We start from the raw sequence: 57,671 nt of genomic DNA on the forward strand, positions 1-57,671 counted from the left end.
ACCGAAATAATATCGCAAAACAGGTTTTAAAAATTCTCTGTTTTGTACAAAAATTAATTAGTTCCCCAAGGGGGTTCTGAACAGTTACAAAAAGTTATAAGTAAGTGAGTTTTGCAGGATTTATAAGAGAAACATTCTGTTCTGAAATATCTGTATCATTCGGTGGTCGATTCGACTAATTTACCCTATGAGTAAGCAGCCCTGCAACTGGAAGTAAATGAAATAGAAATGAGGAGGCCGTTGAAATAGCGTGCAAATACTGTGTTGAGCATGATGTGCTAAAGGAGTTCCTTTTGAAAAATTGGAATGAGGTGAGGATGTTGATTCTAACAGAATATGATGAAAAAAAACATATGGCGATGGAACGGCGTGATGGTGAGGCCAGAGGCAAAGCAAAAAAAGTAATTCAGTTAACAATTAAAAAAATGAAAAAAGGACAGGATAACAAAACCATTGCAGAAGCATTGGAAACGGATGAAGCGTATATCCGAAGTATTGTTGATATAATCGAAAAATATTCCCCCGATTATGATGAAGAGGCAATATACAAAGAGTATTTTCAAAAACACTAGGAGGAATATCGCCGATTCTCATGTCATGAAGCCAACTGTTGATGACATAATCACAAGCAATATTCCACAGATAGTGATTGCGTCCCTGACGTCTTTTGTGATGCATAAATCACTTTGTGTGACGTCAATTGGTAAATTCATATAATAGTCCTTTTCTGATACCGGTATTTGGTACCTGGAGTCTCACCAATAAATGGAAAAGACTATTATATTACGCAGAATAATTACTGCGTTGTTTTTCGTTGTATTGCTTTTTCTTATTAATGTGCCTTACTTTGGCACGGGGATAGTATTTGCTGCAATGCTGGCAGTATCCGGTATGGCATGCTTCTCTGCCTTTGCTGCATTCTCCAAATGCTATATAATATTTACATGGCGTTTCTTTTAAATGTGCCATCTTTTTACCTTCTTTCTCAAAAAATATAATTTTTACGCTGTATCTAATAAGTGTGTGTATTCAGACTCAAGGTGTTATGCATTACTTGATTTGAAATTGTAGAGTGGTTTAAGCACATTTGTAATGCTAACGGTGTCTTGAATTACATCTTGAATTTCATCAATACTTCTGTATGCAAATGGAGCTTCATCTAAAGTGCCTTGTCCTATGCAGGAAGAGTATATGCCCTTCATTTCTTTTTTGTAAGCAGATACTGTGTAATTAGCTTTTACATCTTCTCTTTTTAAAATACGGCCAGCACCATGAGGAGCTGATGCATTCCACTCGTCATTTCCAAGCCCTTTTCCAAGTAGAATACCATCACGCATATTGATTGGAATGATGACTCTTTCATCTTTTTTCGCGGAAATTGCTCCTTTACGTAAAATTGGAAGTCCATTGTAGGAAGTTGAAGATGATTCTACGTAGTTATGAATGCAGCTATAACTATCTAAAACTTTCCATTTCATTCCTTTACACAGTTCATCCAGAATGATTTCACGATTAAGCGTTGCAAAATTCTGAACAATCTCAAGGTCGTGTAGATATTGTTCCATAAGTGTTCCTTCCAGGTATGTCATCTCATATGGAATTTTAATACCGTGTTCTTTTAAGACTTGTTGTCCCATATCTAAATAGTATTCAGTCACTTCTTTGCCGAGGTGACGACTGCCAGAATGGATTACAATATAAGTATTTCCATCAGTGTCTTTGTCTACTTCGATAAAATGATTGCCAGATCCAAGCGTTCCGAGACTGTATAGTGCCTTGTCTTTACGGACACTTTTGAAACAATATAGCGAAGACAAGTCAAAGTTTTCTGCAAAACGATGTAGTTTTTTTCTTGCTGTAAATCCAGATGGAACACTTTCTCTAATAATTGAATCAAGTTTCTGAAATTCACATTTTTTCCCTTTGATTTGCGCTAATGTCATTCCGCATCCAATATCAATGCCTACTACATTTGGAAGTATTGCATTTCCTATGGTTTGTGTTAATCCGATTGTCCCAACTTTTCCAGGATGAACATCTGGCATAATACGGAATTTACATCCGTGATTCACTGGATTGTCGCACAGAGCCTGCAGTTGAGCGATGGCATACTGATCAATATTTGTATTTTCATTTTTGGTGGTAAATATAATAGCAGAGGTGTAGATTCCATTAATTGTTTTCATATCTATTCCTTTCTATGACGGTGCTATTGAATTTCTATTTTCCTTAAAAAAGAACATAAAAATAACACCTTAATCAGGTGCGGTTGTCATAATAGATTAGTATAGATATTCTTAAACAATTGTGGATTTTAGAATATTTAAACCCTGTCTATGTCCATTCGGACAACCAGACCTTCATGTTTAGTTGTGAAAATGTTGTTTTTTAAATATGTCATAATTGTCCTCCTTTCAAATCAGGTTGATAGTATCGATTGGGTTGTCAAGTTAAATACTTGATGAGACAAGTATAACACTTGATAGTGATGTTATCAATAGTGAAAATCGAGAAGCATCCCATGCATTAATTAATAGAAAATTCCATTTTTTCTATATGACATGGTTATTATACAAGATAAGAATGACAAATAATGTCATCGAGAATAAATCCCGAGAAAATTTATCCAATTGATGTTTAGTTACTTTCCACTCTATTTATGTCAGACATTCCTGCTCTTATTTGTTATATTAGATGAGTACTCAAAAAACGAAAGGAAAACTTCCGCATGAAAAATACACAAGACAGTAAGTCAAAAGAGTTTTTCATAGATCTATATGAGACATACGCAAAGCCAGTATACGCTATTGCGTATTCCATACTGAAGAACAAAGGGCAGGCAGAGGATGTCGTGCAGGATACATTTGTCAAGGTCATGCCGTATCTGGAACGATTACAGAATGCTTCGGAATGTCAGGTAAAAAGCTTTATCAGCATAACAAGCAGAAATGAAGCCATAAATAAGTATCGAAAGAATCAGCGGGAAAGCGGATTCTTTGCAAAAGGGGTGGATAGTGAAGTGAAAGCGGATAAAACGATTACATTTCCTGGCATACAGGGTGTAGAAGAACGAGAATTTCTCAAGCAGATCATGGAGCATCTGGATGTGAGCTCCAGAGAGATTGTTTTATATCGATGCTTTTATGAATTGAGTTATAGGGAAATTGCAGGTGTGCTTGAGATAACAGAGGCAGCTGCAATGAAACGGTTTGAACGGGCGAAACGGCAGATTCGGAATATGGAGGGAGCTGAATATTATGGATAAAGAGAATAAAACGGATAGGATCTTACGCGATTTGGGAGAAGAGATAGCAATCGGTCAATTAGAAGAAAATCAGGATGCTGAGTTTGAAGGCTTTCAGAAGATAGAAGAAAATCTGCTGTACATGCTGGAGCAGAAGCCAAAGCGAAAAATAAATAAAAAGAAAAGGGCTGCATTGATGATCATGATTGCAGCTGTGCTTGGAATTTCAGTGACTGCGTATGCGACGGTAAAACACTTTATTTTACATGAGGACCTTGTTGGAAATGGAGAATATAATCTGAATGTTTCTCAAGAAGAGGATGGCAATCAGGTGATGGAGAGACAGCCGGTACGCATCATTGCAAATTATATTCCAGCTGGGTTTATATCGAATAACGCAGACTATATGGAGAAATACAAAATCTATCCGGAAAATGGAGCAGAGTCTGCTGGTGGAATTACGATAGGGGCAGAACCAGCGACAGAAATGACAATTTCTATGGCAAATGTGACAAATTCAGAAGATACAATGATTGGAACGTATGAAGCTAAGATCCTCACCACATTTATGGAGGATGGGAGCACAGGATATAATATTGTACTGTTTGATCAGAAAGCCGGATATCTTTTTACCATATATGGCATGGACTCCGGATTATCACTGGATGAATTAAAGAAAATCGGCGAAAATCTTTCCTATGAGATCGTGGAAGATGCAGAACCAATTACGCTGAGTGAGGAAAAAGAGGGAGTGATGACAGAGGAACCAGCAGCCGTAATTACAGAGGATAATATCTTTGCAATTGGTGAGACAACGCAGGATGTTGTTGCGAAAGACCAGAATTGGATGGACATTTTAGCGGAGCAGGGTGAGAATCAGGCAGCCGCTGCACAGGTCACATACACGGTAGATTCCATTCAGGTGACAGACAATGCGCCGATTCTTGATCTGGAGAATGGAGTTGCCACGGATATGTATCAGGAGAATATTCAGGATGATGGAACCGTCATGATGAGAAAAGATACGACTGCACAATTGAACGAAGAGACTGGGAAAGTTGAAACCATAACAGAAGAGCATGCGAGAAAATTCGTGCTTGCAGCCGTAACACTTCACAATCCAACTGACACAAATATTGCAAATTACTTTTTCGCGCCATATGTTTATACGCTGACAAAGGAGCAAGATGGATATCAAAGACAAATGGGCGCATCCTTTAGCGAACCAGTGTATTTAGGCTTTACTGATTATAGTGGAAAAGCAGCATATCAATTGGATATAGCTGCTGGAGAGACAAGAACTGTTACTTTGGGATACGTGGTGGATGATTCAGAGGTCGAGAACGCTTACCTGATGTTCAACAGTTCCGGTATTTCAGATAACAGCGGAACCTGCTGGGACAATTATGTAAAAATAACAGAATAGGACCCCCCTCCCCATAACAGGAACGCCTCGCTGACCGCGGTATGACTCAGGATCATATCACGGTCAGCGAGGTGTTTTTTAGTATAGACTGCTTTATTGCCCGTAAGTATTTTTACTTAGAGCACGCAGGCTTCTGCACAAAAAAATTACATAGATTTTACGAAAACGTGTACTAAATTTTAAAAAAATAAAGTACAGTTGTTACTTTAGAAGAGATGTTTCAATTTAACATGCGGGAGGAACCAATATGCCATCTACATACGCCCATTACAGAATGGGGCAGGAAATCAGCCAAATGCTTACAGGAGATGAAAAAAGGATCGTCGAGAACTATCCAGATTTATTTAATATCGGTCTGCACGGACCGGACATTTTGTTTTATTATCAGCCATTAAAGAGCAACAAAATCAATCGCATCGGGTTTGGAATGCATGAACAGCCGGGATATCAGTTTTTCGAACATGCGGCGGATATCATCAGGAAGAAGGAGAGCAGTCCTGCGTATCAGGCATATGTGTATGGGTTTATCTGTCATTTCGCGCTGGATGTCACATGTCACGGTTACGTGGACGAGAAGATCAGACAGAGCGGCGTGTCCCATGGGGAAATCGAAGTGGAGTTTGATCGGGAGCTGATGGTGAGAGACGGGCTTGATCCGGTTCGGCACAGACTGACGGACCACATTGTGATCAACAGTGAAACTTCCGATGTGATCCAAGATTTTTATGAAGGAGTGACTGCGAAGGATGTGGGCAAAGCACTGCGGGGAATGATATCCAACAACAATCTGCTGCTGGCACCGTCGAAGCTGAAAAGAAAGCTGATCTACATGTTATTGAAGGTGAGCGGCAATTATGAAGAGATGCATGGCCTCATAGTCAATTATGAGAAGAACGAAAAATGCAGTGACAGCACACAGCGACTGCTGTTGCTGTATGATGGCGCAAAAAATCTGGCTGCCCGCCTGATCCGGGAATACCCAGAGTATCTTTTGGGGAAAATGGAGCTGGATCATGTGTATCAGTATACATTTGGAAGTAAATTAGTCAAAGAAAAAGGAAGAGAGGATTGCATTTATGAAGTTCAAACTGACAAGTCTTGAAAAAAGCTGGATTATGTATGATGTCGGAAATTCAGCTTTTATCCTACTGGTATCTACGATTATGCCGATATATTTTAACTATCTTGCGGAAAGTGCGGGGCTTTCATCTGTCGACTATCTGGCGTACTGGGGATATGCGGCCTCCATTGCAACCATTCTTGTAGCGGTGATCGGTCCGATTTTGGGTACACTTGCTGACACGAAAGGGTTTAAAAAACCAATCTTTACAGTGACCCTGTTTGTCGGTGCGGCGGGATGCATGGCGCTGGGGCTGGCAAAGCAGTGGCTTGTATTCCTTGTGATTTATATTATTGCAAAATGTGGATTTTCTTCCAGCCTTATTTTCTATGATTCCATGCTCGGTGATGTGACAAGCGAAGAGCGGCTGGACAATATTTCATCGCAGGGATTTGCGTGGGGATACATCGGGAGCTGTGTCCCGTTTATAGCCTGTCTCGGGCTCGTGCTTGGCTCCGGTAAGCTGGGAATTTCGATGGAAATGGCAATGGGAATCGCCTTTGCGATTGTCGCCGTGTGGTGGCTTGCCATGTCACTGCCGCTTCTGAAAAAATACAGGCAAAGATTTTATGTGGAGAAGAAACCACATGCAGTCAAGGAGAGTTTTCAGCGCTTGGGAAGATTGTTTTCGAATGTGCGGAAGGAAAAAAAGGTCTTTTTATTCTTACTTGCCTTTTTCTTTTATATAGATGGAGTATATACGATCATCGACATGGCAACGGCCTACGGAACCTCTCTTGGGCTGGACAGCAGCGGCCTTCTGCTGGCGCTTCTGGCAACCCAGATCGTGGCATTTCCGTTTGCAATCCTCTTCGGAAGATTGTCTGAGAAATTCGAGACAACGAAGCTGATTACGCTCTGTATTTTTGCGTATCTTGGAATTGCAGTCTTCGCGATTTTCCTCAGAACGCAATGGCAGTTCTGGGTGCTTGCCATTCTGGTCGGCATGTTTCAGGGCGGGATTCAGGCATTATCGAGATCCTACTTTACCAGAATTATACCGGCAGACCGCTCGGGCGAATACTTCGGTCTCCTTGACATTTGCGGAAAGGGGGCGTCCTTTGTAGGAACAACTGTCGTCAGCATTGTCTCACAGATTTCCGGTAGCGTGAACGTCGGTGTCGGAATGATCGGAGTACTATTTGTGGTTGGAATCCTGATTTTTCGGGCTGCGGCGGCACAGGAAGAAAATCCGGATGTGCCGGAGACTGTGCCGGAATCTTTTTAAACACATAAAGCGGACATTCGGAACCTGATGTGCGATCAGTCAGTAACCGCGGCACGCATCACAAAATCATGGGTGGTATGCGTGATCAGGGTATGCGTGAGCTTAGCCATATGCAGGGGGGACTCTTTGAGCGCACCGTTGAGCCAGGTCTTGATCAAGCCCACACATCCGCTGAGACAAAAGGCGGAGGCGTATGCGATGTCCAGTATGTTCTTGTCGGAGAGGGAGAGATCCCTCTCCATAAAATTTTCTGCGATAATCTTCTCGATGTTAGAAACAAATGTCATATCACCGTGGGGGCCGAGAAGCGCACAGCAGATGTCCTGATTTTCCTCAAGAATCATAAAAAACTGTTCCACAAAAGGAGGCGTTTCTTTCCCGAACGGCTTCAGCGGATTCGCCTGAATGGCCGCCATGATCTCGGCCTCCAGTTCCGCCTCGATGGAATCCAGCATCTGGTAGATATCGGAATAATGCAGATAAAATGTGGAGCGGTTGATATCCACCTCATCGACCAGCTCCTTTACCGTGATTTCGCGGACGCTCTTTTCCTGCATGAGCCGGGCAAGGCCGCTCCGCAGCTGCGCTCTTGTTTTTCGTACTCTTCGATCCATTGATTTCGCCATTTCAATCCCTCGTTTTCTGCTGCCTTGCAACCAGACAGCGTCCTTTTCTTGTATAATTGTTTAAAGATAATTTCTCTCATTTATGACTAATAATAGACATAAATAAAATGCGTGTTGTATATCAGACATAAGCACTATTATTAATGCTTGCAACCATTTTTTCTGTTTAGTATAATTCATTACATCAAGAAAATCAACATTATGTCTAGTAAAAGTGTTTTCTTGATAACTTTAGTACCTACAAAATACGACAAGGAAGTGACAGAATGTTAAAGGAAGAATGGAAGAGCTTATTTCACAATAAGATTCTGCTCTTGGTTGTCATTGTAATTGCAGCCATACCCGCAATTTATGCCGGACTGTTTCTGGCGTCTATGTGGGACCCGTATGGGAATGTGGACAATCTGCCGGTTGCAGTGGTCAACGAAGACAGGCATGTGAAGTACAATGACAGCACACTGCAGATAGGAGACGAGTTAATCGATAATCTCAAAGAGAATGATTCGCTTTCTTTCAACTTTGTAGATGCAGAGGCTGCTGCGCAGGGACTGAAAAACGGTACCTACTATATGGTCATTACAATTCCGGAGGATTTTTCAGCAGATGCAGCGACGCTGATGGATGAAAATCCGCAAAAAATGGAATTGGATTATGCAACAAATCCGGGGACAAATTACATCGCCTCGAAGCTGAGCGAGACGGCACTGTCAAAAATCAAATCAAGCATCACAGAGGAAGTTACAAGAACTTATACGCAGACCGTGTTTGATCAGATCGCAACAGTTGGTGATGGAATGCAGAAAGCGGCAGACGGCTCCGGTGAGATCAAGGATGGTTTGACGACCGCATCTGATGGAAACGCGACGATCTCTGTGAACCTGAAGAAACTGGCAGACAGCACACTGACGTTTAAGGATGGTGCGGATACGCTGACAACAGGTCTTGCAGACTACACAGATGGAGTAGCACAGGTAAATGATGGCGCAGGCCAGCTGGATGACGGCGTGTCGACGCTGACGTCCAAACTGCCGACACTGACCGGAGGAATCAATGACCTGAATACAGGCGTCAAGGATTATACGGATGGAGTTGCCGCATTAAAATCCAATTCAGCCGCATTGACCAATGGGAGCACGCAATTGGCGTCCGGTGCATCTGAACTGTCCAAAGGTGCAAAAGCGCTCCAGACAGGTGCAGATACTTATATTGCAGGCACAAATACACTGGCGGCCGGCGTAAACAAGTATGTAGCCGGAGCCGGACAACTCGCCGCCGGAGGAAAACAACTTGCCGGTCTGGAGAACCTGGGAACTGTTTACACAGGCATCAGCCAGTTAAAGACAGCCGTTGCGGACGGGGCACCGGCAACGGGCGGGAACCCGGCAGCGTTATCCCTTCAAAGCGGGGTAACCCAGTACGTAAGCGGGACGACTGCTCTGGCAAACGGAGTGACCGGCTATGTGGACGGTGTGAATCAGTTAGCCGCCGGAGGAAAACAACTCGCCGGTCTGGAGGGGCTTGGAACAGTTTCCGCGGGAATCAGCCAGTTAAAGACAGCCGTTGTAGACGGCACACCGGCCGCGGCCCCTTCCCTGAAGTCCGGAGCGGAGCAGCTTGAAGCCGGACTGAAAGGCCTGGATGAACAGGTTGGAAGTATGGCTTCGGATACAGACGCAGAAGGCAATCTGACGCTGACCGGAGGAATGAAAGCGGCAATTGGCGGGATGTCAGAAGCTGGCGGAAAAATGCAGGAAGCAGCGGACGGGATGAATGACGCCAGCGGCGTGATTGCCCAGGCCAGCGGCATCTGTACCACTGCGGCTGACACACTTAACAGTACAACTGCTTCTATTGGAGCGGTACCTGAAAATTACAGTGCACTTTTAGACGAGGTACTTGCGGACGGAGCCGAGAAAATTGACACAGCAAACGCACAGATTACAAATGGAAACCAGGGTGTACAGACTGCAATCGAACAGCTCCTGCAGATGCAGAGCGAGGGGACAGAAGTCAGTACCGCTGATCTGGATGCAGTGATCACGACATTAACTACGGCACAGACAGACCTCTCCGGTGTGGATGGCGTGGATGCGGATGCCTACAACAGTCGAAAACAGGAGATTGCAGATGATATGGCTGCCTCCATAGCAGGAAGTACGACTGCACTCGGGGGCACGGCAACAGGGCTGAATCAGATTGCTGCAGGGCTTACACAGGGAGCTGCAGATATGAGTCGGGGAGCTACGGCTATGGCAACAGGAGCACAGGAGATGCAGGGAGCAGCCGGCCAGCTGACAGCGGGAGTCGAAGTACTCAAGACCGGTGTGGATCAGCTATATGCGGGTGCACAGTCTGTGAATGGCGGGGTTGGCCAGGTTGCAGCAGGTCTAACAGCACTGCAGACCGGTACGGCATCCTTCCCGACAGCGGCAGCCGGAGTCAAATCACTCAATGATGGATTTGACGCGCTGACCGCAAACAATCAGCTGCTCACAGGTGGCGCATCCACTTTATTGAAGAGCGGTTCCACACTGAAATCAGGGACAGATCAGGTCGCAGCAGGCCTGACGACACTTCAGAACAGCACCTCGTCCTTCCCGGCTGCAGCCGCTGGAGTCAAAGCATTGAATGATGGATTTGACACTTTGACTGCAAACAACAAAGCACTTACAGACGGCACAAAGAGTCTTACCAATGCCGGTCCTGCGTTATCGGGCGGCATCCTTTCAGCCGTTGACGGTGCAAAAAAACTGGCGGATGGAGCAGGTACACTGGATAAAGGTGTGGGCGCTTATACCGCAGGGGTGTCAGAACTGGACAGCAACAGCAGCAAATTAAAGGATGGAACACAGCAACTGGCAGACGGGGCAGTTACCCTGGCAGACGGCGCAGCACAGTTAGGTGACGGAACAACGACGCTGTATGACGGAACAAAAAAACTGGTCGCAAACAATACGGCTTTGAACAGCGGCTCCTCCCAGCTGGCAGACGGGGCAGGTCAGATCCAGGACGGATCCTCACAGCTCTACAATGGCTCACTGGAGCTTGGCGGCGGCCTGAAAAAACTTTCCGCCGGTTCAGATACATTGACGGGCAGTCTGAAAGATGGCACAGAAGAGGTGAAAAACTCGAAGGCATCTGACAGTACCATTGATATGTTTGCGGCACCGGTAACGGATAAGGAGAGCAAAATAACTACTGTAGAAAATAACGGACACGCGATGGCACCATACATGATGTCAGTCGGACTCTGGGTTGGATGCCTTGCATTCTGTCTGATGTACCCTCTGACAAAATATCGTGGAAAATTAAAATCCGGATTATCATGGTGGGCAAGCAAAGCATCGATTCTTTACCCGCTGGCAATCCTGCAGGGAGTACTGCTGATCGTGCTGCTCCACATCTTCGACGGGTTTACGCCGGTGGAGATGGCGAAGACAATCGCATTTGCCAGCCTGGCATCCATGGCGTTCACCTCAGTGATGTACTTCTTTAACAGTTCGCTGGGAAAAGTCGGAAGCTTTTTGATGCTGGTATTTATGGTCGTTCAGCTTGCGGGCTCAGCCGGAACGTATCCGGTTCAGCTGTCACCTGCATTTGTATCTGCAATCCACAAGTGGGTTCCGTTTACCTACACGGTTGATGCGTTCAGAAGTACGATCTGCGGTGGTGAGAGTATTCTGACACCGGTCCTGGTCATGATCGGCATGATCGTTGTGTTTACAGGACTTACCATCTTGGAATTTGAATACAGAACAAAACGCATTCAGGAAGAAAAACCACTTCTGATGAACTTCCTGGAAGAAAAAGGGCTTGCATAGAACTCTGCAAAATACAAAATTGAATTGTGAAATTCAGGCAGTACCATCTTCGGCGCCACGCGCCGGGGGTGGTGTTTTTTTGCCCTGAAAAAATGGCACGATTGCAAAGTGCCAATTCTGTTTATCGATAAATTGTTTTTTTGTTTTTCATGCGATATCATAAATATATCAAAAGAAAGGAGGCTGTTATGAATTTTACACCAAGACAGGTACAGATTTTATTTCTGCTGATCAAAAGCTCCAGAACAATCTCAAAAGAAGAACTGTCAGAGAATCTCCAGATCAGCAAGCGGACCTTGTTCAGGGAATTAAAAGGGCTGGACAAAGAACTGGAAAAATACAGCCTGTATCTCGATACTCAATCAAAAAAAGGATTGATACTATCAGGCGAAAAAGAAAACAAAGAAGAATTTTTAAGCTGTCTTGAAAAACTGCAGTCTTTCGAACCACGGAACAGAAAAGAACGGCAGAAAAAGCTGCTGGGAATGCTGATACAGAATCAGGATGTACAGAAAACTTTTTATTATGCACAGCAGCTCGGGGTGAGCGAAGCCACAATCAATCACGATCTGGAAGATCTGCAGCCCTGGTTTGATAAGTCGGGAATCCACCTGGTAAAACGAACAGGGTACGGAGTTGCAATGGAGTATGAGGAGGCAGATTTTCGAAGGCTGATCATGACATATATCCAGGAATATCCGGAGGAGAAGATTCAGGATAGCACACTGGAGGAAACCCTGAAGGTCAGTCTGGCAGATCTATCCGAAAAATTGATGGAACAGTTCACGGTGGAATCGGTAAAAGGCCTGCTTGTTTTTCTGGAAATCGCAGTGGACAGAATAAAGAACGGGCACCATCTGAAGGAGTGCGCAGGAGGACAGTGTGAGGATGAGATTTTCCGGATTGCAGGGGAAATCGCAGAAAGACTGGAAACATCCTTTTCCATTACATGCTCACTGGCGGAAAGGCAGGCACTTCATATATTTCTGAAAAGTGCAAAAAGACAGCTAAGCAGCAGTGATGAGTATGTAGAAGTCAGGGGCGAAAACATTTCCCTGAGAGAAATCGTATATCATCTGACGGATGTTTTTGGGCCGGAATTAAGCTTTGAACTGAAGACAGATGAGGTTTTTATCGACGGACTAATGACGCACCTTCGTCCGGCAGTCACAAGAATGCTGCACGGGATACCTGTTCAGAATACACTGCTCAAAGAGGTACAGACCATTTATCCAGACGTCTATGAACGCTCCGGCGAGGCGGCAAAAATACTGGGTGAATGTCTGAACTGTGAAGTCTCGGAGGAGGAGACCGGATATCTGGCCATGCATTTTGGAGGCGCAATCGTTCGGCTGCGGGAGAAAAACAGAAAAAAGCGCCGGGTGGACATCGGTGTAATGTGCGCCAGCGGCATCGGGATATCCAACCTGATTGCATCCAGGCTGCTACAGTATTTTGGAAACCGGATTCACACGAAGATACTGACGATTCGGGAGCTGCCCAAGCTCAGCAAGAGGGAGATTGATTTCATAGTCAGCAGCTTTGATGTGAAATCAGATAAGGTTCCTGTCATACAGGTGGAACCGTTTATGAAAAAGCATGATTTTGAACTGATCGATCGTTATGTAGAGTCTCTGGCAGTGAGGGAAAAAGTAGCGGAATCGAAAGAAAGCCGAGGAACTGTGATTCATACCATATTACAGATTACAAAAGAAGTGGATTCCATTCTGGCAGATTTCAGGTTCTTCCGTGCAGATAAAGGGTGCTCCTTTGACGCGATTATCAGCCAGATAGGTGAAATCCTTGGAAGAACGGAAAGTGACCAGCTTGAGATTGCGAAGGATCTGCGGGAAAGAGAGGCCTTATCCACTCAGGTGATTCCGGAATACGAGATAGTATTTCTTCATTGTCGCACTGATGCGGTGGCTGACTCAAAAATGATCATTCTCCTACCGGAGGGCAACAGATTCGAAGATCCTTACTTTTTCGGGGCACAGGCCATGGTCGTCATGCTGATCAACAAGAAGGACGAGAGAGAAACACTGGCAATTTCTGCGATCAGCAATGCAGTGTTCAGCGAGGATGATTTTCTGGAGGATATAAAATCAGGAGAGGAAAAGCGGGTACAGCAGCAGATTGAAAAAGTGTTAGATAATTTTTTGCAGAAAAATGTAAATGAAATTTATGAGCAATAGGAGGAGAAGAGCATGAGCAATATATGTGGAATTAGTTTTAAAGATAGAATTTCAGATTGGAAAGAGGCAATCCGTGAGGTGGCACAGCCGTTGCTGGAAAAGGGCTGCATAGAAGAAAGCTATATCGATGCGATGATACAGAATGTGATAGACAATGGTACATACATCATTATTATGCCGGGATTTGCAATGCCTCATGCGCGGCCGGAATGCGGGGCACTGAAAAACGGAATGTCTGTACTGAAATTAAAAGAGCCGGTTTTGTTTCCGGGAGACGAGAGTGTACAGGTGATCATTTCCTTTGCAGGAGTCGATCCAGAGGAGCATCTGAATATGATTTCACGTTTGGCGGAGACCCTGATGGATGACGAGATGATAGAAAAATTATTTGCGGCAGAAACCGAGAGGGAGCTGTTGGAGGTAATTGAATGATGAAAAATAAGGGATGGCGAAAAGAGATTCTTACGGTAAACGGGTTTGAGGTTGCTGCGGAGTACAGAGAATCCACGACAGAAGAAATCTTTGTTCCGCTTTTGAGAAAAATAGATGGGATACAAAAAGCAAAAGGGAGAAGAATCCTTGTTTTTCTGGCAGCACCTCCGGCAGTAGGAAAATCCACCCTCGCAGAATATCTTCAGGTGCTCTCGAAGAGAAGAATGGACCTGCAGGAAGTTCAGGCATTAGGATTGGACGGATTTCATTATCACAGCGACTATATTGCAGCACACGAGGCAGTAGTCGACGGAGCGGTGGTGCCCATGAAGGCGGTAAAGGGATGTCCGGAGACATTTGATCTTGAAAAATTAAAAAAGAAACTGGACTGCATTTTCACCGAAAATATCCTGTGGCCGGTATACGATAGAAAGCTCCACGATGTGGTGGAGGATGTGGTGCGGGTAGAAAAAAATATCATTCTGCTGGAAGGAAACTGGCTTCTTCTTAAGGATGAAGGCTGGAGAGACCTGAAAGAGAAATGCGATTTCTCGATCATGATCACGGCTGGGGAGGAGCAGTTAAAGGAGCGTCTAATTCTGAGAAAGATGCGGGGCGGAGCCGGCAGAGAGGAGGCGGAGCAGTTCTACAAACAGAGTGACAGCAGGAACGTGACCCGTGTACTCCGCCATTCACAGAGCGCAGATTTTACAATTAAAATGAGAGAGGATAATGACTATGAAAAAGAAAATTAGAGCAAGCCTGCAAGCATTTGGCGGTTTTTTGACTGCCATGGTCATCCCAAATATGGGGGCATTCATCGCCTGGGGATTTATAACCGCCTTATTTATTGACACAGGCTGGATACCAAACAAAAACTTTGCGGAGCTGGTTGGACCAATCTCGAAATTCGTTCTGCCTTTGCTGCTTGGACACACCGGAGGCAAGCTGGTTCACGGCGACAGAGGCGGCGTGATCGGAGCACTTGCAACCGCCGGTATGATTGTGGGATCAGACATCCCCATGTTTCTGGGAGCTATGATCATGGGGCCGTTAAGCGCATGGATTCTCAAGAAATTCGACAAATTTATTGACGGGAAAATCCCTGCAGGATTCGAGATGGTGGTCAACAACTTTTCACTTGGTATTATCGGCTGTATTCTCACTTTGTTAAGTTATCAAATGGTCCGTCCAATTGTTGTGGGCGCGAATGATCTGATCTCTGCTGCGGTGCAGACGATTGTGAGAACCGGATACCTTCCGCTGCTTCCAATTCTGAACGAGCCGGCGAAGGTATTGTTCTTAAACAATGTCATTGACCAGGGAATCTATTATCCGCTGGGAATGCAGGAGGCACTGGAACACGGAAAATCCATGTTCTTCATGCTGGCATCAAATCCGGGACCGGGGCTCGGACTGCTTCTGGCATTCTCATTATTTGGCAGAAAAAGTGCAAAAGAGACGGCGCCCGGGGCGATTATCATCCACTTCCTCGGAGGAATACATGAAATCTATTTCCCATATGTACTGATGAAACCGATCACGATTCTGGGAATGATCGGAGGCGCAATGTCCGGGATCGTCACATTCCAGTTCTTCGATGCTGGTCTGGTGGCGGGACCGAGTCCGGGATCCATTTTTGCGTACCTGGCACTGACACCAAAAGGAAAGTTCCTGGGGGTGATTGCGGGCGTGGCAGTCGCTGCAATCGTGAGCTTTCTGATTAATTCTCTATTCCTGAAGATGGGGAAGGAAACAGAAGAAGAGGATGATGACTTCATGGAACAGCAGAAAGCATCCCAGGCAATGAAGCAGGAGGGAAAGGATCTTTTCAAAGCAGTTATGACAGACAAGACTGCCGGGGAGGGAACCGCAGGGAACGAGGAGCGCACACAGATTTCATTCATTGCTTTTGCATGTGATGCAGGTCTTGGCAGTAGTGCCATGGGAGCCAATGCGTTCCGTAAACGCCTGGAAAAAGAGGGGATTACAAAAGAAGTAAAGAATTTTGCTATCGAAAAAGTACCGCAGAATGCAGACATCATCGTAACTCATGAGAGCTTATTCGACCGCGCGGTGAAAGCAAATCCCGGAAAAAGAATCATTACGATCAAGAACTTTATGAGGGATTTTAATCTTGACATGTTACTGGATGAAATAAAAGCAATCGAAATAAAAGAGAAGTAAATCAGGGAGGAAAAAAATGAAGACAAGAGCAGCTGTATTAAAGGGAAAGAAAGATGTCGTTGTAAAGGAGTATGAATTGCCGGAAATTGGTGAGGAGGAACTTCTGGTAAAGGTAATCTCAAACAGTGTCTGCCTGTCGACCTACAAGGCGGCAATCCTGGGAGAGGACCACAAGCGTGTACCGGAAGATATCAAGGAGCACCCGGTAATCACGGGCCATGAGTTCGCCGGAATCATCGTGCAGGTGGGGGCGAAACTGAAGGAGCGGTTCCAGGAAGGCAATCAGTTTGTCCTCCAGCCGGCAATGAATCTGGATAACGGATATTCAGCGGGATACAGCTATGAATATTTCGGGGGAAATGCGACTTACTGCATCATTCCCAAAATTGCGATTGACAAAGGCTGTGTGCTGGATTATCACAGTGACTACTATGCCAATGCATCCCTTGCGGAACCGATGTCGTGCATCATCGGTGCGTTCCATGCGACATATCATACAGAAAACTTTATCTATGAGCATCAGATGGGATTAAAGGATGGCGGCAGTGTGGCACTTTTAGGATGTGCCGGACCAATGGGAATCGGAGCCATTGATTATGCGGTGAATGGACCATACAAATCAAAGAGAGTGGTTGTCGTGGATATTGACCAGGAGAGACTTGACCGTGCAGAGCTTCTGGTCACCCCGGAAAATGCAGCGAAAAAGGGGGTGGAGCTCTCCTATATTAACACCCGCGGCATGGAGAATGCAACAGAGACATTAAAGCAGATGAACGGTAATGAGGGATATGACGAAGTGTTTGTTTTTGCGGCAGTTCCGGCATTGATCGAGCAGGGAGGCGACCTTTTGGGAACAGACGGATGCCTGAACTTCTTCGCGGGACCTACCGATAAAAAATTGAAGGCTCCATTTAATTTTTACAATGTGCATTACGAGAGAACCCATATTGTCGGAACCTCCGGCGGCTCCACTGGTGATATGGAAGAATGCCTGAAGCTGTCTCAGGAGGGTTCCCTGAATCCATCCTATATGATCACGCATGTGGGTGGACTGAATGCAGCTCCGGAAACCATCGTAAATCAGCCGGATATTCCTGGGGGAAAGAAAATCATTTATCCGCATATCGATATGGAATTGACTGCCATAGAAGACTTTGGAAAACTTGGTGAGAACAACCCGCTGTTTAAGGGGCTGGCAGAGATCTGTGAGGCAAATCACAACATCTGGTGTGAGGAGGCCGAAAAATATCTTCTGGATTATTATGGCGCAAAGTAAAATCAAAAGAAAATAAAACGTCCGTTGGAAACTGCAGCATCCTCTGGTTTTATACGCATAAATCGCATAAAACCAGAGGATGCTGCATTGATTTTCCATCAAAAGTAAGTTATTATAAAGTGTATATAAGGAGGATTCGCGCGATGAATGAGATTATGATACAACTGGATAAGCTTGGCGCCGAGAGCGCGGATGCTCTGGCACGTTTTATGGATGACGAGGAGATGTATACGAAATATATCCGTGAATTTCCGGACGAGCCGACGATGACACGTCTGACAGCCGCGGTTGAAAATGCGGATTACGAAGAAGCGGAAAAAGCAGTACATGCCCTGAAGGGCATCGTGAACAATCTTGGGTTTCTTCCACTTGCGGATGCGGCAATCGATATGCTGGAGGAGCTGCGCGATGACAATATTGAGGATGCACTGGATGCCTATAAAGATGTAGTGGAAGAATACCAAAAATTTACAGACGTGATTCGAGAGTGGAGAAGTGCGTTGTAATCTGTAATATAGACTTTTCAGGCTGATTTTCCAATAAAAATCCCATATTATTATGATTTTTTTGATTCCATGTCATACATTTCCGGAAATGAATTGACAGAATAGATTTATCATACTAAACTAATTGTGTAGGAAATAATATCGCCCATATAATGAGATATAGCTTGGCAGAGAACGGGTACATTCTGCAGAAGGAAAAACTCCGTGGACGCAGGTTCAGGGAGCTTTTTATGTGAAAATATATGGAAGGTAAAGCAATACAGAAGATAAAGTGATACAAAAGATAAAGCAGGGGAAATGTTACTTATGAGGAACAGAAGAAAAACGGTTTTAAAAAGGCGGGCACTTGTCGCGCTTGGAATAGTCGCGTTATTGCTGATCATATGGATTGGTTATGGCCTGACACATAAGAAACCTGAAGTAAATACAGCGAAGGGCGTAAAGCAGTTGCAGGCGCTTGAAAAGCAGAAGGTCGCGGATGCACAGGATCGAATTGTGCAGGCACAGGGCCTGAATGAAGTCAGTGCGGCCGAACTGGAGGCGACAGACACCGATGAACTGAATGCACGGTACGAGAACACCATCGTGATGGGGGACTCCGTGGCAGAGGGACTGGAAGGCTATGGGGTTCTTGACGCATCCAGAGTGGTGGCTTCGCGTGGGAATAGCGTGGCAAATCTGGAAGAATACGAAGAAGCGGTCATTTCGCTTGCACCGGCCAATGTTGTGATGAGTTACGGCCTCAATGATCTTAAGAGTCTCAATGAAGGAGACGATTCCACCAGGTTCATCGAGGAGTACAGTGCGGGAATCGATCACCTCCAGGAACAACTGCGGGATGTAAAAATATTTATCTGTTCCATTACACCGGTCTCAGAAGCAGGAATCGCCGGGTGGGGCCCTTTCAGTAAAACGGGTGAGTTCAATGACGCGATCCAGCAGATGTGCAGGGAGAAGGAAGTGACTTATATTGACAATACTTCGCTGGTGAAAGACTATGCGGAGGATGGAATCCATCCGGGGCCATCGTTTTATGAACCATGGGCGGTGATGATTGCAGATCGGGCAGAACTATAGGATTTTTCCTATGGAGCGGAATCATAGAACCAGACGATAAAGGGGAACACAAAAAGATGAAATACGATAAAATAGCACTGGGCGTGAAGATCGCGATGGTGGTACTGCTGTTTGCATATATTTTTATGCTGACCAGTTCCAGTGCGGATAATAAGAAACCATTAGAGAAAGTGGCAGATCAGGTGATCTCCACAAAGATAAAAGAAGATACAGGCATCCGGGAAGAAGGGGCAAAGGAATTGAAACGCTACTACAGCCTGAATGCTGCGGATATCGACGGCTTTGTACTCTACGGTCCGGCGGGAACAATGGATGTCGGCGAAATTCTGATCATAAAAGCGAAAGATGAATCACAGATGGAGGATATCCGGACAAGTGTGCAGAACAGAATCGACGAGCAGTTGAAAAATTTCAACGGATACGGGACGAACCAGACAGAACTTCTGAATCATGCGGTCATCCGCACGAACGGAAGATTTCTGTTCTTTGCGGTGGGAGACCAGGCCGCATCGCTGGGACAGTCTTTTTCGAAAAGCGTGAGAAAGTGAGAGAGATAAATGGTATTTAGCAGTATTTTCTTTATATTTATGTTTTTGCCGGCGGCGCTGATCTGTTATTATCTGGTGCCTGCCAGGTTCATTGCAGTCAGGAATGTGGTCCTGCTGATTTTCAGCATCCTGTTCTATGCGTGGGGTGAGCCGGTCTATGTGATCTTGATGTTATTTTCTACGATGTGTAATTATTTTCTGGGATTGGATATTAATCACAACATCAAGGAGGACCGCAGGCGGGAAGCGGGAAGAACCCTGATATTTGCGATTGTCTTTAATTTGTTCATTCTCGGATATTTCAAGTACGCAGGGTTTCTGATATCTAATCTGAATGCCATTCTACCGGTTGACATTCCGTTTAAAGAACTGCCCCTGCCGATTGGAATCTCGTTTTATACATTTCAGACAATGTCTTATATCATCGATTTGTACCGCGGGAAGGTCGGCGTGCAGAAAAGCTATATGCGGTTTGCACTGTACGTGACCATGTTCCCACAGTTGATCGCAGGTCCGATTGTGCGCTATGACGACGTAGAAAAACAGCTGGCGGACAGGCAATATTCACTGACAAAGTTTGGAAACGGCGCGGCAAGGTTTATTGTGGGAATGGGAAAAAAAGTGTTTCTGGCCAACAATATCGGCGTTGTGTGGACCGATATTTCTGCCACGGCTCCGGAGCATCTGTCGGCGTTGGCTGCCTGGATTGGGATCATTGCCTATACATTTCAGATTTATTTTGATTTCAGCGGCTATTCCGACATGGCAATCGGTCTCGGGAAAATGTTTGGATTTGAGTTCCTCGAGAACTTCAACTATCCATATATCGCCAAAAGTATCACAGAATTTTGGAGGAGATGGCATATGTCTCTCAGCTCCTGGTTTAAAGAATATGTCTATATTCCGCTGGGAGGAAACCGTGAGGGAACCGCAAAGCAGATCCGGAATATTCTGGTAGTATGGCTTCTGACCGGTCTGTGGCACGGCGCGCAGTGGACGTTTATCGCATGGGGCGTTTATTACGGTCTGCTGCTGTTGCTTGAAAAATTTGTTCTGAGCCGCTGGCAGACGCGGTGGCCGGCATTTCTGCAGCACCTGTACTGCATGCTGTTTGTGTGTATCGGGTGGGTGTTTTTTGCCAGCAGTTCTATTGGCAATGCATTTGCATATCTCGGCGCCATGTTTGGTTTCGGCGGAGGGATTGCCGATGGCACGGCGGTCTATTATCTGACAACGAACTTTCTACTGTTTGTCATTTTGATCCTGGCAAGCCTTCCGATTGGCAGGAGGCTGAAACAGAAGTTTGTTGAGGTGAAGGGCAGGGTGGGTGTAACCCTGGCAATGGCTGGGTACGTGGTCATCCTTGTTCTGACGGTGGGGTACCTGGTGACCGAGTCATATAATCCGTTTTTATATTTTAGATTTTAGGGGAGACATCATGAGTGGAAGAAAACATCACAGGAAAATAAACGAAAAAAAATTGTATAGAGGGCTTGCGGTGACATTTCTGTGTCTTGTGTTTGCGGCCGCAATCCTGTGTGTTCTTGTGAAGGACCGCAAGTTCTCCGGGAAGGAGAACCGGAATCTGCAAATGATGCCGGCCATCACAAAGGACAGCATCTTGTCCGGAGACACCCAGAAGGATCTGGAAGCCTATGCCTCTGACCAGTTTCTGTTCAGGGACTGGTGGATCGGCTTTCAGTCCGGCGTACAGACGGTTCTGGGGCGCAACGAATCCCACGATGTTTTCCGTGGAAAGGGAGGCTATCTGATTCAGGCATTTGCGGATCCGGACGAGCAGCTGCTGACAGAGCAGACCGGTGCAATGAAGAATTTTGCAGCCGACCATCCGGACGTGAAAACTTACGCGATAATCGTCCCAACGGCGTCCTATACGCTGGCAGACCGACTTCCGGCCAATGCGCCTGCGGGAGATCAGAAATCCTATCTGGATGCGGTAGCGCAGAATCTGGAGGGGAGTGGGATTAACTTCATCGATGTCGCAGATGATCTGAGTGCACATAAAGACGAATATCTTTACTATAAGACGGATCATCATTGGACAAGTCTTGGTGCTTACTATGCGTATCAGGCAGCCATCGATGATATGGAACTTGGGGGCAGTCCGGAGGATTACAAGTCAACGCCCGTCTCCGTTAATTTTCAGGGAACACTGGTTCCGAGAAGCGGGTACGGCGGTCATACATACGATCAGATCAATGTCTATTTTAACGAAAAAATGGACGAGAATACGGTCGCTGAATATGTGGCAGAGCAGAAGAAGGTAGCTTCTCTCTACGACAGTGCTGCTCTGAAGACCCAAAACCAGTACGAAGTGTTCACCGGGGGAAACCATCCTCTGATCAAGGTGAATGCCGGTGTGGAGAGCGACCGGCGATTATTGATATTCAAGGACTCCTACGCGAACTGTTTCATTCCGTTTATGACGGAAACCTTTCGAAAGATCGTGGTAGTGGATCCGAGATATTATTATGAGGACATTGAAGAGCTTATGAAATCAGAAAAGATAACGGATGTGCTTTACCTGTATAATGCAGACACATTTTCAGCGGACACATCGCTGGTTCCGGTTTTGGAAAACCAGTAGGGGTTTCAGGGAGGTACTATGCGAATAATGAGTATATCTGCGCAAAAACCGAACAGCACGGGAAGCGGCGTCTATCTGACGGAACTGGTAAAGGGGTTTCACAAGCTTGGGATAGAACAGGCTGTTCTGGCCGGCGTCTATGCGTCTGACCATGTGATTCTCCCGGAGGGGATTTCCTTTTTTCCGGTCTTTTTTCAGACGGAGCAGCTGCCTTATCCGATTCCGGGAATGTCGGATGAGATGCCCTATCAGAGTACGGTCTACAGTCAGATGACGGATAACATGCTGGAACAGTACCGAAATGCTTTTACAAAAGATCTGAAGCGGGCAGTGGAAGAATTTCAGCCGGATGTCCTGCTGTGTCACCACTTATATTATCTCACAGCGCTGGTGCGGGAATTATTCCCGGACAGGCTGGTGTGGGGAATCTGCCACGGAACAGATCTGAGGCAGATGAAAAAACACGGGATGCGGGCAGAGATGATCCGGGAAAATATTCAGCTACTGGATCATATTTTTGTGCTTCACCAGACCCAGCAGCTGGAGGTGTCCGCAATCTACGGCGTGGAAGAATCACGCTGCACTGTGATCGGAAGCGGCTTTAATCAGGAGGTATTTCTGCCGTGCGAAAAGAGAGAGCCGCACGAGGATATCCGGCTGATCTTTGCAGGAAAAATTGCGGAAAAGAAGGGTGTCATGAGTCTGATCCGCGCACTCACTTATCTGGACGATCCGAAGGAGCGGGTAGTTCTGAATCTGGCAGGCGGTGCGGGAAACAAGGAAGAGTACGAAGAAATCCTTGCCCTGATAAAGGAATGCCCCTGCCGCGTGAATCTGCTTGGGAAGCTGTCTCAGGAGGAGCTGGCGGCGGAGTTACGAAAGAATGATATCTTTATTCTTCCGTCCTTTTATGAGGGGCTGCCTCTGGTGATCCTGGAATCCCTCGCCTGCGGACTGAAGGTGATCGCGACGAATCTTCCGGGGGTAAAGCCATGGCTGGATCTCAATGTGAAAGAGCATGGAATTATCTTTGTAGAGCCCCCGGCCATGAGAAATGCGGATGAGCCGGAGAAGGAGGATCTGCCCGGGTTTGAGCAGAGACTCGCCGGGGCGATTGCCTGTGCCGCAGATCAGAATGAACGGAAGGTGGACGTGTCGCACTTATCCTGGGATGGAATCTGCAGGAAAATCATCTCCGCAGTCTGATAAATTAACAAGAAAATACACCCCTGACATAATTTGCAGGTTATCGGCAGTCTCAGAACAAGTCATCTGATCTGCCGGATGTTGTACAAATTACGTCAAGGGTGTATTTTTTTGCGTTTTTATTCAGAGGAGTCGTTGAAAAATTCAGTCAGTTTATTCTTTTCGTCAAACAGACAGTTGTACTGGATGTTTTCGTAACTGCCAAGTACACTGGGCTTCGTCTCATCCCACTCATAGGTATTGCCGGCTGCATCCCAGTATTCTCTGGCGGTAACAACCGGGTAGGAATCTTTTAATTCCAACAGATATTCATCATAGGCAGTCAATGGAAGACCAGCATTTTTCAGAATATAGGATGACAGGTAGTTCGTGGAGATGTCGACATCCTGCTGTTTCTGACTGTCATAGTTCGTCCAGATGAAAAACGGAACCTGATAGCGTGACGCGACATCCGAGTAATAACTGCTGCCGTCGCCACTGTCCTCACTTCCGCCCTGGCTGCCCATCAGCGGCTTCAGTGCCTCGTCCGGCAGCTTTGGCTGGTGATCGCCGTAAAAGATGATCATCACAGGCTCCTTTTCTTTGGAAAAATAGGAGATGAGCTCACTGACAGCATTGTCTGTCTTTTTTACAAGTGTGAGGTAATTCTCCAGCTGAAAATCACCGTCAAAATTTGTTACCTCAACAGCATCTTCTCCTTTGTCAAAGCTGGTTGTATAACCGCCGTGATTCTGCATGGTGACATTGAACAGAAACAGTGGATTTCCGTCTTTCTTTTTCTCGAATATTTCCTCCAGATGTTTGAAATCCGAAGAGTCACTGACGTATTCACGGACCGTGTCATAGGATTCCATATCGTCCTCCTCCACAAATTCCGACTTGTCAAAGCCCAGATAATCGTAAGCGACAGGCCGGTTATATCCGGTTGCGGAATAGCTGTGGTAGGCATAGGTCTGGTACTGATATTCATTGTTCTTTAAGACCGAGGCCAGAGAGGGAACAGGACTGCTCACATACTGATTATAAGGAATACAGCCGGTAGGAAGGAAAGCCAGTGAGCTGCGGGTAAGTACTTCAAATTCTGTGTTTGCCGTGGGAGCACCACAGATGGAGAGATGCAGATATCCTTTGATGGTATTCTCACTCATGCTCCGGAAGAAGGGCATGTAATCCTGATTGGTCTGCAGGTCTCCGTTCACGCCGAGATCGGAGAAGGCCTCATCCATAATCATAATAATGTTAGGTGCCTTGCTGTCTGCAGCGGCATCAGAGTTCGCACTGTCTGTGGCGGAATCTGATGAGTCGGCAGTGTTGCTGTCCTCACCTTCCGTCTCCTCCTCAAGAAGAGCACTGCTGTTTTTCAAGATTTTTTCTGCGGCACTGGCGGAGTAATCCTCCAATGTCACCTTTCCAGAGTAATTGATGTTGCTGATCAGATAAGGAATATAGCCGGTTTTTGCCATCATGATCGTGTAATCCCAGAAGTTGCCCTGAATGTTTCCGTACAGGATTCCGGTCAAATTGGCAATGAACAGCAGCAGAATCACGGCACCCTCGGCCAGGAGGGTGCGGCAGACGCGCCGTTTGGTGACAGGCTGCTTTTTTTCGCGCAGTGGAAACAGGAGGACAGCGATAAAGGTCAGGAGAAACACCCCTGTGACAGAAAAAAAGTAGTGATCCGGTGCGAAAGTATAATTGTCGACCACCTTCATTGCTGTTCCCCATGCTGTGATATCACCCCATAGAATTTCTTTCCCGCGGAACATGACCACCACGTAATTGGCCACACCGACTATGTAAGAAAGGACCAGTGTAATCAGTGCACTGATCCGGACTCTTCTGAAAATCAAAAACAGAATCCCCAACAGAACCGTCCAGTAGAGCATATTTAAAAATCGCATATCCATGTAGGTAAGCATCTTGCTCTCACACAGTTCCTCCACATTATAAAAGCAGACAAAAGACACCAGCACGACAGTCAGAAGCTTAAGAAACCAGGGGTAAGTTTTGTTCCAGCTCAAAATTTCCGGAAACAGCCGCCTGAAATTCGTGGTAATGATGGTAAGAAAAAGAAGTGCGAGACAGAACTGAATAAACGCCCCTGCGCGATTCTGATAGATGGAGATGATCGCAAAGCGGAAACGATAATGACCGTGCATCAGGATTTCGTACGCGCCGAAGACCCCGATCGCAACTCTCAAAAGTGAGATGAAAACTCTCTTTTTCTGCCGGTATGTTTTCTCTTTGAAAAAGCCTGCGAAAACTCCGAACTGCCCCAGCCAGAGAAGAAGCGGATAGATGACGCAGAGCATATAAACACCGGTCCAGAATACGCAGATCAGAGAATAAGAAAAATAGGGCTGTCCGTAATCCATTTTACAGGACGCAATCAGCGTGGTGCACAGCAGTGCAGAAATCAGTGTCGAAATCAATAATACAAGGAGCAAATATGCCCAGTGCCTTTTTATAAATTGTCTGAATGAGACGGTTTGTTCTTCCATGATGTACCTCTTAATTATTTTTTAGTCATTGTCATTGCTTTTAGGAAAAAGCTATAAACCATTATAACAAATCCTTCCGATAATGGTGCATGAATTTCACAAATATTCCATTTTTTTCTCACATTTCACTCACTTAAAGTTCGCAGGTTGTTGCTAGACTTTAAAACGTGTATTACTTCAGTACATGGAGGCGCAACTGATTAACATGCTTAAATCACAGAAAATGCAGGAGGTAAGAATGAAGAGCGACATGACAGATCAGGAGACAAATGAGGGGATTACTGCGTTGGAAGAACTCCAGCAGACAGGCAGTCTGCCGGTTTCTGAAAATGACAGCATAGTAGTATATGAAGAAAAAGGAGAAAAAAAGAAATCTTTCTTTCGTAAATGGAAAAAACTTTCCAGGAAGAAACAAAAGAGAATTATCGGTGGTTCCGTTCTGCTGATTCTGATCCTTGCGGGAACCCTCACAGTGGTGGTGCTGGCGAAAAAGAAAAACAGTGCAGCTGCAACAATGACGGTTCAGGCGGCAACCGCGGAGAGCGGGAGTATCAGTTCCACGGTGGTGGGAACCGGCAGCCTTGCGTCCGCAGGTACGGTGGATGTGATTGTCCCAACCGGGATCAAGGTGGACACCGTATCCGTCGCGAGCGGTGACAGCGTGACCGCGGGGCAGACCATTGCGACGCTGAATCAGGCGTCAATTGCAAGCGAGATGATCAGCGTGCAGGAGAGTATCGATTCCATTGATGAACAGCTCAGTGATTCCACTCTCAGTGCACTTGAGATTGAGGAACTGAACGGCGAGCGTACGGATCTGGCGGAGGCACTGTCTACGTTGACTGCACTTCACGACAATCCGGTAATCACTGCGACGACAAACGGAATCATCGGTACGGTCAGCATTGCAAATGATACGGAGATTACAAAATCCTCCGGGACTTCCTCAGGGGCTTCCACTGGCAGTACTTCGTCTGGCAGTCAGACCAGCTCGGCAGATGTGGAAACCGTGAAAGTGAGTGCAAAGCAGGCGACGGCACAGCTTCTGAATCTGTCCACGACGACTGGGACAACTGCATCCGCCGACGCTGACACATCCAGAGAGGCTGAGGAAACGGCGGTTTACAGTACACCGACAGAAACGGAAGATGGGGATGACACGGAAGGGAGCGTTGAAACTGAGGGGGAGGATGACGCGGTGACAGCAGTGGATCTGCCGATATCCATCCAGAAGTTTGAAAAGCTGAAAATTACCGCGCCAAAAAAAGATGCGAAACCACAGACCAAAATAACAGAGACCGATGAATATACGGGAGAAATCACATGGGACTGTACAAACGAGAAGTTCAGTGCAGGAACCGTATATACGGCGACCATTCTGTTGACGGCGAAGGACGGATATGCGTTTGATAAGGCATATCTTCCGGTGATTGATAATTCTACTTACAACTGGGATTTTGTGTCCGGAGATTCCGGTGAGAATGGTAATATACTTCGGATTGTTGCTACTTTTGAACGGACCGAAAGTGAAAAAGCAGATTCTTCCGGGTCCGGCAATTCGGGGGACAGCGGGAGCGACTCAGATACACAGTCCGGTTCCGGAAGTGACGGGACCATGTCCAATACACAGTCCGGCTCCGGCAGTAATGGGACAGCATCCAACAGTCAGTCGGAGACTGCAAACGGCAATACAGCCTCTGGTTCCGATGAGAACACACAATCTGCCACTGGGTCAGGTTCCTCCGGAACCGTGAGCTCCGGAAGTTCGGATTCATCGACATCATCCAGTGCCGAGCTGTACAGCAGCTACGAGACGGCAGCGTGCACGATCCAGAGCCAGGACAATGTGGTCATTTCGGTGAATGTAGATGAACTGGATATCCTGTCCGTAAAAACCGGACAGACGGCAGCGATCACACTCGATGCGCTGGATGATCAGACATTTACAGGAACCATCACCAGCGTGGCCGAGACCGCATCCTCCAGCAGCTCCTCCAGCAGCGGAAGTGCAAAGTATGTGGTGAAAATCACGCTTCCCAAGGATGAGAATATGAAGATTGGCATGACTGCATCGGCGACAATTAATATCGCTGAGTCGGACAATGCGGTTCTGATTCCCATCTCCGCACTGCAGGAAAAAGGAAATGCAACGTTTGTGTATACGAAAAAAGACGATGACGGCAGTCTGTCAGGGGAAGTGGAGGTCGAGACCGGTCTTTCCAACAGCAGTCAGGTTGAGATTGTGAGTGGTCTGAGTGAAGGCGATACGGTGTATTACCTGAAGACCGAAAGTACAGACAGTTCCTCAGATATGGGAGGAATGATGGGCGGTGAGATGCCTGGCGGCGGTGACATGGGCGGCGATATGGGCGGAGGCCAGAGCGGCGAGAGGCCAGATGGCGGCGGTCAGGGCGGCGGTCAGGCACCGGGGCAATAGAAGGGGGAGCATATGATAAAATTTGACGACGTTTCAAAAATTTATACCATCGGAGATGCCGAAGTCCGTGCACTTGACCACGCCAGCATGCACATCCGGCAGGGGGAGTTCGTCAGCATCATCGGCCCCTCGGGAAGTGGGAAGTCTACGCTGATGAATATCATCGGGTGCCTGGACATGGCGGATGAAGGGCAGTATTATCTGGATGGCCAGCCCATCGAAGAATATACAGAGACAGAACTGGCACATATCCGAAACAAAAAAATCGGATTCATTTTTCAGAGCTTTAATCTGATTGGCAATATGACTGCAGAGGAGAATGTAGAGCTGCCACTGATCTATCAGCGTATTCCAAAGCATGAGCGCCGGATGCTTGTGAAGGAGGCACTGGAGCGGGTGCAGCTTGCGGGACGGATGCACCACAGGCCGAACGAAATGTCAGGCGGACAGCAGCAGCGGGTGGCAATCGCCCGGGCAATTGCATCCAAACCATCGCTGTTTCTCGCAGATGAGCCCACCGGTAATCTGGATTCCGCAACCGGAAAAGAAATTATGGAGTTGTTTCACGAACTCCACAGTCAGGGCAATACCATAGTCCTGATCACCCATGATGAACTGGTGGCAAAGCAGGCTGTCCGAAGCATCCGGATTTTTGACGGACATGTGGAGGAGGTGAGAAAATCATGATTCTGCAGTCTTTAAAAATGGCGTGGAAATCGATTACCTCGAACAAGATGCGCTCCTTTCTGACGATGCTCGGCATCATCATCGGCGTAGTCTCACTCGTGGTTTTGGTTTCTCTCGCCAATGGGGCGACTTCCTCCGTGACAGATTCCATCAACAGCCTGGGAACGAACCTGCTGACGGTATCCATATCCGATGACAAGGACAATCCGCTGAAGCTCTCAGAGCTGAACGACTTTATTGACAACGACGATTTGTCGGAGATCGCACCGGTCGCACAATCCAGTGTGACGGCATCCAGCACCTATTCCGAGGAGTCAGTCACTGTTTACGGGACGACCGGTGCCTATGCAGATATTCAGGGGCTGGAGCCCGGCACAGGCAGATTTCTGAAAAGCACGGATGTGGAGAATCACACCAATGTGATCGTCATCAATAACACCGTTGCAACCGAGGTGATGGGCCGTTCGAATGTAGTGGGAGAGAACATCAAATTAAATGGAACCAGCTTTGAAATCATCGGCGTGCTGGCCGCGGAGGATGACTCCGAGGATGCGGCCAGCGTCTATGAGGCTTACATTCCATATACTTCGCTGATTCGACTGACGGACAGCGTCTCCACAGAGATTACCACTTTCTGCGTCTCGGCAGCCAGTGAGGACTCGATGGACCAGGCGGAAAATACGTTGACCAGTCTGATGCTGACGAGATTCGGGGACGATGAAGACGCATTTACCATCATCAATCAGTCTTCCGTGATGGAAGCCATGGAGAGCGTCACGAACACTCTGGCGCTTCTTCTGGGAGGAATTGCAGCGATTTCACTGTTGGTCGGCGGCATTGGCATCATGAACATCATGCTTGTCTCTGTGACAGAGCGAACCAGAGAGATTGGAATCCGCAAGGCAATCGGTGCCGGGCGGGCGACCATTATGCTGCAGTTTCTGATCGAGGCACTTCTGGTCAGCCTTCTGGGATGTATGATCGGGATTGGATTCTCCTGGATGATCATTCAGATCGTCAACATCGTGGGTGACGTATCGTATGCGATGTCACTGTCGGTGGTGTGGCTCTCCATGGGATTTTCCATGTTGATCGGCGTTATGTTCGGCCTGTACCCGGCCAACAAAGCAGCGAAGAAAAAACCGATTGATGCCCTGCGGTATACAGGGTGATCAATCACGTTACAACCGAAGAAAATTCATAAAAAGCAGCGAAGCGGATTGTTCATATTTCTTTTTTGAACGTCCGTTTTCGTCCTTCTTTTATTGTTCATTTCTATTTCATTTTTCATATGCTCCTTGAGAAACATGTTGTTTCATGTTAAAATAAAAATATTGTGATTGCGTGGATAAACGGGCTGGAAAGGTGATGTATCGGTTTGAAAAAAGACGTTCGGAAGAAAGAAAAGAAAAAAGACAGGCTGAAAAAAGATAAAAAAATAAAAGATGCAAAGAATAAGAAGATAAAGAAGAAAAAGCCGGATTCTGGGAAGTCAGAGCAGACGGTCATACACAAAGTGGAGGTGCAGATCCGTGTCTGTGATGACCGGTCCATTGATGTGCTGAAAATTCAGCCGGCAGTGGAGACGGCGGCGGACGATCTGCATGAAACCATTGTCCAGGATGTCCAGCGTGCACTGGAGGAATACAGTGAGCGCATGTGTCAGGAATACAGTGAAACGGACAAAAAAGGCGAAGCAGATCGTCTTTCAAAAAATGGAGCGCGTATTGTGGGACTCCACGAATCCACGAACAAATATGCGAACAAATGGTTTACAGACGAATTTACGGAAAACAACTGCGCCACCTGTCGGTATGGGGACCGGGGCGAGGGCAGCCATCCCTGCAGAGCATGCCTGGCAGACCGTGCGGGAAATGACAGCAAATACAGCAAATGGGAGCCGCAGACAGAAAAAGGGAAGGGCGAGAAGCCCGCGCAGCGTCTGATATCTATCTTTTAAGAGAGGGAATGGTACCACATATGAAAATTTTGATTATCAACAGCGGAAGTTCTTCATTGAAATTTCAGGTGATCGAGACGGATACGGATGATGTTCTCGCCAAGGGACTTTGCGAACGGATCGGTATCGACGGGAAGTTCCGTTACAAGAATAAGGACGGAAAGTCTCTCAAAGAGCAGGTTGTCATGGAAGATCATGTACAGGCGGTTAATCATCTGCTGAAGATTCTGAAAGACTTGGAATATGGTGTGATCACCGATTACAGTGAGATTGATGTAATCGGACACCGTTTGGTGCACGGGGGCGAAAAATTCACGGGCTCGGTACTGATCACGGACGAGGTGGTGGATGCCATGCGCGAGTTCAATGATCTGGCTCCGCTTCACAACCCGGCGAATCTGGTCGGAATCGAGGCCTGCCAGAAACTGATGCCGGACACCCCTATGGCCGGTGTGTTTGACACCGCATTTAACCAGACGATGCCGATGAAGGCATTTTTATATGGCATTCCTTATGAATATTATGAAAAATACAAAGTCCGCCGTTACGGATTCCACGGTATCAGCCATCAGTACGTATCAAGACGGGCCGCTGAGTTCATGGATCAGGACTATGAGAGTGTGAAGACCATCGTTTGTCATCTTGGCAACGGGGCGAGCATCTGTGCGGTCAAATTCGGAAAAGTGGTCGACAATTCTATGGGATTTACCCCGCTGGAGGGGCTGGTCATGGGAACCCGTTCCGGAGATGTGGATGCCGGTGTGCTGGAATATCTCGCCAAGAAGGAAGACATGAGTCTCGCGGACCTGATGAATATGCTGAATAAAAAGTCGGGGGTTCTGGGGCTGAGTAAAAACTTTTCCAGCGATTTCAGGGAGCTTACTGCTGCCCAGTACAAAGGAAATTACAAAGCGATTTCCGCGCGGGAAATATTCGCATACAAGGTGGCAAAGTACATTGGCAGCTACGCCGCGGCTATGAACGGGGTGGACAATATTGTGTTCACGGCAGGCGTGGGAGAGAATGATATCGACATGCGGGAAGAAATCTGCAGTTATCTCACCTATCTCGGCGTAACCATCGATGAGGTGCGCAACCGGGAGCAGGGGAAAGAAGTGCGTTTATCCAGACGCGGGGCACCGGTCAATGTGCTGGTGATTCCGACAAACGAAGAGCTGGAGATCGCGCGGGAAGTGACAAAAGTAATGGAACAGCAAAAGGAGCTCAGATGAGAGAGAAAATAGTATTGATAGACGGTCATAGTATCCTGAACAGGGCATTTTACGGAATCCCGGATCTGACCAACGCCGAGGGGCTGCACACCAATGCAATCTATGGCTTTTTAAATATTTTATTTAAGATACTGGAGGAAGAAAAGCCGGAGTACCTGACCGTGACGTTTGATGTGCATGCGCCGACATTTCGCCACGAGATGTACAAGGAGTACAAGGGGACCAGAAAACCAATGGCAGAGGAACTGCGTCAGCAGGTTCCGGTAATCAAGGAAGTTCTGCAGGCGATGAATGTCGAGATAATAGAACAGGCCGGACTGGAGGCGGACGATCTGCTGGGAACCCTATCCAGACGGTGCGAGGAGAACGGGATGGATGTCGCAATCATCTCCGGGGATCGGGATACCCTGCAGCTTGCGACAGAGCATGTGAAAATCCGTATTCCGAAGACGAAGCAGGGAAAGACTGAGGTGGAGGATTATCTGGCGGCGGACGTAAAAGAGCGCTATCAGGTTACTCCGACCGAATTTATTGATGTCAAGGCGCTGATGGGGGATACGGCGGATAATATTCCAGGCGTGCCGGGAATTGGCGAGAAGACTGCCACGAAGATCATTGTGGACTACGGTTCCATCGAGAACGCTTACGCGCATGTGGATGAACTGAAGCCTCCGAGAGCGAGCAAGAATCTCAAGGAGTTCTGGGAGCAGGCGAAGCTCAGCAAGACCCTTGCCACCATCGAGGTCAACGCGGACATCGCGTTTGATCTGGAGGGAGCAAAGCACGGGAACCTCTATACCAAGGAGGCTTACGATTATTTTCAGGAGCTGCAGTTCAAGAATCTGCTCGCCCGGTTCGACGTGGAGGCGACCGTCAACGATGTGGAGCAGTATTTCTGTGAAATCGTGGACAGGAAGAAGGCGGAAGAGATCTTTGAACGCGCCGGAAGGGCAGACGTGGTCGGTATTGCATTTTCAGAGGATAACGAGAACCTGCTGCCGCTGTTTGCCCATACTTCCGGGTACGGAAGAGTTTCACTCGCCTTCGGTGAGCAGGAGGTCTATACCATTCCCTGCGGCGACGACCTGCCGATGGAGTATCTGTTTGAGCGGGTATCCGGGATCGCCAATGACGTGGAGACATTCTCCGTGTTCAACCTGAAGGAGGTACTCTCCCTGCTGGATGTGCGGAGTGAAGAGTATTGCTTTGACGGAATCATTGCCGCCTATCTTCTGAATCCACTGAAGAACGATTATCAGTTTGAGGATGTGGCGCGGGAACAGTTGAATCTGACGGTCGACAGTCAGGTGACCGGCAAGGAACTGTCCTGTTATGAGGCTTACACCGCATTTGCGGCGGTGAAGCCGCTGCGGGCACATCTGGAAGAGACCGGAATGAAAAAAATGTTCGATGAGATTGAGATGCCGCTGCTCTTTACGCTGTTTCACATGGAGCAGGCAGGAGTCCGGGTCGAGGCGGATGAGCTGCGCGTATACGGGGAAGAGCTGGGGGCACAGATCGTTGTGCTGGAAAAAGAAATTTACGAGATGGCAGGGGAGATGTTCAATATCAATTCCCCGAAGCAGCTCGGTGTGATCCTCTTCGAGAAGATGGGACTGCCCAACGGGAAAAAGACGAAGACCGGGTACTCCACGGCGGCCGGTGCTTTAGAGAAGCTCGCGCCGGAATATCCGATCGTGGACAAGATATTGGAGTACAGACAGCTGTCAAAATTAAAATCCACCTACGCGGACGGCCTTGCCAATTTTATCGGCCTGGACGGCCGTATCCATGGTAAGTTCCATCAGACGATTACCGCAACGGGACGGATCAGCAGCACGGAGCCGAATCTGCAGAACATTCCAATCCGTATGGAGCTGGGGCGTCTGATCCGAAAGGTATTTATTCCAGATGAGGATTATGTTTTTGTGGATGCCGACTACTCCCAGATTGAACTGCGTATCCTGGCCCACTGTTCCGGGGACGAACAGCTGATTCAGGCGTACCGGGAGGCACGGGATATCCATCGGATGACGGCCTCTCAGGTGTTTCACATTCCGTTTGACGAGGTGACAGATCTGGAGCGGCGCAACGCCAAGGCAGTCAATTTCGGAATCGTGTACGGAATCAGTTCCTTCGGACTGAGCCGGAATATCAGTATCACGAGAAAAGAGGCGGCACAGTATATTGAGAGTTATTTTGAGACCTATCCCGGCATCAAAAAGTTTCTGGATGACGCTGTGAAGCAGGCGAAAGAGGAAGGGTATGTCACCACCTTATTCGGCAGGAGAAGACCGGTTCCAGAGCTTGCGTCCAGCAATTTCATGCAGCGCTCCTTCGGGGAACGTGTGGCTATGAACGCCCCTATTCAGGGAACCGCGGCAGACATCATGAAGATTGCCATGATCAGGGTGGATCAGGCGCTGCGGGCGAACCACATGAAGTCCCGACTTCTGATCCAGGTGCATGATGAGCTTCTGGTGGAGACACACAAGGATGAACTCCAGGCAGTGGAGGCAATCCTGAAGCGCGAGATGGAGGGAGCCGCAGAGCTTGCGGTACCTCTGGACATCGACATGCACCATGGCAGCAACTGGTATGAGGCAAAATAATCTACAGCAGAGTCATATAAGGAAAGAACAGCAGGAGATAAACATGATTATAATAGGAATAACCGGAGGTGTAGGATCCGGAAAAAGTATGGTGCTGCGCTATCTGGAACGCGAGCACAGTGCTGCGATCTGCAAGGCAGACGAGGTGGCAAAGCTGCTGCAGCAATCCGGTCAGCCAGTGTTTGAAGCGATGGTGGAGCATTTTGGCCTGGGCATCGTCAACGAGAGCGGGGAACTGGACCGGGAGCAGCTGCGCGGGTTCGTGTTTGAGGATGAGCAGGAAATGCAGTTTCTGAACAGCCTGATCCACCCGAAGGTGAAGGAATATATTCTGCATGAGATAGAGCAGCAGAAAAACAGACACACGAAACTGTTCGTCGTGGAGGCGGCACTGCTAATCGAAGAAAATTATGATGCGGTTTGTGACGAGATGTGGTATATTCATACAGATGAGTCGATCCGGCGCAACCGTCTGAAGGTGTCACGCGGCTATACGGACAGCCAGATTGACGCGATTATCGGCAAGCAGCAGACGGAATCCGTTTTCCGTGCAAAATGCCAGACCACGATTGAAAACGGCGGAGATTTTGAGGAAACCAAGGCTCAGATTATAGAGCGCATTCAAATACTAGAAAGAAAAATGGAGAAATAAAATGAGATTATGTAGTATCGCCAGCGGAAGCAGCGGAAATTGTATCTATGTCGGAAGTGAACACACACATCTGCTTGTGGATACGGGCATCAGCAAAAAAAGAATTGATGCCGGTTTGAAAGAACTGGACGTCAAGGGAGAGGAATTGGATGGGATTCTGATTACCCATGAACATTCAGACCACATACAGGGACTGGGAGTGTTCAGCCGTAAATACGAGATTCCAATCTATGCGACGGAGGGAACCATTGCGGGAATCCGTCAGTATAAAAGCCTGGGCTGTATGCCGGACGGACTGCTTCATGAAGTGAAGGTCGACCAGCCCTTCTCGCTGGGCGATATCGAGGTGGAACCCTTCCGGATATCCCATGATGCGCGACAGCCCTCCGGCTATCGCCTCAACAGCAATGACCGTTCCGTGGCCGTCGCGACTGATCTGGGGATCTATGACGACTACACGGTGTCCAAGCTCCGCAACCTGGATGCGATTCTGCTGGAGGCCAATCATGACATACATATGCTGGAGGTCGGACCATATCCTTACCCGTTGAAACGCAGAGTTATGGGCGACACGGGACATTTGTCAAATGAATTGTCAGGCAGACTTCTTTGTGATATACTACATGATAATCTGAAACACATCGTGCTGGGGCATCTCAGCAAAGAGAACAATTATGCAAGACTGGCGTATGAGACAGTGAAACTGGAGGTGACACTGTCAGACGTTGATTATAAGGGAGAGGATCTGGATATCACGGTCGCGGGCCGCGATACAATATCGGATATTTTCGAACTATAATCAGAGCGTCTGAATTTTAAAAAGTATGCAGACGAAGCAAAACAGAAGGTTCGCAAAGTTTCAGAGAATAAACAGGTAGTTAGCCAGGAGATGAATTGGAGGAAAAACAATGAGAAAATGTGTCGTAACAGTAGTCGGTAAAGATACCGTGGGAATTATAGGGCGGGTATGTACTTATCTCGCAGAGAACAAAGTAAACATTCTGGATATCTCCCAGACGATCGTACAGGATTATTTCAATATGATGATGATCGTGGATGTGACAAAAATTGAAAAAGATTTCAGCGTGATGGGAAAAGAACTGGAGACTCTAGGTGAAGAGATCGGAGTAAAGATCAATATCCAGAGAGAAGAAATCTTTGAGAAAATGCACAGACTGTAGGATATGAAGGCGAGGAGAACATTATGATAAATATGTATGAGGTCTCAGAGACCAATAAGATGATTGAGCATGAGAACCTGGATGTCCGCACCATTACGCTGGGAATCAGTCTGCTTGACTGTATTGATTCCGATCTGGAAGTGTTGAACAACAATATATACAACAAAATCACAACCGTGGCAAAGGATCTGGTTTCGACCGGAAAGGATATTGAGGAAGAGTTTGGAATCCCAATCGTCAACAAGCGAATTTCTATTACTCCGATTTCCCTGATCGGTGCGGCGGCATGTAAATCTGCAGAAGATTTTGTGACCATTGCCAAAACGCTGGACCGTGCGGCAAGCACTGTCGGTGTGAATTTTATCGGTGGATACTCTGCACTGGTAAACAAGGGAATGACACAGAGCGATGAATATCTAATCCGCTCCATTCCACAGGCACTGGCCCAGACGGAAAGAATCTGCAGTTCTGTCAATGTCGGTTCCACCAAATGCGGAATCAACATGGATGCGGTACGTCTGTGCGGAGAAATCGTAAAGCAGACAGCGGAGGCGACAAAGGATAACGATTCTCTCGGCTGCGCGAAGCTGGTAATCTTCTGCAATGCCCCGGATGACAATCCGTTTATGGCGGGTGCATTTCTCGGTGTAACCGAGGCCGACGCGATCATCAATGTAGGCGTCAGCGGTCCTGGAGTAGTAAAAAAGGCTTTGGAAGAAGTGCGCGGGCAGGGCTTTGAACAGCTCTGCGAGATGATCAAAAAGACAGCGTTCAAGGTGACCCGTGTGGGACAGCTTGTGGCTGGAGAGGCTTCCAGGCGTCTGCACATCCCGTTCGGAATCATTGACCTGTCTCTGGCACCGACTCCGGCAATCGGAGATTCCGTGGCTGAGATTTTGGAAGAAATCGGTCTGGAGCGTGTAGGGGCGCCGGGAACAACCGCGGCACTTGCCATGCTTAACGATCAGGTGAAAAAGGGCGGTGTTATGGCATCCTCTTATGTCGGCGGACTGAGCGGCGCATTTATCCCGGTCAGCGAGGACCAGGGGATGATTGATGCGGTGAATGCCGGATCCCTTACCCTTGAAAAGCTGGAGGCAATGACCTGTGTATGTTCGGTCGGACTTGACATGATTGCGATTCCGGGTAAGACGAGCGCCAGCACCATCTCCGGTATCATTGCCGATGAGATGGCAATCGGTATGGTCAATCAGAAGACAACTGCAGTTCGTCTGATTCCGGTTATCGGAAAAGATGTGGGTGATACGGCAGAATTTGGCGGCCTGCTTGGATATGCTCCAATCATGCCGGTCAACGAATTTGGATGCGAAGACTTCATCAACAGAAAAGGAAGAATCCCAGCCCCGATCCACAGCTTTAAAAATTAATAAAAGATTGTTTTTACGTTCAACACAGGCAACTTGGGAGGAAATTTATGAAAAAAATTGCAATAGTAACAGACAGCAACAGTGGAATCACACAGGCAATGGGAAAAGAACTGGGTGTTTTCGTTTTGCCGATGCCTTTTTATATCGATGAGGAACTCTATTTTGAGGAGATTACTCTGACGCAGGAAGGATTTTACAAAAGGCTCGGAGAAGACTCGGATATTTCGACATCACAACCATCGCCGGGAGATGTGATGGGACTGTGGGATGAAATACTCAAGGATTATGACGAGCTGGTGTATATTCCAATGTCCAGCGGGCTGAGCAGTTCCTGTGGCACTGCGCAGGCTTTGGCTATGGACTATGATGGAAAAGTGGAAGTGGTAGACAATCAGAGAGTGTCTGTCACACAGCATCAGGCTGTTCTGGATGCAATCCATCTGCGCGATAATGGACGTAGTGCAAAGAAAATCAAAGATGTTCTGGAAAAAGATAAACTGGAAGCCAGCATTTATATTACGGTGGATACTTTAAAATATCTGAAAAAGGGTGGACGGATCACACCGGCTGCGGCGGCATTGGGTACGGCTCTGAATCTGAAGCCGGTACTTCAAATCCAGGGTGAAAAGCTGGATTCCTTCGCGAAGGTACGTGGTTGGAAAGCGGCAAAAAAGACGATGCTGAAGGCCATCGATAAAGATCTGAAGGATCGCTTCTCAGGAAAAAAAGTTCATCTCGGAATGGCCTATACCTGCTCTCAGGAGGAGGCACAGGAGTGGAAGGCTGAGATTATGGCGAAGTTCCCGGATTATGAAATTCTGGAGGGACCACTGTCACTGAGTGTTGCCTGTCACATTGGCCCGGGCGCCATGGCTATCACGGTGATGAAATACGAATAAATCCAACAAACCGGATAAAAGAAACAGGTAATCCGTGTCCTGAATCAGACACGAATTACCTGTTTTGTATATTCGTTTTCAAATGTTGTCTTATAGCGTTCTGTTACGACAGATTCATACAGGTCTGCGGCGAAAATATCTCTTTTTAGCATGTGCAGCCCGGTAGAAGCAATTTCGTCCGTATTGGTCAGCTTTGTAAGCAGCGGGAGAGTGCTCTTTTTATGAATGGCCGTTAGAATCTTCTGGCTATCTTTCCGAAAACCAAGCAGATGTGCATAATAATGCATGTTTTCTTTCTGATACATCTTATAATCCGATTCCTTGATGCCCAGCAGAATATGAAGCAGTGCGCGGTTGATGCGCGTGTAGGTCAGTTCTTTTGTCTTCAGCTGCTCACAGAATTGTGTGTAGCTGAGAAAATAATTCTGATTTTTCTTGATCCGGCGGGCCAGCTCCTCCGATACGTCCATATATTTGCACAGTCCTCTTGTGGATTTGCTGAGCAGGCGATATTTTAATAGAAGCGAAAAATCATCCTGATAGACAGGATAATGCAGATGATAGTTGTCTTTGAGTAATTCCAGGCAGGATTTTGGGACCTGATATTCCAGTTCACCGAGAATGCTGCCAAATTCCATGGCATCCAGCCCCAACGGATGCTCGATGTGCATGGCACTGCCCGAATAAGCCAGCAGATTGCGGATCGCGGTGGCCGAGCTGAAGGTCTTGTGCAGCGTGTCATCATGATAGTTGGATTCCCGGCGTTTGATCGTGTAGGGGACAATGGAGCTGTTAAACATCAGCAGGGCCTTCAGATACTCGATTCCGAGAATGTTGTTGGGATCTCCCAGAATGACGGAGCAGTCCTCACGTTTCATCAGTCGGGAAATCGCTTCCTGCCTGGCGGTTGGGAAGGAATGCCCGGCTCTCAGCCCTTCTTTTAAAACTGTTTTGTATTCTTTTGGTTCGCTGGCGAGAATTTCGGCAATTTTCTGCATATCCTCCAGATTATTGCATTCACTTCCGAAACAAATGGCATCAACCACTCCGAGACTGTCCAGAAGAGAAACGGCTCCCATTGCGAATCTCTCGGCGCTGCCGGTGGCATAGCAGACCGGCAATTCAAACACGGCGCTGGCACCGCAGCGCAATGCCATCTCGGCACGCAGATGCTTTGGCATGATGGCTGGCGCTCCGCGCTGCACAAAGTCACCGCTCATCACCACGATGACATGGGTTGCCCCTGTTATTTTTTTTGCCTGCTCAATATGATAGAGATGTCCGTTGTGAAAAGGGTTATATTCTGTAATCAATCCAACTGTTTTCATAAAAACTCCTTTCGATACTGCGAATACTATTTTTGAATTTCGTCAGGCAGTTTGTGTTTCTGCACCGTTCGTTACCATCATTATACACAAAAACGGAAGAAAAAGACATCCCCTAAATTGGACAGGATGCTTTCTGGAGCCGCCGCAGTGAATCGCGGAGTCTGCATGAAAGAAACCTGACAAACAAGAGGATGTCTTTTGTTTCTGCCTGAGGAGCTTTATTTATTTTCCAGAAGTTTATCAATGCTTACCAGTTTTACACTGGTTACGAAGATATCAGCCGCAATTGCAAGTTCTTCCGGCGTAGGGAAGGATGGTGCAATACGGATATTGCTGTCCGCAGGATCCTTTCCGTAAGGGAACGTCGCACCGGCACCGGTCATAACCAGGCCTGCTTCTTTCGCTTTTGCAACGATTGCCTTTGCACAGCCGTCCAGCGCGTCAAAGGAAATAAAATAACCACCCTTCGGAGCAATCCAGTTTCCGATTTCCAGCCCTGTGAGTTCGCTGTCAAGTACCTGGAGTACCGCTTCAAACTTCGGACGAAGGATCGCAGCGTGCTTGCGCATGTGCTCGCGCATTCCATCCATATCTTTGAAGAAACGTACGTGACGAAGCTGGTTTAACTTATCGTGTCCGATGGTCTGGTATTTCATGTGTTTTTTGAAATCAGCCAGGTTGGCACTGGAAGCAGCAACCGCAGCAACACCAGAACCAGGGAAACTCACCTTGGAGGTGGAGATAAATTTATACACCAGATCTGGGTTTCCTGCTTTTTCACATTCTTCCAGCAGTTCCAGAATCACATCCGGATCATCATCATAAAGATGATGGATGGAATAAGCATTATCCCAGAAAATCCGGAAATCAGGAGCAGCCGGCTTCAGATGTGCGAATCTTCTGACTGTCTCGTCTGAATAAGAGATTCCCTGTGGATTGGAATACTTCGGAACACACCAGATTCCTTTGATAGAATCATCCTCGCTGACTAATTTTTCTACGATATCCATGTCCGGTCCGGTTGGGAGCATTGGGACATTGACCATCTCTATTCCAAAATATTCAGTAATTCCGAAATGTCTGTCATAGCCAGGAACAGGACATAAAAACTTTACCTTGTCGAGCCTGCACCATGGTGTGTGGCCAAGAACACCGTGTGTCATACATCTTGAGACAGTGTCAAACATAACATTCAGACTGGAGTTTCCATAAATGATTACTTTATCCATGCTGACTTCCGACATATCGGCGAGCAGTCGTTTGGCATCCTTGATGCCGTCAAGGCTTCCATAGTTACGGCAGTCAACGCCTTCCTCGCTCTTTAAATCACACTGACTATTTAAAACATCCATCATACCGTTTGAAAGATTGAGCTGGGCAGCCGCCGGCTTTCCGCGGGACATGTCGAGGGACAGCCCCTTTGCTTTTACCTCATTGAACTTCACTTCCAATTCTGATCTCATGGATAACAATTCATCTTTACTTAACTGACTGTAGGGTTTCATAGATACATCCTCCTGAAAATAAAATAATGTGCAACTGTTCAAAGACTTATTTGAACAATTCTGCTGATTTCAACATACCGCTGTCATTTTAGCATAACAAATGACAGTATGGCAAGCATAACTTGCAAAAACATAGATTTTTTTCGGCATAAAGCGAAGAATATTGCAAGATTCTATCACTTTTAAGTCATGGATTTTGTGATATTGTTTTTTTAAATACACAAGGAATCCTCTTGTATACAATATTTATTTGCGCTATAATATAAATATTGAGAAAAATTTGAAAGGTGGATACGAATCATGGGATTTATTGATGAAATCAAGGCAAGAGCAAAGTCAAACAAGAAGACGATCGTTCTTCCGGAGACAGAAGACAAAAGAACATATGCAGCTGTGGAAGCAGTATTAAAGGAAGGAACAGCGAACATTATCCTGATCGGAAGTGAAGAGGAAGTGGCAAAATACGGGCAGGGATACGACATCACAGGTGCTGCCATCGTTGATCCGGCAACAAGCGATAAAACAGAGGCTTATATTGAAAAATTTGTGGAACTCCGCAAGGCAAAAGGTATGACAGAAGAAAAAGCAAGAGAAATCATGCTTGGAAATTATACATATTACGGTGTCATGATGGTGAAGATGGGAGATGCAGACGGTATGGTTTCCGGTGCATGTCACTCAACAGCGGACACACTGAGACCCAGCCTTCAGATTTTAAAGACAAAACCAGGAACAAAATTAGTATCTTCATTTTTCGTTATGGTAGTTCCGGATTGTACTATGGGAGAGAACGGAACTTTCGTATTCTCTGACTGTGGACTGGAACAGAACCCGGATTCCGAAAAGCTTGCTGCGATTGCAGGAACTGCAGCGGAATCGTTCAGGGAACTGGTCGGCAAGGAGCCAAGAGTTGCTCTGCTTTCACATTCCTCCAAAGGAAGTGCAAAACATGCAGATGTTGATAAGGTGGCGGAAGCTGCCAGAATCGCAAAAGAAACTTATCCTGGCCTTTTGGTTGACGGAGAGCTTCAGCTCGACGCTGCAATTGTACCGGAAGTCGGTGCATCCAAAGCACCGGACAGCAAAGTGGCTGGACAGGCTAACGTTCTGGTATTTCCGGATCTGGATGCAGGCAACATCGGCTACAAACTTGTGCAGAGACTTGCCAAAGCAGAAGCATACGGACCGATGACGCAGGGAATCGCAGCGCCGGTTAATGATTTATCCCGCGGATGCAGCGCCAAAGATATCGAAGGTGTTATTGCGATCACAGCGGTACAGGCTGCTGGAAAGTAACAGCAGGAGCAGACAGTTTTCTTGTTCTCCGAAGAAAACGAAGCGATAAGCAAAACAACAAACTAAGTAATAAGCATAGCAATTAAGAGCGCATTTACAAATTTAATATGAATTTTTTGAGGAGGTACTTTTCAGCGCAAACTTTAAAGTACCTTCTTAATAAAATAAAAAACAAAAAAGAAAAGAGAGGGTAAGAAGAAATGAAAATTCTAGTATTGAATTGCGGAAGCTCATCATTGAAATATCAGTTATTTGATATGACGAGCAACACAGTAATGGCGAAAGGCCTCTGTGAAAGAATCAGCATCGAAGGTTCAAAGCTGACACACGAACCGGCAGGAAAGGAGAAATATGTTGTAGAGAGTCCTATGCCAACTCATGAAGTGGCTGTGAAGCTCGTTATGGATGCGCTGGTAAGCCCGGAACATGGTGTGATTGCGGACGTGAATGAAGTAGCTGCAGTGGGACATCGTGTACTTCACGGTGGAAGCACATACAGCGATTCCATCATTGTCAATGATGATGTGAAGAGAGTAATCAGAGAGTATTTTGAACTTGGACCACTTCACAATCCTGCGAACCTGATGGGAATCGAAGCTTGTGAGGCTGCAATGCCAGGAACACCGAATGTAGCAGTATTTGATACAGCTTTCGGTCAGGGAATGGAAGAGGAGGCTTATCTCTATGCAATTCCTTATGAGTACTATGAGAAGTACAGCATCCGCCGTTATGGATTCCACGGAACGAGCCATAAGTTTGTATCTGGAAGAACCATCGAATTTGGCAAGCTTCCTGAGTCAGGCAGAAAAGTAATCGTATGTCACCTCGGAAACGGCGGAAGTATCTCCGCATCCATCAATGGCAAATGTGTAGACACCAGTATGGGACTTACTCCTTTGGAGGGTCTGATCATGGGAACCAGAAGTGGTGATGTGGATCCGGCTGTTGTTCAGTTTATCATGAACAAAGAGGGAAAGACTGTTGATGAAGTGCTGAACATCCTCAACAAAAAATCAGGTATTCTCGGAATGTCCGGAGTATCCAGTGATTTCCGTGATGTGGCCAATGCAGAAGCAGAGGGAAATGTACGTGCAAAAGCGGCAAATGCAGCATTCCGTCACAGACTTCTGAAATACATCGGTGGCTATGTTGCATTGATGAACGGTGTGGATGCCATCACATTCACAGGCGGACTCGGAGAGAACGATGGAAAGACAAGAAAGATGATCTGTGATCATTTACAGTATCTTGGAATCACAATCGACGATGAGAAAAACAAGATCCGTGGAGAGGAAGTTATGATTTCTGCTGCAGATTCCAAAGTAAAAGTTTTCGTCATTCCGACAAACGAAGAGCTTGCAATCGCTGAAGAGACACTTGCTCTTACCAAATAATTCACATCCTGCACGGTGAGTACCGTGAGCGCAAAAATGCATGTTTTCATGCATTTTTGTGCGTGTGGGAAGTCGCCGGACAAACAATTGAAAAAACAATCGATTTTCTTGACATTAGTATTGACAAATGCATTTTGCATGATATAATAGTTTAGGTATGGCAAGGGAAGTATAGGAGAGATTACTATGTTGATAAACCTGTCTGATGTTTTATCTGAACAGCATAAAACAATTGAAAAGGATGTGGCTGTAGATATGACCGTTTTCGAGGCGCCTTTTGGCCGCTATGAGATCGTATCAAAGAATCTGGTTCACATCGTGGTTGAACATGTAAAGGATTCCGAATTAATGATCAGAGGTCTGACGGATCTCGTAATTGCAGTTCCGTGTGATCGATGCCTGGAAGAGGTGGATAAAGCTTTTCACTTCGACTTCGCAAAGAATGTGGATCTGAATCCCGAACTTGTTGATACACAAAAAGAATTCGATGAAAAAAATTATATCGATGGATATAATCTTGACGTAGACAAATTACTCTATAATGAGATTTTGATAGGATGGCCGATGAAAGTTCTATGCAGCGAAAACTGTAAAGGAATTTGCAGCATATGTGGTCAGAACCTAAACAAGGGGACCTGTGATTGTGAAGATACCGGTCTTGACCCCAGAATGTCAGTTATCCAAGATGTATTTAAGAATTTTAAGGAGGTGTAACCTATGTCAATCTGTCCAAAGAATAAATCTTCTAAAGGTAGAAGAGATAAAAGAAGAGCAAACTGGAAAATGACTGCTCCGAACTTGGTAAAATGCAGCAAATGCGGCGAATTAATGATGCCACACAGAGTCTGCAAGTCTTGTGGATCTTACAACAAAAAAGAAATTATTGCTCAGGACTAATGTAAGCAGAAGAAGACGTAAAAACTTTGTGTTTTACGTCTTTTTTTATTGCATTTTACAGTGATGTTTAGTAGAATTATGTTTAGTTAGTGCTAGGAGGAAAGTGAATGACAGAGATAACAAAAGTTGCGCTGGACGCGATGGGTGGAGACAACGCTCCGTCGGAAATTGTGAAAGGTGCACTGGACGCGGTAGCACGCAGAGCAGACCTGAAAGTGTTTCTTGTGGGACAGAAGGATAAAATCAGCAGGGAACTCGAGGGCAAAAGCTACCGGGAAGATCAAATAGAAATTGTCGAGGCAAGTGAGATCATCGAGACGGGAGAACCGCCGGTAGTGGCTATCCGCCGAAAAAAGGATTCTTCCATCGTTGTTGCAATGAAGATGGTGAAGAGCGGGGAGGCGGACGCGTTTGTTTCTGCAGGAAGTTCCGGAGCCATTCTGGTCGGCGGACAAACCATAGTCGGCCGTATCCGCGGTGTGGAAAGACCACCCCTCGCTTCATTGATTCCGACAGAGAACGGTGTTTCTCTGCTTGTGGATTGTGGAGCCAACGTGGATGCCAGAGCATCCCATCTGATCCAGTTCGCGCAGATGGGTTCTATTTATATGGAGCATGTCGTGGGAATCAGGAATCCAAGAGTCGCAATCGTGAATATCGGCGTGGAGGAGGAGAAGGGCAATGCCCTTGTCAAAGAGACATTTCCGCAGCTGAAGGAATGCGAAGGACTTAATTTTACCGGAAGTATTGAGGCGAGAGAAATACCGCATGGCGGCGCAGATGTGGTTGTATGTGAAGCCTTTGTCGGCAATGTAATTCTGAAATTATATGAAGGTGTCGGAAGTACGCTGATCGGCAAGATCAAAGAAGGACTTATGTCGTCACTCAAGACTAAAATAGGAGCACTGCTGATAAAACCGGCCCTGAAGGCCACTTTAAAAACATTTGATGCGTCTGAGTACGGCGGCGCACCGCTGCTCGGCTGTAAAGGACTTGTCGTGAAGACACACGGCAGCTCTACGGCAAAAGAAATCAGCAATTCCCTGATTCAGTGCATAACATTTAAAGAGCAGAAGATTAATGAAAAAATTACAGCTTGTCTTGGAACAACAGTCGAAGAACAATAAAATTTCAAACAGTGATAAAGGAGAAAAATTATGGAATTTGAAAAGATGCAGGAAATTATTGCGGATGTCTTAAACGTATCAAAAGATAAGATCACTCCGGATACAACATTTGTGGACGACCTCGGAGCAGACTCACTGGATATTTTCCAGATCATCATGGGGATTGAAGAAGAGTTTGATATCGAGATTGATAATGATGAGGCTGAGAAGATTGTTACAGTACAGGACGCTGTGGAACGTATTAGAACAGCAACAAACTAAGAACATATTTAGAAAAAGCCCGTTAAGGGCTTTTTCGTTTACGTAGAAATCACATGAATTTGTGAAGACGGGTGGAATGAATGAGCAAATTAAATGAATTAGAAGAAAAAATCGGATATCGTTTTCATGATTTTTCCCTGATGAAACGGGCGATGATGCACAGCTCCTACACAAATGAAAAACACATGGAAAAGTTTAAGTGTAACGAGCGGCTTGAATTTCTCGGGGATGCGGTGCTGGAGCTTGTATCCAGCGAATTTCTGTTTTTGGAGAATCCGAGGGTGTCCGAGGGAGAACTGACAAAGACGAGAGCCAGCATGGTCTGCGAACCCGCATTGGCATTCTGCGCAAGGGAGATTCAGCTGGGAGACTATCTGCTGCTTGGAAAGGGCGAGGATGCAACCGGAGGAAGGCTGCGGGAATCGATCACGAGCGATGCGCTGGAGGCCCTGATCGGTGCAATCTATCTTGACGGTGGTTTTACTAATGCAAAAGAGTTTATCAACCAGTACATTTTAAAGGATCTGGAAGACAAAAAACTCTTTTATGATAGCAAGACTATCTTACAGGAAATTGTTCAGGCGGGAGAGGGCGGAGCCATCACATATCACCTTGCAAAAGAGGAAGGCCCTGATCACGACAAATCCTTTTATATCGAGCTTCATATCGGTGATAAAAGCTATGGAACCGGTGTGGGGAGAACAAAGAAGGCCGCGGAGCAGGAAGCGGCGTACAAGGCGATTCTGCAACTTAGAAAAGAAAGTTAAAATAGGTGTTTCATGTATTTAAAAAGCATTGAGGTTCAGGGATTTAAGTCCTTTGCCAACCGAATCAAATTTGAATTTCATAATGGAATCACCGGAATTGTGGGACCGAACGGGAGCGGAAAGAGCAATGTTGCCGATGCGGTCCGCTGGGTGCTTGGGGAGCAGCGCGTAAAACAGCTGCGCGGCGGATCAATGCAGGATGTCATTTTCTCCGGAACAGAGAACCGAAAGCCGCTCAGTTATGCTTCTGTGGCAATTACACTGGACAATTCTGATCACAAGCTCGCCATGGAATATGAGGAGATCACCGTCACCAGAAAGCTTTACCGTTCCGGTGAAAGTGAGTATCTGATCAATGGAGCTGCCTGCAGACTGAAGGACATCAATGAGATGTTCTATGATACGGGTATCGGTAAAGAGGGCTACTCGATTATCGGACAGGGCCAGATTGAGAAGATTTTGAGTGGAAAGCCGGAGGAGCGCCGTGAGCTCTTTGACGAGGCTGCCGGCATCGTCAAGTTCAAGCGCCGCAAGAATATGTCGGTCAAAAAACTGGAGGATGAGCGGAGCAATCTTGTTCGTGTGAATGATATTCTGTCGGAACTGGAGAAGCAGATTGGTCCGTTGGAACGGCAGTCTGTGGTAGCCCGTGAATTTCTCCGAAAAAAAGAAGAGCTGAAGACCTACGATATTAATATGTTTCTTCTGGAGGCTGCCAGAATCAAAGAGCAGACTGCGGATACGGAGGAGAAGCTGCAGATTGCCAATACAGAGCTGGAGGACACCACACGGAAATATGAGAATACCAAAACAGAGTATGAGAGCATTGAGGAGGAAGTCGAAGGCATCAATGTTTCTATTGAAAAAGCAAAACGACAGCTAAATGAAACAACGCTTCTCAAGCAACAGCTCGAAAGTCAGATTGAGCTGCTGAAAGAGCAGATCCATACGGTACAGATGAACGACGAGCATTATGACAACCGTTCCAATACGATTCACGCAGAGCTTGCATCCCGTGAGAAGGCTAAGGCGGATCTCGAAACAGAGCAGACTGCAATCCGGGCACAGCTTGCGCAGATGACACAGAAGGATCAGCAGGCACAGCAGGAGCTGATTGAACTGCAGACGAGAATTGCAGAGCTGTCGACATCTATGGAAAAGAATAAAACCGATATCATGGAGTTGTTGAACAACCGTGCTTCGACAAAGGCAAAGATTCAGCATTTTGACACCACGATGGAGCAGATGAAAATCCGCAAGGCCGAGATCAGCCAGAAGCTGGTCGAGATTGCGAGCGAGGCATCCAGACAAAAGGAAATTCTTGCAGAGCATGAGGCGGCACTGGGGACAGTTAATCAGGAAATTACGTCCTATACGGATGAAATATCCGAAAACGAACAGCGCATTGCGCATCTGCAGAAGGAGCTGAACGACCATCAGGAGAAGCTGCGAATCGGGCAGACTGCATACCACAGAGAGTCTTCCAGGCTGGAATCCCTGAAAAACATCACAGAGCGATATGATGGATACGGCAACAGCATCCGCCGTGTCATGAGCAACAAAGACAAAGAAAAAGGGCTTCTTGGCGTTGTGGCGGATATCGTAAAGGTGGACAAGGATTATGAGATTGCAATTGAGACGGCACTGGGGGGAAGTATCCAGAATATCGTAACAGATAATGAAGACACCGCCAAAAAGATGATTGCATATCTGAAACAGAATAAATTTGGACGCGCGACTTTTCTTCCTCTCACCAGTATGAAGGGGAATCAGGGGATCGGCCAGCCGGCTGCCCTGAAGGAACCGGGCGTCATCGGTGTGGCAAGCACACTGGTCAAAGTGGAGGATCGTTTTAAAAATCTGGCGAACCAGCTGCTTGGCCGCACACTGGTAGTAGAAAAGATTGACCACGGTATCGCACTTGCGAGAAAATATCGGCAGAGCCTTCGTATCGTGACGGTAGAAGGAGAATTGATCAATCCGGGCGGATCTATGACCGGCGGTGCATTCAAAAATTCCAGTAATCTTCTGAGCAGACGAAGAGAGATTGAAGAATTTGAAAAAACAGTCGTACAACTCAAGCGGGAGATGAGCGAATTGCAGGCTGTTGTGGAACAGACAAAAGACCGCCGTGCAGAATGCTACAGCAGAATGGATGCGATCCAGCAGGATCTGCAGAAAGCCTATGTAGTACAGAACACCGCCAAGATGAATCTCGCAGATATCCAGCGCAGACAGCTAGATTCCCAACGTGCTTACCAGACAATTCAGGTGGAGGATGACAATCTGAACGAGCAGCTGGCACAGATCCGTGACAATGAGGATTCTATCCAGATGGAACTGGAAACCTCAGAATCATTGGAGCAGGAGTTGTCGGAGCAGATCGAAACGTGGCAGAGGGAGCTGGAGGAGAGCCGGACCAGTGAGGCAGCCCGGATGAAGCACTCGGAGGAGGTTCATTTATCTTATGCCGGCTTAGAACAGCAGAACGAATTTATTTCCGAAAACCTTGAGCGTATCAGTGAAGAAATGATAAAATTCCGGACAGAGCTGGAAACGCTGGATGCCAACAAGGGGGATGCATCTCATGAAATTGAGGAAAAAGAGCAGAAAATTCTGGAACTGAGAGAGACCATCGAAAACTCCAAAGAATTATTTACAGAGATACAAAGTGAGATCACCAGCCAGACAGAGCGCCGGGATATGCTGAACCAAAAACACAAAGCATTTCTCGCAAAACGTGAGGAACTATCAAAGCATATGGCAGATCTTGACAAGGAATGTTTCCGTCTCACGAGCAGAAGTGAATCCTACGAGGAGGCCCGCGAGAAACTCATGAACTACATGTGGGATGAATATGAGATTACCTTCAATCATGCGCTGGAGCTTCGGGATGAAAATCTTACAGATCTTGTATTTATGAAAAAACGGATTCAGGAATTAAAAAACGATATCCGCAAGCTCGGAGATGTTAATGTCAATGCAATCGAAGATTACAAAAATGTCTCCGAGCGCTATGAGTTTTTGAAAAACCAGCATGATGATCTGGTGGAAGCAGAAGCTACACTAATCAAGATCATTGAGGAGCTGGATGAGGCGATGCGGAAACAGTTTACCGAACAGTTTGCGCGCATTGCAGAAGAATTTGATGTGGTATTTAAACAATTGTTCGGAGGTGGAAAAGGAACTCTGGAGCTGATGGAGGACGAAGATATTCTCGAGGCGGGAATCCGGATCATCGCACAGCCGCCGGGCAAGAAGCTGCAGAATATGATGCAGCTGTCGGGTGGGGAGAAGGCGCTGACAGCGATTTCTCTGATGTTTGCAATTCAGAATCTGAAGCCATCACCGTTCTGTCTTCTGGATGAGATCGAGGCAGCACTTGATGACAGCAATGTCACAAGATTTGCACAGTATCTGCATAAACTCACAAAACACACGCAGTTTATTGTGATCACACATAGGCGCGGCACCATGACGGCGGCTGACCGCTTATACGGAATCACGATGCAGGAGAAGGGCATATCGACGCTTGTATCGGTGGATCTGCTCGAGGATGAATTGGATCAGATGGAAAAAGCAGCGAATCAATAGGAGAATGTGCTATGTTTGAAAATGAAGAAATAGAATTATCAGTCGATGATGCGGAGGATTTTGATCTGTCACTGGATGACGCCGAGGAAATGGAGTTTGAAGACTTGTTATCTGAGGATTCGTTATCTGAGGACTTTGAGGAGGACGCGTCCGCATCCATGGATGAATCAGACAATGCCCTGCCGGATGATGACCAACAGGAGGAATCCACAAAAAAAGAGGGCTTCTTTAAACGCCTGATCTCGGGGCTGACCAAGACCAGAGACAATATTGTATCCGGCATGGACAGCATCTTTTCCGGGTTCAGCAAAATAGATGAAGAATTTTACGAGGAGCTGGAGGAGACGCTGATCATGGGGGACATCGGGGTGAATGCGACCATGCGGATTCTCGATGACTTGCGCGACAAGGTCAAAGCGCAGCATATCAAGGAGCCGATGGCATGCAAGCAGCTTCTGATCGACAGCATCAAAGAGCAGATGGATGTCGGTGAAACCGCATATGAGTTTGAGGACCGTACCTCGGTCGTGTTTGTGATTGGTGTCAACGGTGTCGGAAAGACGACTACGATTGGAAAGCTTGCAGGAAAGCTTCGCGCACAGAATAAAAAAGTGGTTTTGGCTGCAGCGGATACATTCCGTGCAGCGGCGGGAGAGCAGCTGAAGGAGTGGGCAAACCGTGCAGATGCTGATCTGATTGGCGGTCAGGAGGGCTCAGACCCGGCGGCCGTTGTATTCGATGCCGTGTCGGCGGCAAAGGCAAGAAAAGCAGATGTTCTACTCTGTGACACAGCTGGACGTCTGCATAACAAGAAAAATCTGATGGATGAATTGAAGAAGATCAATCGTGTCATTGATCGGGAATATCCAGAGGCCTACCGCGAGACACTGGTAGTTCTCGACGCGACAACCGGTCAGAACGCGCTGTCCCAGGCCCGGGAGTTTAATGACGTGACGGACATTACCGGCGTCGTGCTGACCAAGATGGACGGAACGGCGAAAGGCGGAATCGCAATTGCAATTCAGGCAGAGCTTGGAATCCCGGTCAAATACATCGGTGTCGGAGAAACCATAGATGATCTGCAGAAGTTTGACGCAGATGATTTTGTGAACGCATTATTTTATACAAACGAAGAGGAATAAAAAAAGGAGAATATGTTATGTTAACATTAGAGAAATTTGAAGAAGCAAGCGAAATCGTAAAACGAGTCACCAATCCAACCAAGCTGGTTTACAGTGAATTTTTAAGCGAACAGACCGGCGGAAAGATTTACCTGAAGCCTGAGAATATGCAGCACACAGGTGCATATAAGCTTCGCGGTGCATATTACAAAATCAGCACCATGTCCGAGGAAGACAGAAATAAAGGGCTGATCACGGCGTCAGCAGGAAATCATGCACAGGGAGTCGCCTATGCGGCAAAAGCATTCGGATGTAAAGCAACGATCGTAATGCCGACAATCACACCGCTGATCAAAGTGAACCGCACCAAGAGTTATGGCGCAGAAGTGGTTCTTTACGGAGACGTCTATGACGATGCCTGCGAATATGCTTACAAGCTTGCAGAGGAGCACGGATTTACGTTCATCCACCCGTTCGACGATCTGGAAGTGGCAACAGGGCAGGGAACCATTGCAATGGAAATTGTGCAGGAACTTCCGACGGTGGATTACATCCTCGTACCGATCGGTGGAGGCGGACTGATTACCGGTGTTTCAACCCTCGCCAAGATGCTCAATCCTAAGATTAAAATCATCGGTGTTGAGCCTACCGAAGCGGCCAGCATGACCGCAGCACTGAGGGCTGGAAAGGTGGTCTCCCTGGATTCGGCCAACACCATCGCAGACGGTACCGCAGTGAAGGCGGTCGGCGAGAATAACCTGCCTTACGTTCAGCAGAATGTAGACGATATCCTTCTGGTAGACGATGACGAGTTGATTGGGGCATTTCTTGACATGGTCGAGAATCACAAGATGATCGTTGAAAATTCCGGACTGCTGACAGTTGCGGCATTAAAGCAGTTGGACTGCAAAGGGAAAAAAGTTGTCAGCGTTCTGAGCGGCGGCAACATGGACGTCATCACCATGTCCTCCATCGTACAGCACGGTCTGATCCAGAGAGACCGGATCTTCTCTGTATCCGTGCTTCTCCCGGACAAGCCGGGCGAACTGGTTCAGGTTGCGCAGACAATCGCAGATGAAAAAGGAAATGTAATCAAATTGGAACACAATCAGTTCGTGAGCACAAACCGAAACGCCGCAGTGGAGCTGCGCATCACCGTAGAAGCGTTCGGATCAGAACATAAGCAGAAGATCTTTGATGCATTGGAGAAAAAAGGATTCCGCCCGAAACTGATCAGCGCCAAATTATATTAGAGGGAAGAAAATATATGGAACGAAAAAGACCGTGCCCGAATGAAATATACGTACACTTTAAGGGAAACAGATACAAGGTCATTGCCATTGCACACCACTCCGAGACAATGGAGGAGATGGTGGTCTACGAGGCACTCTACGGCGATCATGGAGTCTATGTGCGCCCGCTGGATATGTTCATGAGTCCGGTTGATCATGAAAAATACCCGGATGTGAAGGCCGCCTGCCGCTTCGAACTGGAAGAGGGCGAAGGAACAGTCTCTCCTCTGATTGTCCAGTTTCTTGACCTTGATTCCATAGAGCACAAAATGGAATTTATCCAGTCCCACCGCGCGCAGCTGGACTCCGGGTTTTTGGATGCCGCTGCCGAGAGCATTGACTTTATCATTCCGGATAAAGATATCGATGTCAAATATCAGCAGCTGATGCATGCTTTGATGACAAGAAATAAATATGAGACGGGAAGACTGCGTTAAGCAGTCTTCTTTTTTACATCAGCACGTTAAAATGGTACTTGACAGAAGATGTATAATTGTATACAATTATACGAAAATGATATCGAGGAGTGAGTGCTATGGATAATAGAAAAGTTTATTTAAATAACCATACCAATTTGTTAGAGCTCGAGGAGCATATGTATCCTCTTGTGGATGTGGACACCCCCAATGTCTTCCGGAATTTGTTCCGCTATGATGAGATTCCGAAAATCGCATTCAATGATCGAATTGTACCACATCACATGCCGGATGAAATCTGGATCACAGACACAACCTTCCGTGACGGACAACAGTCCAGAGCACCCTATACAACCGATCAGATCGTGACGTTGTTTGATTATTTTCATAAGCTGGGCGGACCGAATGGAAAGATTCGTCAGAGTGAGTTCTTTTTGTACAGTAAGAAGGATCGTGACGCTGTTTATAAATGTATGGAACGCGGGTATCAGTTCCCGGAGGTCACCAGCTGGATTCGTGCGAGCAAGAAGGACTTTGAACTGGTGAAAGACCTTGGCATGAAGGAGACCGGAATACTGGTCAGCTGCTCGGACTATCACATTTTCTATAAATTAAAGATGACGAGACGGGAGGCTATGAACCATTATCTCTCTGTCGTTCGCGAATGTCTTGAAACCGGTGTGGCACCGAGATGTCATCTGGAGGATATCACGCGTTCGGACATCTATGGCTTTGTGATTCCGTTCTGCGTGGAACTGATGAAGCTGAAGGATGAATATAACATTCCGGTAAAGATCCGGGTTTGCGATACCATGGGATACGGGGTGAACTATCCGGGTGCCGTAATTCCGAGATCTGTTCCGGGAATCATCTACGGATTGATGACACATGCCGGTGTTCCGAGCGAGTATCTGGAGTTCCACGGACACAACGATTTTTATAAGGCAGTCAGCAATTCTACCACCGCATGGCTCTATGGTGCAAGTGGTGTCAACTGTTCCCTGTTTGGCATCGGTGAGCGCACCGGCAATACGCCGCTGGAGGCGATGGTGTTTGAATATGCACAGCTGCGAGGAACACTGGATGGTATGGATACCACTGTGATCACAGAGCTTGCCGAATACTATGAAAAAGAAATCGGATACAGGGTTCCGTCCAGAACGCCGTTTGTCGGAAAGAACTTTAATGTGACAAGAGCCGGAATACATGCGGATGGCCTCTTGAAAAATGAAGAGATCTATAATATATTTGATACAGACAAGTTTCTGAACAAACCGGCACTTGTGGCCGTATCCAACACATCCGGTGTTGCGGGAATCGCACACTGGATCAACACCTACTATAAACTGTCTGCGGCGCATCAGGTGGATAAAAATTCAGAACTTGTAGCCATGGTGAAGTCATGGGTGGACAATGAATACGCAGAAGGGCGTGTCACTGTACTCACAGATGACGAATTGATTGCCGTGATCGATGATGCATGTAACAAGCTGAAAATCACACTATAATCTGGCAGTGTTCCAGAAAAGCGGGAGAGGATTCCGGAGTACTGTATAATTTGGAGGAAAGGGTATGGAGGAATATCAGGATTATTCCCTGAGTGGTCGTGTTTTTCAAAAAATCCGGGAGGACATTTTGAAAGGAAGATATCAGGAACACGATGAATTGAGAGAAAATACCATCGGCAAAGAACTTGGGGTAAGCAGGACGCCGGTGCGGGAGGCTCTCCGGCAGCTGGAACTGGAAGGTCTGGTGACCATCGTCCCCAATCGAGGTGCTTATGTAACCGGCATTACGAGAAAGGACGTAAAGGACATTTACGCAATCCGTTCTATGCTTGAGGGCTTATGTGCCAGATGGGCAACAGAACATATCACAGAAGAGCAGCTGACCGAATTGGAAGAAATTATCATGCTGGCTGAATTTTACACCAAAAAGGAAGACACGCAGAATATTGAACAGGTGATGGAGTTTGATGCCAAGTTCCACACGGTTCTCTACGAGGCCTCGGACAGCCGGATTCTGGCCCACGTGCTCAAAGACTTTCATAAATATGTGCAGCTTGCAAGAAAATCCTCCGTTATCTCGGAGGAGCGGGCAAGAAAATCAATTCGTGAGCATAAGCAGATTCTGCGGGCTATCAAAGAAAAGGACGCCGATATGGCGGAGCAGCTCGCAAACGAACACGTACACCGTGTGATGCAGAACCTAAGAAGACAAGGATACGAAAAAAATCAGGAGGACCAATCAAATGGCAAAAATTAAAATGACAACCCCAATTGTAGAGATGGACGGAGATGAGATGACCAGAATCCTCTGGAAGATGATCAAAGACCATCTGCTGGAGCCATTCATTGAATTAAACACTGAATATTATGATCTCGGGCTGGAGTACCGCAACGAGACGAACGATCAGGTGACCATCGATTCGGCAAATGCGACGAAAAAATACGGTGTGGCCGTCAAATGTGCGACCATCACGCCAAACGCTGCACGAATGACAGAATATGACCTGAAAGAGATGTGGAAGAGCCCGAACGGAACCATTCGTGCAATTCTGGACGGTACCGTATTCCGGGCTCCGATTGTTGTGGACGGGATTGAGCCATGTGTCCGCAACTGGAAAAAACCTATCACAATTGCAAGACATGCCTACGGCGATGTCTACAAAAACACAGAGATCAAAGTGCCGGGAGCAGGAAAAGTAGAACTGGTCTATACCGGCGAGGACGGAACAAAAATCAGCGAGCTCGTGCATGAGTTTGCCGGTCCGGGTGTGGCTCAGGGGATGCACAATATCGATAAATCCATTGAGAGCTTTGCGAGAAGCTGCTTTAACTATGCACTTGATATCAAGCAGGATCTGTGGTTCGCGACAAAAGACACCATTTCCAAAAAGTATGACCATACATTTAAGGACATCTTCCAGGAGATTTTTGATAAAGAGTACAAGGAGAAATTTGAGGCGGCCGGTATCGTCTATTTCTACACGCTGATTGACGATGCTGTAGCCCGTGTTATGAAGTCAGAAGGCGGATATATCTGGGCCTGCAAGAACTATGATGGCGATGTGATGAGCGATATGATTTCGTCTGCATTCGGGTCTCTTGCCATGATGACTTCTGTTCTGGTCTCTCCGGACGGATATTATGAGTATGAGGCGGCACACGGAACCGTACAGAGACATTATTACAAGCATCTCGCAGGAGAAGAGACTTCCACCAACTCTGTCGCAACAATCTTTGCATGGTCCGGAGCTCTGCGCAAGCGCGGTGAGATAGACGGTAACCAGGAACTGATGGAGTTCGCGGATAAGCTTGAGAAGGCAACGATTCAGACGATTGAAGAGGGAGATATGACAAAGGATCTTGCTTTGATCACAAAAAATCCAAACCCGAATGTGCTCAACAGTGAAGGGTTTATTAAAGCGATTGCAGGCAGACTTGCATAGAGTAGGTCTGTCACTATTTCCTGACAAAAAAGGGGCTGTAAAATAAGTCCCTAATTAGGAATCGCCAGTTCCGACGAATGTCGGTTCTGGCGATTCTTTGTTTTGATATCTATTATCCAGGCTGATTTTTATTCTGCAAGTGTCTCCCATGTTTCATAAAGTGATTCAAGCTC

The 57,671-nt window shown here is 46.8% G+C and carries 50 protein-coding genes (1 of these 50 running past the window's edge); 42 read left to right on the top strand and 8 right to left on the bottom strand.

The annotated features are described in order from the left end of the window. Positions 1-293: 293 nt before the first annotated feature. Positions 294-572, top strand: coding sequence for a hypothetical protein (locus BUB85_RS21460; RefSeq protein ID WP_159434632.1), 279 nt, complete (start codon positions 294-296; stop codon positions 570-572). A gap of 18 nt (positions 573-590) precedes the next feature. Here BUB85_RS21460 and BUB85_RS22200 read toward each other — a convergent pair whose 3' ends face one another. The 3 genes from BUB85_RS22200 to BUB85_RS08620 form a co-directional block, all read right to left on the bottom strand. Then, entirely contained in the window at positions 591-713 is a 123-nt protein-coding gene (locus BUB85_RS22200) for a hypothetical protein (RefSeq protein ID WP_278319585.1), read from the bottom strand. Positions 714-783: 70 nt separating this feature from the next. After that, on the bottom strand, positions 784-969 hold the full coding sequence (locus tag BUB85_RS08615) for a hypothetical protein (protein ID WP_073108586.1): 186 nt from the start codon (positions 967-969) through the stop codon (positions 784-786). Between the two features lie 74 nt (positions 970-1,043). Further along, the gene (locus tag BUB85_RS08620) at positions 1,044-2,186 is read right to left on the bottom strand and encodes an RtcB family protein (protein ID WP_073108590.1); all 1,143 of its coding nucleotides are present in this window, start codon (positions 2,184-2,186) and stop codon (positions 1,044-1,046) included. Between the two features lie 542 nt (positions 2,187-2,728). On the opposite strand from BUB85_RS08620, the gene BUB85_RS08625 reads away from it, so the two are divergent. The 4 genes from BUB85_RS08625 to BUB85_RS08640 all read left to right on the top strand — a co-directional run bounded on the left by BUB85_RS08625 (position 2,729) and on the right by BUB85_RS08640 (position 7,018). Beyond that, positions 2,729-3,265, top strand: coding sequence for an RNA polymerase sigma factor (locus BUB85_RS08625; protein ID WP_073108593.1), 537 nt, complete (start codon positions 2,729-2,731; stop codon positions 3,263-3,265). Continuing rightward, positions 3,258-4,670 (top strand): hypothetical protein, encoded by a 1,413-nt coding sequence (locus BUB85_RS08630; protein ID WP_073108596.1) that lies wholly within the window; start codon positions 3,258-3,260, stop codon positions 4,668-4,670. The genes BUB85_RS08625 and BUB85_RS08630 overlap by 8 nt, the downstream gene beginning before the upstream one ends. Before the next feature lie 247 nt (positions 4,671-4,917). Continuing rightward, positions 4,918-5,772, top strand: a complete 855-nt coding sequence (locus tag BUB85_RS08635) for a zinc dependent phospholipase C family protein (protein ID WP_073108600.1) — start codon at positions 4,918-4,920, stop codon at positions 5,770-5,772. Beyond that, positions 5,747-7,018, top strand: coding sequence for an MFS transporter (locus tag BUB85_RS08640; protein ID WP_073108603.1), 1,272 nt, complete (start codon positions 5,747-5,749; stop codon positions 7,016-7,018). Before BUB85_RS08635 ends, BUB85_RS08640 begins: the two co-directional genes overlap by 26 nt. A 35-nt stretch (positions 7,019-7,053) precedes the next feature. Here BUB85_RS08640 and BUB85_RS08645 read toward each other — a convergent pair whose 3' ends face one another. Then, positions 7,054-7,644 (bottom strand): TetR/AcrR family transcriptional regulator, encoded by a 591-nt coding sequence (locus BUB85_RS08645; RefSeq protein ID WP_073108607.1) that lies wholly within the window; start codon positions 7,642-7,644, stop codon positions 7,054-7,056. 266 nt (positions 7,645-7,910) lie between these two features. Here BUB85_RS08645 and BUB85_RS08650 point away from each other — a divergent pair, with 266 nt between their 5' ends. The 12 genes from BUB85_RS08650 (at position 7,911) to BUB85_RS08705 (ending at position 23,500) form a co-directional block, all read left to right on the top strand. Continuing rightward, positions 7,911-11,465, top strand: coding sequence for a YhgE/Pip domain-containing protein (locus BUB85_RS08650; RefSeq protein WP_073108610.1), 3,555 nt, complete (start codon positions 7,911-7,913; stop codon positions 11,463-11,465). Positions 11,466-11,653: 188 nt separating this feature from the next. Next, on the top strand, positions 11,654-13,660 hold the full coding sequence (locus tag BUB85_RS08655) for a BglG family transcription antiterminator (protein WP_073108614.1): 2,007 nt from the start codon (positions 11,654-11,656) through the stop codon (positions 13,658-13,660). Positions 13,661-13,672: 12 nt separating this feature from the next. Further along, positions 13,673-14,092, top strand: coding sequence for a PTS sugar transporter subunit IIA (locus BUB85_RS08660; RefSeq protein WP_073108618.1), 420 nt, complete (start codon positions 13,673-13,675; stop codon positions 14,090-14,092). Then, the gene (locus BUB85_RS08665) at positions 14,089-14,847 is read left to right on the top strand and encodes a nucleoside/nucleotide kinase family protein (protein ID WP_242945382.1); all 759 of its coding nucleotides are present in this window, start codon (positions 14,089-14,091) and stop codon (positions 14,845-14,847) included. The genes BUB85_RS08660 and BUB85_RS08665 overlap by 4 nt, the downstream gene beginning before the upstream one ends. Further along, on the top strand, positions 14,831-16,279 hold the full coding sequence (locus BUB85_RS08670) for a PTS mannitol transporter subunit IICB (RefSeq protein WP_073108622.1): 1,449 nt from the start codon (positions 14,831-14,833) through the stop codon (positions 16,277-16,279). Before BUB85_RS08665 ends, BUB85_RS08670 begins: the two co-directional genes overlap by 17 nt. Positions 16,280-16,295: 16 nt before the next feature. Then, positions 16,296-17,555, top strand: a complete 1,260-nt coding sequence (locus BUB85_RS08675; RefSeq protein WP_073108625.1) for a zinc-binding dehydrogenase — start codon at positions 16,296-16,298, stop codon at positions 17,553-17,555. A gap of 143 nt (positions 17,556-17,698) precedes the next feature. Continuing rightward, positions 17,699-18,061: an Hpt domain-containing protein gene (locus BUB85_RS08680; RefSeq protein WP_073108628.1), complete on the top strand. Its 363-nt coding sequence runs from the start codon at positions 17,699-17,701 to the stop codon at positions 18,059-18,061. Between the two features lie 306 nt (positions 18,062-18,367). Continuing rightward, positions 18,368-19,138: a GDSL-type esterase/lipase family protein gene (locus tag BUB85_RS08685; RefSeq protein WP_073108631.1), complete on the top strand. Its 771-nt coding sequence runs from the start codon at positions 18,368-18,370 to the stop codon at positions 19,136-19,138. Positions 19,139-19,194: 56 nt separating this feature from the next. Next, positions 19,195-19,686 carry a DUF4358 domain-containing protein gene (locus BUB85_RS08690; protein ID WP_073108636.1) on the top strand — a complete coding sequence of 164 codons (492 nt, stop codon included), beginning with the start codon at positions 19,195-19,197 and terminating at the stop codon, positions 19,684-19,686. 9 nt (positions 19,687-19,695) lie between these two features. Further along, positions 19,696-21,114 carry an MBOAT family O-acyltransferase gene (locus BUB85_RS08695; protein ID WP_073108641.1) on the top strand — a complete coding sequence of 473 codons (1,419 nt, stop codon included), beginning with the start codon at positions 19,696-19,698 and terminating at the stop codon, positions 21,112-21,114. Positions 21,115-21,124: 10 nt separating this feature from the next. Further along, complete coding sequence (locus BUB85_RS08700; protein ID WP_073108646.1) at positions 21,125-22,294, top strand: DHHW family protein; 1,170 nt, start codon at positions 21,125-21,127, stop codon at positions 22,292-22,294. Between the two features lie 18 nt (positions 22,295-22,312). Then, the gene (locus tag BUB85_RS08705; protein WP_073108649.1) at positions 22,313-23,500 is read left to right on the top strand and encodes a glycosyltransferase family 4 protein; all 1,188 of its coding nucleotides are present in this window, start codon (positions 22,313-22,315) and stop codon (positions 23,498-23,500) included. 119 nt (positions 23,501-23,619) lie between these two features. Here the strand turns inward: BUB85_RS08705 and BUB85_RS08710 are convergent, their stop codons facing one another. After that, positions 23,620-26,001 carry an LTA synthase family protein gene (locus BUB85_RS08710; RefSeq protein ID WP_073108652.1) on the bottom strand — a complete coding sequence of 794 codons (2,382 nt, stop codon included), beginning with the start codon at positions 25,999-26,001 and terminating at the stop codon, positions 23,620-23,622. Between the two features lie 238 nt (positions 26,002-26,239). Here BUB85_RS08710 and BUB85_RS08715 point away from each other — a divergent pair, with 238 nt between their 5' ends. The 11 genes from BUB85_RS08715 (at position 26,240) to BUB85_RS08765 (ending at position 39,049) form a co-directional block, all read left to right on the top strand. Next, entirely contained in the window at positions 26,240-28,438 is a 2,199-nt protein-coding gene (locus tag BUB85_RS08715; RefSeq protein WP_073108654.1) for an HlyD family efflux transporter periplasmic adaptor subunit, read from the top strand. A 12-nt stretch (positions 28,439-28,450) separates the two neighbouring features. Beyond that, the gene (locus BUB85_RS08720; protein ID WP_073108656.1) at positions 28,451-29,125 is read left to right on the top strand and encodes an ABC transporter ATP-binding protein; all 675 of its coding nucleotides are present in this window, start codon (positions 28,451-28,453) and stop codon (positions 29,123-29,125) included. Continuing rightward, positions 29,122-30,297, top strand: coding sequence for an ABC transporter permease (locus tag BUB85_RS08725; protein WP_073108659.1), 1,176 nt, complete (start codon positions 29,122-29,124; stop codon positions 30,295-30,297). The genes BUB85_RS08720 and BUB85_RS08725 overlap by 4 nt, the downstream gene beginning before the upstream one ends. A gap of 206 nt (positions 30,298-30,503) precedes the next feature. Continuing rightward, on the top strand, positions 30,504-31,085 hold the full coding sequence (locus BUB85_RS08730; RefSeq protein WP_073108663.1) for a hypothetical protein: 582 nt from the start codon (positions 30,504-30,506) through the stop codon (positions 31,083-31,085). 20 nt (positions 31,086-31,105) lie between these two features. After that, entirely contained in the window at positions 31,106-32,317 is a 1,212-nt protein-coding gene (locus tag BUB85_RS08735) for an acetate/propionate family kinase (RefSeq protein WP_073108792.1), read from the top strand. Further along, entirely contained in the window at positions 32,314-34,929 is a 2,616-nt protein-coding gene (polA, locus tag BUB85_RS08740) for a DNA polymerase I (RefSeq protein WP_073108666.1), read from the top strand. Before BUB85_RS08735 ends, polA begins: the two co-directional genes overlap by 4 nt. Positions 34,930-34,972: 43 nt before the next feature. Beyond that, the gene (gene coaE / locus BUB85_RS08745; protein ID WP_073108672.1) at positions 34,973-35,581 is read left to right on the top strand and encodes a dephospho-CoA kinase; all 609 of its coding nucleotides are present in this window, start codon (positions 34,973-34,975) and stop codon (positions 35,579-35,581) included. Between the two features lies 1 nt (position 35,582). Next, the gene (locus tag BUB85_RS08750) at positions 35,583-36,380 is read left to right on the top strand and encodes an MBL fold metallo-hydrolase (RefSeq protein ID WP_073108677.1); all 798 of its coding nucleotides are present in this window, start codon (positions 35,583-35,585) and stop codon (positions 36,378-36,380) included. Between the two features lie 109 nt (positions 36,381-36,489). Next, positions 36,490-36,762, top strand: a complete 273-nt coding sequence (locus tag BUB85_RS08755; RefSeq protein ID WP_073108682.1) for an ACT domain-containing protein — start codon at positions 36,490-36,492, stop codon at positions 36,760-36,762. A gap of 23 nt (positions 36,763-36,785) precedes the next feature. Further along, positions 36,786-38,150, top strand: a complete 1,365-nt coding sequence (locus BUB85_RS08760; RefSeq protein WP_073108687.1) for a PFL family protein — start codon at positions 36,786-36,788, stop codon at positions 38,148-38,150. A 47-nt stretch (positions 38,151-38,197) separates the two neighbouring features. Further along, positions 38,198-39,049: a DegV family protein gene (locus tag BUB85_RS08765; RefSeq protein ID WP_073108693.1), complete on the top strand. Its 852-nt coding sequence runs from the start codon at positions 38,198-38,200 to the stop codon at positions 39,047-39,049. A gap of 44 nt (positions 39,050-39,093) precedes the next feature. Here BUB85_RS08765 and BUB85_RS08770 read toward each other — a convergent pair whose 3' ends face one another. Both BUB85_RS08770 and BUB85_RS08775 read right to left on the bottom strand, forming a co-directional pair. Then, entirely contained in the window at positions 39,094-40,377 is a 1,284-nt protein-coding gene (locus tag BUB85_RS08770; RefSeq protein ID WP_073108697.1) for a nucleotidyltransferase, read from the bottom strand. Between the two features lie 218 nt (positions 40,378-40,595). Continuing rightward, on the bottom strand, positions 40,596-41,882 hold the full coding sequence (locus BUB85_RS08775) for a PLP-dependent aminotransferase family protein (RefSeq protein WP_073108701.1): 1,287 nt from the start codon (positions 41,880-41,882) through the stop codon (positions 40,596-40,598). Positions 41,883-42,182: 300 nt separating this feature from the next. Here BUB85_RS08775 and pta point away from each other — a divergent pair, with 300 nt between their 5' ends. From pta to BUB85_RS08845, 14 genes are all read left to right on the top strand, one after another. Further along, positions 42,183-43,178, top strand: coding sequence for a phosphate acetyltransferase (gene pta / locus BUB85_RS08780; protein ID WP_073108708.1), 996 nt, complete (start codon positions 42,183-42,185; stop codon positions 43,176-43,178). A gap of 200 nt (positions 43,179-43,378) precedes the next feature. Further along, positions 43,379-44,572: an acetate/propionate family kinase gene (locus tag BUB85_RS08785; RefSeq protein WP_073108715.1), complete on the top strand. Its 1,194-nt coding sequence runs from the start codon at positions 43,379-43,381 to the stop codon at positions 44,570-44,572. Between the two features lie 186 nt (positions 44,573-44,758). Then, positions 44,759-45,286 carry a YceD family protein gene (locus BUB85_RS08790; protein ID WP_073108722.1) on the top strand — a complete coding sequence of 176 codons (528 nt, stop codon included), beginning with the start codon at positions 44,759-44,761 and terminating at the stop codon, positions 45,284-45,286. A gap of 3 nt (positions 45,287-45,289) precedes the next feature. After that, on the top strand, positions 45,290-45,469 hold the full coding sequence (rpmF, locus tag BUB85_RS08795; RefSeq protein WP_073108727.1) for a 50S ribosomal protein L32: 180 nt from the start codon (positions 45,290-45,292) through the stop codon (positions 45,467-45,469). Between the two features lie 107 nt (positions 45,470-45,576). Further along, positions 45,577-46,596 (top strand): phosphate acyltransferase PlsX, encoded by a 1,020-nt coding sequence (gene plsX, locus BUB85_RS08800; protein ID WP_073108730.1) that lies wholly within the window; start codon positions 45,577-45,579, stop codon positions 46,594-46,596. A gap of 30 nt (positions 46,597-46,626) precedes the next feature. Next, the gene (acpP, locus tag BUB85_RS08805) at positions 46,627-46,857 is read left to right on the top strand and encodes an acyl carrier protein (protein WP_073108733.1); all 231 of its coding nucleotides are present in this window, start codon (positions 46,627-46,629) and stop codon (positions 46,855-46,857) included. A gap of 80 nt (positions 46,858-46,937) precedes the next feature. Beyond that, positions 46,938-47,624, top strand: coding sequence for a ribonuclease III (gene rnc / locus BUB85_RS08810; protein ID WP_073108736.1), 687 nt, complete (start codon positions 46,938-46,940; stop codon positions 47,622-47,624). A gap of 12 nt (positions 47,625-47,636) precedes the next feature. After that, positions 47,637-51,218 carry a chromosome segregation protein SMC gene (smc, locus tag BUB85_RS08815; protein ID WP_073108739.1) on the top strand — a complete coding sequence of 1,194 codons (3,582 nt, stop codon included), beginning with the start codon at positions 47,637-47,639 and terminating at the stop codon, positions 51,216-51,218. A 158-nt stretch (positions 51,219-51,376) separates the two neighbouring features. Continuing rightward, on the top strand, positions 51,377-52,360 hold the full coding sequence (ftsY, locus tag BUB85_RS08820; RefSeq protein WP_207648934.1) for a signal recognition particle-docking protein FtsY: 984 nt from the start codon (positions 51,377-51,379) through the stop codon (positions 52,358-52,360). A gap of 17 nt (positions 52,361-52,377) precedes the next feature. Then, positions 52,378-53,592, top strand: a complete 1,215-nt coding sequence (gene ilvA, locus BUB85_RS08825; RefSeq protein WP_073108746.1) for a threonine ammonia-lyase — start codon at positions 52,378-52,380, stop codon at positions 53,590-53,592. Positions 53,593-53,606: 14 nt separating this feature from the next. Then, complete coding sequence (locus tag BUB85_RS08830; protein ID WP_073108749.1) at positions 53,607-54,068, top strand: DUF1653 domain-containing protein; 462 nt, start codon at positions 53,607-53,609, stop codon at positions 54,066-54,068. A gap of 98 nt (positions 54,069-54,166) precedes the next feature. Then, a complete protein-coding gene (locus tag BUB85_RS08835; protein ID WP_073108752.1) occupies positions 54,167-55,555 on the top strand; it encodes a beta/alpha barrel domain-containing protein in 1,389 nt (462 codons plus the stop codon). Positions 55,556-55,619: 64 nt separating this feature from the next. Beyond that, positions 55,620-56,312 (top strand): GntR family transcriptional regulator, encoded by a 693-nt coding sequence (locus tag BUB85_RS08840; RefSeq protein WP_073108755.1) that lies wholly within the window; start codon positions 55,620-55,622, stop codon positions 56,310-56,312. Beyond that, a complete protein-coding gene (locus BUB85_RS08845; protein WP_073108758.1) occupies positions 56,299-57,498 on the top strand; it encodes an NADP-dependent isocitrate dehydrogenase in 1,200 nt (399 codons plus the stop codon). Before BUB85_RS08840 ends, BUB85_RS08845 begins: the two co-directional genes overlap by 14 nt. Before the next feature lie 128 nt (positions 57,499-57,626). On the opposite strand, the gene abc-f is transcribed toward BUB85_RS08845, so the two are convergent. Next, a protein-coding gene (abc-f, locus tag BUB85_RS08850) for a ribosomal protection-like ABC-F family protein (RefSeq protein WP_073108761.1) crosses the window boundary here: on the bottom strand, positions 57,627-57,671 show its 3' portion. It continues 1,878 nt past the right edge of the window; 45 of the gene's 1,923 nt are visible here — the last part of the coding sequence; the start codon falls outside the window, past its right edge; the stop codon is at positions 57,627-57,629.

Origin of the sequence: Hespellia stercorisuis DSM 15480 (genome assembly GCF_900142165.1) — a bacterium.
Lineage (GTDB): Bacteria > Bacillota > Clostridia > Lachnospirales > Lachnospiraceae > Hespellia > Hespellia stercorisuis.

Coding starts and splice junctions, on each gene's coding strand:
- BUB85_RS22200 (WP_278319585.1), bottom strand. CDS start 713: ATGAATTTACCAATTGACGTCACACAAAGTGATTTATGCATCACAAAA.
- BUB85_RS08615 (WP_073108586.1), bottom strand. CDS start 969: ATGGCACATTTAAAAGAAACGCCATGTAAATATTATATAGCATTTGGA.
- BUB85_RS08620 (WP_073108590.1), bottom strand. CDS start 2,186: ATGAAAACAATTAATGGAATCTACACCTCTGCTATTATATTTACCACC.
- BUB85_RS08625 (WP_073108593.1), top strand. CDS start 2,729: ATGAAAAATACACAAGACAGTAAGTCAAAAGAGTTTTTCATAGATCTA.
- BUB85_RS08630 (WP_073108596.1), top strand. CDS start 3,258: ATGGATAAAGAGAATAAAACGGATAGGATCTTACGCGATTTGGGAGAA.
- BUB85_RS08635 (WP_073108600.1), top strand. CDS start 4,918: ATGCCATCTACATACGCCCATTACAGAATGGGGCAGGAAATCAGCCAA.
- BUB85_RS08640 (WP_073108603.1), top strand. CDS start 5,747: ATGAAGTTCAAACTGACAAGTCTTGAAAAAAGCTGGATTATGTATGAT.
- BUB85_RS08645 (WP_073108607.1), bottom strand. CDS start 7,644: ATGGCGAAATCAATGGATCGAAGAGTACGAAAAACAAGAGCGCAGCTG.
- BUB85_RS08650 (WP_073108610.1), top strand. CDS start 7,911: ATGTTAAAGGAAGAATGGAAGAGCTTATTTCACAATAAGATTCTGCTC.
- BUB85_RS08655 (WP_073108614.1), top strand. CDS start 11,654: ATGAATTTTACACCAAGACAGGTACAGATTTTATTTCTGCTGATCAAA.
- BUB85_RS08660 (WP_073108618.1), top strand. CDS start 13,673: ATGAGCAATATATGTGGAATTAGTTTTAAAGATAGAATTTCAGATTGG.
- BUB85_RS08665 (WP_242945382.1), top strand. CDS start 14,089: ATGATGAAAAATAAGGGATGGCGAAAAGAGATTCTTACGGTAAACGGG.
- BUB85_RS08670 (WP_073108622.1), top strand. CDS start 14,831: ATGAAAAAGAAAATTAGAGCAAGCCTGCAAGCATTTGGCGGTTTTTTG.
- BUB85_RS08675 (WP_073108625.1), top strand. CDS start 16,296: ATGAAGACAAGAGCAGCTGTATTAAAGGGAAAGAAAGATGTCGTTGTA.
- BUB85_RS08680 (WP_073108628.1), top strand. CDS start 17,699: ATGAATGAGATTATGATACAACTGGATAAGCTTGGCGCCGAGAGCGCG.
- BUB85_RS08685 (WP_073108631.1), top strand. CDS start 18,368: ATGAGGAACAGAAGAAAAACGGTTTTAAAAAGGCGGGCACTTGTCGCG.
- BUB85_RS08690 (WP_073108636.1), top strand. CDS start 19,195: ATGAAATACGATAAAATAGCACTGGGCGTGAAGATCGCGATGGTGGTA.
- BUB85_RS08695 (WP_073108641.1), top strand. CDS start 19,696: ATGGTATTTAGCAGTATTTTCTTTATATTTATGTTTTTGCCGGCGGCG.
- BUB85_RS08700 (WP_073108646.1), top strand. CDS start 21,125: ATGAGTGGAAGAAAACATCACAGGAAAATAAACGAAAAAAAATTGTAT.
- BUB85_RS08705 (WP_073108649.1), top strand. CDS start 22,313: ATGCGAATAATGAGTATATCTGCGCAAAAACCGAACAGCACGGGAAGC.
- BUB85_RS08710 (WP_073108652.1), bottom strand. CDS start 26,001: ATGGAAGAACAAACCGTCTCATTCAGACAATTTATAAAAAGGCACTGG.
- BUB85_RS08715 (WP_073108654.1), top strand. CDS start 26,240: ATGAAGAGCGACATGACAGATCAGGAGACAAATGAGGGGATTACTGCG.
- BUB85_RS08720 (WP_073108656.1), top strand. CDS start 28,451: ATGATAAAATTTGACGACGTTTCAAAAATTTATACCATCGGAGATGCC.
- BUB85_RS08725 (WP_073108659.1), top strand. CDS start 29,122: ATGATTCTGCAGTCTTTAAAAATGGCGTGGAAATCGATTACCTCGAAC.
- BUB85_RS08735 (WP_073108792.1), top strand. CDS start 31,106: ATGAAAATTTTGATTATCAACAGCGGAAGTTCTTCATTGAAATTTCAG.
- polA (WP_073108666.1), top strand. CDS start 32,314: ATGAGAGAGAAAATAGTATTGATAGACGGTCATAGTATCCTGAACAGG.
- coaE (WP_073108672.1), top strand. CDS start 34,973: ATGATTATAATAGGAATAACCGGAGGTGTAGGATCCGGAAAAAGTATG.
- BUB85_RS08750 (WP_073108677.1), top strand. CDS start 35,583: ATGAGATTATGTAGTATCGCCAGCGGAAGCAGCGGAAATTGTATCTAT.
- BUB85_RS08755 (WP_073108682.1), top strand. CDS start 36,490: ATGAGAAAATGTGTCGTAACAGTAGTCGGTAAAGATACCGTGGGAATT.
- BUB85_RS08760 (WP_073108687.1), top strand. CDS start 36,786: ATGATAAATATGTATGAGGTCTCAGAGACCAATAAGATGATTGAGCAT.
- BUB85_RS08765 (WP_073108693.1), top strand. CDS start 38,198: ATGAAAAAAATTGCAATAGTAACAGACAGCAACAGTGGAATCACACAG.
- BUB85_RS08770 (WP_073108697.1), bottom strand. CDS start 40,377: ATGAAAACAGTTGGATTGATTACAGAATATAACCCTTTTCACAACGGA.
- BUB85_RS08775 (WP_073108701.1), bottom strand. CDS start 41,882: ATGAAACCCTACAGTCAGTTAAGTAAAGATGAATTGTTATCCATGAGA.
- pta (WP_073108708.1), top strand. CDS start 42,183: ATGGGATTTATTGATGAAATCAAGGCAAGAGCAAAGTCAAACAAGAAG.
- BUB85_RS08785 (WP_073108715.1), top strand. CDS start 43,379: ATGAAAATTCTAGTATTGAATTGCGGAAGCTCATCATTGAAATATCAG.
- BUB85_RS08790 (WP_073108722.1), top strand. CDS start 44,759: ATGTTGATAAACCTGTCTGATGTTTTATCTGAACAGCATAAAACAATT.
- rpmF (WP_073108727.1), top strand. CDS start 45,290: ATGTCAATCTGTCCAAAGAATAAATCTTCTAAAGGTAGAAGAGATAAA.
- plsX (WP_073108730.1), top strand. CDS start 45,577: ATGACAGAGATAACAAAAGTTGCGCTGGACGCGATGGGTGGAGACAAC.
- acpP (WP_073108733.1), top strand. CDS start 46,627: ATGGAATTTGAAAAGATGCAGGAAATTATTGCGGATGTCTTAAACGTA.
- rnc (WP_073108736.1), top strand. CDS start 46,938: ATGAGCAAATTAAATGAATTAGAAGAAAAAATCGGATATCGTTTTCAT.
- smc (WP_073108739.1), top strand. CDS start 47,637: ATGTATTTAAAAAGCATTGAGGTTCAGGGATTTAAGTCCTTTGCCAAC.
- ftsY (WP_207648934.1), top strand. CDS start 51,377: ATGGATGAATCAGACAATGCCCTGCCGGATGATGACCAACAGGAGGAA.
- ilvA (WP_073108746.1), top strand. CDS start 52,378: ATGTTAACATTAGAGAAATTTGAAGAAGCAAGCGAAATCGTAAAACGA.
- BUB85_RS08830 (WP_073108749.1), top strand. CDS start 53,607: ATGGAACGAAAAAGACCGTGCCCGAATGAAATATACGTACACTTTAAG.
- BUB85_RS08835 (WP_073108752.1), top strand. CDS start 54,167: ATGGATAATAGAAAAGTTTATTTAAATAACCATACCAATTTGTTAGAG.
- BUB85_RS08840 (WP_073108755.1), top strand. CDS start 55,620: ATGGAGGAATATCAGGATTATTCCCTGAGTGGTCGTGTTTTTCAAAAA.
- BUB85_RS08845 (WP_073108758.1), top strand. CDS start 56,299: ATGGCAAAAATTAAAATGACAACCCCAATTGTAGAGATGGACGGAGAT.